The organism is Hirschia maritima DSM 19733, assembly GCF_000378345.1.
GTDB classification, from domain to species: Bacteria; Pseudomonadota; Alphaproteobacteria; order Caulobacterales; family Hyphomonadaceae; genus Hirschia; species Hirschia maritima.
The window spans coordinates 865,074-922,744 of the sequence record NZ_KB899544.1 but is presented as its reverse complement, the minus strand read 5'-3'; the positions used below and the strand labels follow the sequence as shown (position 1 = coordinate 922,744).

Genomic DNA, 57,671 nt, shown 5'->3' with positions numbered 1-57,671 from the left:
ATAGCCGGAGCGAATGGATCGGGTAAAACCAGACTTTTAAATTACGTAAAAAGACACGTAAAAAATGCGATAACTGAAAAACACCGTCATGCTCTAAATTCTAAAATCGAAGAGTACAATCTCAATATCGCGAACTTAGAAGCCGCTATAAAGAAATTAAGTAACGCCTCACATCCTGGTAACGATGTTACAATAAGAAATAACAATAATGCGATAGTTCACTATAGGAATCAAATCAAAGACCATATTGAAGAACTAGATAACCAACGACTCACTTTTGATACTCCACTCCTTGAACCTATAATTGCAGTCGAAGCCGTCCCTTTTGTTAGCTCAATAGAAGATGATGCACACTATACAAGACACCAAAGTAATAACTTTGTATCCAGCGCTGACCACGCACACATCAGCGATCTCAATAAACTAACTATTCCCTACATAAGGAATATACTCGACACGGCGTTCAACGCCTCCCATCCAGATCACGAATCCGAAGAAGCCATCGTACAAAACGCCACTAAATCAAAGGACAATCTTCTTAAATTGATAGACCTTTTCCTTGAAACAAAGCTAACTCGTTCGGTAGATGGAGGTGATCCGATTTTATATGGAAACCACATTGCCAAAGCTAAGTTATCAAAGGGCCAGAGCATCCTTCTACAGCTCTGCGTACAACTACACGCCCAAACAAATCACCTGTCATCAACCATCCTATTGCTAGATGAACCTGAAAACCACCTTCACCCAGCTGCCTGCATAGAATTAATTAAACAAATTCAAAAAGCTGCCCCCAACAGTCAACTTTGGATAGCCACCCATTCTATTCCTATCCTGTCCTATTTCTCAAATGACTCAACACTAATTTTCGCTGAAGGTGGGAAATTTTCTTATGCAGGAAACGTACCTGATCGTGTTTTAAAAACTCTCCTAGGCAATGAAGAAACGTTAGCCAGACTTAGGGAATTCACAGGTTTACCTTCAGAATTGGCCCAAGTTAGATATGCTACAGAGTGCCTAATGCCTCCGGAAGTTATAGGGCCTAACGAACAAGATGACCAAACTAAACAAATTTGCGGTCACATTTGGCAGAAGATCCAAACAAAAGAACAACTTCGAATTATCGATTTTGGTGCAGGAAAAGGTCGTTTGCTTGAAAATATAAAAACTGACTACCCTGACCTAATTGAAAAAATTGACTATATAGCATTTGACGCTTTTCCAGATGATGCAGAGCAATGCAAAAATGTCATCGCATCGGTTTATAGCTCAAGCGACAATCGATACTTTTCAGATCTCGACACCATGGAGGCGTACTTAGATTCTGAATCAGTCCATCTGATTACAATGTGCAACGTCCTCCATGAAATCAGCCCAACAAAATGGGGAGACTTTTTTGGTAAAAACGGTTTTTCCGAGCGACTATTACACCAAAGCGGAAATTTGCTTTTAGTTGAAGATGAAGAAATTCCAGTAGGTGAGACTGCGCACGAATATGGATTTATTGTCTTTGATACTGGCGAGTTAAAGCAATTGTTTTGTATAAAAGAAGACGATAAAGGTTTTTGTTTTTCTGACCAGAGAAATGATGGCCGCTTGAAGGCCCACTTAATACCTCGCAAAAATCTGACTCTAATGAATCATAATTCGAAATTGGCTGCACTAGAAGCAAAGGTTCGTTCATCTAAGTCAAAAATTGAGCAATCAAGAGCCAGCGAAGCAAGTTTCAAAAATGGCCGCAAGCATAGTTTTTGGATCCAGCAATATGCCAATGCTTCGCTAGCCATTTCAGCATTAGGGTAATAGCTCGTTCCCTCAGTTTTACGGGACTTATCACTCATTAAGCCACAACTCAACTACCAACCAGATTGATCACTGGATCAATCCGAGTTCTTGTTCACGCAGCTTCTTCACCTCATCGCGCAGCCTTGCAGCGGTTTCAAATTCCAGATTTGCGGCGGCTTCGCGCATTTCTTTTTCGAGGGATTCGATGACAGCGGCGAGGTTGTGGCCTTTGCCCCCTGCTGCGATAGAGGCTGCGGCTTCTTCGGCAACGCCTTTGCGGCGTTTATTCGGGTCTCGGCCTTGAGGCAGTATATCAGATGTTTCAGATGATTTTCCGCCAATATCCTGCATGATATCTTCCACAGCGCGCACCACTGTTTTGGGCGTAATGCCGTGCTTTTCATTATGCGCTGTCTGGATATCGCGGCGGCGCGTGGTCTCATCCATTGCGCGCTGCATAGAGCCCGTCACCTTATCGGCATAGAGGATGACGCGGGCTTCAGAATTACGCGCGGCACGTCCAATTGTCTGCACGAGCGAGGTTTCAGAGCGCAAAAAACCTTCCTTATCGGCATCCAAAATACCCACAAAGGCACATTCTGGGATATCCAACCCCTCCCGCAGCAGGTTTATACCGATCAGGCAGTCAAACACGCCAAGGCGCAGATCGCGAATAATCTCGATGCGCTCCACCGTGTCGATATCAGAGTGCATATAGCGCACTTTGACGCCCTGCTCGTGCATATAGTCTGTGAGGTCTTCTGACATCTTCTTTGTCAGCGTCGTCACCAAACTCCGAAAACCACTTTTGGTTGTGTTTTTAACTTCAGCGATCACGTCATCGACCTGATTTCCACCATTCAGACTAACTGGGCGCACTTCCACTGGCGGATCAATTAGCCCCGTCGGGCGGATAATTTGCTCGGTAAACACACCGCTCGTTTGCTCTAACTCCCAATTGCCGGGGGTGGCCGATACATGCACAGTTTGCGGGCGCATGGCCTCCCATTCCTCGAATTTGAGGGGGCGATTGTCCTTACAGCTGGGCAAGCGGAAGCCAAATTCAGAGAGGGTGTTTTTACGGCTTGCATCCCCCTTATACATCGCGCCAATTTGCGGCACGGTTTGGTGGCTCTCATCGACGAAAACCAGCGCATTGTCTGGCAAATACTCGAAAAATGTAGGCGGTGGCTCGCCCGGTTTACGGCCAGATAGATAACGGGAGTAGTTCTCGATGCCGGCGCACGATCCTGTCGCCACCATCATTTCCATGTCGAACTCGGTGCGTTGTTGAATGCGCTGGGCTTCGAGCAATTTGCCCTGCTCTTCAAAGCGCGCGACGGTCTGCTTCATCTCTTCCTTGATATGCTTCACGGCTTGGTTGAGCGTAGGACGCGGCGTCACGTGGTGGGAGTTGGCGTAAACTTTGATTTTGCCGAGCGGTTTGGATCTCTTACCCGTTAGCGGGTCGAACTCGACGATTTCTTCAATCTCATCACCGAAAAAGCTGATCTTCCACGCACGGTCTTCTTGGTGCGCCGGCCAAATGTCCATCACATCCCCCTTAATACGGAATGTCCCGCGGCCAAAAGCAACGTCATTACGGGTGTATTGCAAGGCGACGAGGTCTTGGGCGATCTCGCGCGGGTCTTTGAACTGGCCCTCCTCCAACACGAAAGTCATGGCGGAATACGTCTCGACGGAACCAATACCGTAGATACATGAAACGGACGCAACTATGATTACATCATCGCGCTCTAGCACCGCGCGGGTGGCGGCGTGGCGCATGCGGTCGATGGCTTCGTTGATCGAGCTTTCCTTCTCGATATAAGTATCGGTACGCGGTACATACGCCTCAGGCATGTAGTAGTCGTAGTAAGAGACAAAATACTCCACCGAATTATTCGGAAAGAAATTTTTGAACTCGGCGTAAAGTTGAGCGGCCAATGTTTTGTTATGCGCAAGGATGAGTGCAGGCCGTTGCGTCCGCTCAATAACCTGAGCCATGGTGTAGGTCTTACCCGATCCAGTTACGCCTAGCAGTACTTGGTCTCTTTCTTCTGAATCCACACCTGCAACCAACTCATTAATTGCGTTAGGTTGATCTCCAGCGGGGTCATATTCCGAAACGAGTTCAAAAAGTTTACCACCTTCAGACTTTTCCCAATTTCTTTCTGGTTTGTGCGGTTTCCAAACAGATGGATGCACTAATTCTTCTGCTCCTTCATAAAGAAATGCAGAAGCAGGCGCTTCTGAAACGCCATTAGATGATGCGGGATTTTTGGGTGTCTTGCTCATACCTGCAATATGGAGCGAACCGACAACAGAGTGAAGCCCAAACTAAACTTGTTTTCCAGTCATTCTCACATTTTTGTCAGCAGTCGGTATTTCGCTAGGCTGCTTCTTCACGAAGCAAGTGAATACGACCCTTTTTCAGCAATTCTTCTGGTACCCTTGTTCGTTCGTCAGAAGACTCATTCTTACGTGGCAATAACTTACCCGGAATTGGTCGAGAGAATAAAAAGCCTTGCATGTAATCACATCCCTCAGCTTTTAGTAGATCAACGTGCTTCTGGTTTTCGATACCTTCAGCTGTCGTCTTCATTCCCAGATCGCGGGCCAAACCCATTACTGCACGGATAATAGCGCGACAGTCATCGCGGGTTTCCATTTCAGTGACGAAACACTTGTCGATTTTGATTTTATCGAATGGAAATGCTCTTAAATAATTCAGTGACGAAAACCCAGTTCCGAAATCATCCAGCGCGATCTTCACACCTAAGTCTCTCAAAATGTGTAGTGTCTTGATGTTCACTTCAGACTCTTCAAGAAGAACTGATTCCGTTATTTCAAACTCTACACGTGACGGATTTACACTATTGCTCGCCAAAGCATTCATCACAGTTGAAATCAAAGAAGGATTTTTCATCTGAGTGGGTGACAAATTGATTGCGACGGACACTTCTTCAGGCCAAGTAGCAGCTTCAGAAATCGCTGTACGAATGATCCACTCACCCAATGGTACAATCAAACCAGTATCTTCTGCAATTTCAATAAACTCGGCTGGAAGCAAAACATCATTTTCGCCACGGCGCCAACGCAAGAGACTTTCATACCCTTTGATTTTGCCAGTACGAACATCCATCAATGGCTGGTAATGCATTTCAAGTTCATTTTCTTGCAATGCTTTACGTAAATCAGCCTCCATTTGTGTTCGGCGCTTAGCCTCTAAATCCATTTGAGGCTCAAACATCCGGTTGCACCCACGCCCGTCTTGTTTGGCAGCATAAAGAGCCAAATCGGCATTCTTCATTATTTCTTTGCTGCATCCCCCATCCTTTGGGGCATATGCTGTTCCAACACTTCCCGATACAGGCAATAGGGATCCATTTACCTTAATCGGTTCGAGCAACGCATCTGTAATAAGGTCTGATACAAGTCTTGCGTCATCTTCATCCATGCAGGACTTTTGAAGAACTACAAATTCATCCCCGCCCAATCGTCCGACAACGTCTTCTTTTCCAATGCACAATGAAAGACGTTCTGCTACCGTTTTTAGAAGAACGTCGCCTGTTGGGTGCCCAAGTGTATCATTAATCGTTTTAAAATTATCTAGATCAATGCAGTGAAGGGCAAACACTTCTTGAGCCGCGTGAAGATCATCAATTGCTTTTTCCAATTGTTCAGAGAAATGCGCTCTATTGTAAACGCCGGTAAGGGCGTCAAAATGGGCCATATAAGCAATTTTTTTCTCTGCAGCACGCTCTAATGTGACATCTGAACAAACACCACGATACCCTAGAAACTTACCATTGGAATCCATTTTTGGTGAAGCACTAATTGACCACCAACATTGTTCACCACCAATACGAACTGGTACAACGATCGATTTGAATGATCGTCTATTCTCTAAGAATTCTCGCAGCTGCAAACATTGATCATCTTCAAAAAAGCGAAGAAACGGCTCATTATTTAAGACCTCTGCAGGTCTTTCAACGGCTTCGGCAAACCTCTTTGAAACTCGGTTAAGTGCTAAATTTGCGTCTGTTTCCCACAACCAATCTGATGATTGGCTTTCAAAATCATGTAAAAGCAATGAAATAACTTCAGTAGATTCGGCAACTGCATTTCTATCCAATTTTTGAGATACAAAATTCTTGAATGTCCAAGCTGCATACTTTTGTAAAACTAGTGAGTAGGTTAAAAACAAGGGCACGATCGCTAGGTAATTTGGATCACCTGACAAAGCTGCACCCACGCATAGACCGGCGACAATTCCCAGCATAAAGAGCAATGAAGCTGTTGGCATGACAGCAAGCACAAAAGCGCCCATGCTCAAGATTCCAACACCAAAGGCTCCAACCAAAGCTAGGTTTGCTTGTTCACGCATAATCAGAAGAGCAACCAGCATTCCCCAAACGCCACCAATCCCTGCTGACCAGAATGAAATCTTTTTTTGCATTCTGGGTGAACGTTCTTTTCTCACAGGTTTATTTTTGGTCGCATACAATTCGCGGATCATGAGATAAGAAAGGACACAGACTGAATAGGTCCAAGAAAAAAGGATTGGGCCGAGTGTATCACTTCTATGCAAGAAAGAGAGAATTGCACCAGTCGCAATAAGTCCCACCGCGGCAATCGGAGACATCCCTAGAAATGCACGGTATTGCTCGGCTCTAAGCCATGCTTCTTTTTCTTTGGGTATGTTTACCTTCCCAAGAAAAAAAGACCTAAAACTAAAGCGCTGCATCGACTTACCTAAAACTATTATAGCTACTCAGGGCTCCTTTTAACAAATACTGTTGGATATATAATTAAGCATAACTTCCGTTTTCTCGAACAAAATTAACCATTCGATTGGATCACGAAGGAGTTGAATTCACCCTTAGAAACAACCTAACCGATTGAATCAGATTGCTTCTCATCAGATTTGCCCAAACAATTAGCACCAGTCCGGAAATAGAATTCACGGATATTTTGATTGATCATTGTTTGAATGGGGGCAGAAAAATGATGAGAAAGGGAAAGAGTGATATCATTGATGCATCACTATCATCCGCAGGAAGTATCAATGAAAACCTCTATAAAGCCTGCTATGAGCTTCTAGAACAGCATCCAGAGCATAGTGTAAAAACCGGACTTACGCGGAAACAAATGTTGTTTTTATTCATCACCGTGACTGCCCTGATTGTCGCGATGAGTTTAAATTTACTCTCGTTTCACAAGGTTGTTATTGGTTTCTCGATATTGTTCACAGGACAAATCCTATTTCGTTTTTACGCCGCAATTACTCATAAAAATGGCGCTGCTTCAACACTCGCCCCAACCTCATCAAGCGCGCTGCCCACATTTACGATTCTAATACCCCTCTATAAAGAAGAAGCTGTTGTTAAGCGCTCTGTTGATGCCATGAGATCAATGAACTACCCTGCTAATTTAGTAGAAGTTTTTTATCTCACCGAAGCTGATGACCTTGCCACAGAAGTCGCTGTTGAGAAGGCGATCTCGGGCACTCCATTCAAACTTGTTTCCGTTCCACCACAAGCTCCGCGTACAAAACCCAAAGCACTAAATTTTGGATTAAAGTACGCCAGCGGAGACATCATTACCATATATGACGCAGAAGATATCCCTCACCCAGATCAACTCACGGCAGTGGCTCTCACTTACATCGAATCAGAAAAAAATCTTGCAGTCGTTCAATGCCCACTTCACGCTTATAACGGTGCGGAGAGTTGGATATCGAGCCAATTTGATCTTGAGTATGCTATTCACTTTGATGTTTGGTTACCGGCTATGACCAAACTCAACTGGCCAATTCCACTTGGCGGAACTTCAAACCACTTCGATCGCGATGTTTTACAAAAAGTTGGTGCGTGGGACCCGTACAATGTAACAGAAGACGCCGACCTAGGATTCCGGTTGGCACAAAATGGGTATGCTGCTGAAATGGTGCCCTATCCCACCTTGGAAGAAGCTCCGCTGAGCCTTAAACAGTGGTTGCCTCAGCGCACTCGCTGGATAAAGGGACACATTCAATCACTATTCGTTCTGACACGCTTTCCAAAGCAAGTGATCAATCGTCTTGGGTTGTGGAATTGTTTCGGCGTGTTGATCACATTTGCATCGGCCATATTTGCTTCGGCTTTGCACGGACCATTTGTGCTCTATTCTCTCTATACGCTGCTTTTCCAATCAGAGAGCTTCCATCCCTTATATTTGCTTCCCCTCATTCTTGGTTTCATTAGTGTGGTATTGGCTGCGCACATGTCATCGGCTAAGGAGCGAAAATGGAAAGCACTGATCACTGCACCAATATATTGGCCGTTAATGAGTATTGCATTTTTGAACGCTATCTGGGAATTGAAGACAAAACCATTTAATTGGTCCAAAACACAGCATGGAGTCTCAAAATTTAACGCTCCATCCCTATATAAACAAAACATCTGATTACCGAGCCAATAAAGTGAGACACAATGATCTATCAATATGCGCTCACTATTGTATTTGCGATTGTATGCGCAGCGAGCGCATATCTATGTTTTGAACGCGCTCACAAACCTCACGACAAGCCTGAACCAAGAATGATACCTTGGAGGTTCCTGGCTCTGTTGTCTGCAGTTATTGCACTTCTTCTGGTGGCGCGACTTTTCAATCTTGCTGGGTTTGAAACCGGTCCAGACAAATCACCATTGGGACGCTTCTAATTGTTGTTTGTTTCCATGTTATTTTGAACGGCCTCTCGCGCAATTCTTCGCGGCGCAGAAGCAAACTGACGGCGCGTTAGAGCCGCCATAACTATAGCTGCGACAAAAGCAAATGCAGCGGGTGAAACAAACCATGCCAATACCGGAATTGCCATAAAGAAGCTTCGCAAACCAAAATTAAACTGTCGACTTGCTTCAATATTCATTTCAGCAGCGGCATCGGCATTTTCAAGAGATTTTGGCTGCCCAAGCTCTGGCGTCGCAGCGATCATCACAGCACAGTAATTAAACAAGCGATACGACCAACCAAACTTGAAAAATGCATAAGCATACAAACTCATCAACACAACTATTTTGACATAGAATAGTTCCTGCGACGGTGTGATGTGCAATAAGGAGTTTTCAAGAGCAGATTGAATATCTTCTGCGGCAGTCAACAAACCAAAACCACCACCAATCGCCAACAAGGAAGTAGACGCGAAAAAGGATGCTGATTGTTGAAGCCCAGAAATAATGTTCCCATCTAGAATGCGAACTTCTCGCTCGGCCATGATACGCATCCAACGGCGACGCTCTTCTGACATCGCCGCAGACAAAGTAAGATGACGCCATTTACTGCTATCGGTAAACCAAGCGAAAACACGCCATACAATCAAAAACCAAACCAAAGCAGCTATATCATAAAAAGGCATTTCGGCTCTCAAACCATCAGGACACAAATCATTCTACAATGATTCAATAACATTTGAGATGCCGATTATATTAATCCTCACAACAGATCAATGAGAGTGTGAGTGGCTCGAGCCTTTATGAGTGTGTTTGCTGTTATTCGCATCATCAAAAACGACTTTGTGCTGAGTGATTTTACCCGTGAAGGACAAAGTTTGCACAGTCCCATCTAGCTCAACATTTACAGTATTGATTTGCTCAGGCCACATATCCTGAAGGGCTGAGTAGCTCACGATTAAGCCCTTAAGGCCTTCGATCATCGGAGCTTCCTGGTAGACCCATATATACCCACGATCGAACTCAAAACCGATTTCTTCAAGCTTTAATTCTTCACCGCTCAACGTCGCCAAACCAAATGATTCAACGACGTGTCGTGCGAAATTTTCTTGAACTTCTGGTGATGAAATAATGGAATCCGAAGTGCCACCAAACTTATGTGCCGCGTGTTCAGCATCATGCTGAGAAAAACGATGAACAATTTCAATAGTGCCCGTCCGATCATTGGGTTCTATGGTTGCAATCGCCGCTTTTTGTACGTGCGCAAAGGAAGTGCCTTGTCCAATTAGGACAAGGCATACCAATGAAAATACAGAAAAGAATTTCCGGATCATTCAGCAGCCTCAACTGCTTTTTCATCCTTTTTCTCGTCCTCATCTGTTTTTAGCTCTGTCGTGATGTCATGCATGATATCACGAGAAACCAAACGCGTGCTGCGCGAACGTTTATAAGCTTCAATGCGGGATGGAATAATTTGACGCGGATAAGAATTGTTCTCCACATCTACATCAGCTGTTTCCCAGTTCGGGTCTACTACAACCTGAACAAGTTCCTTATCTTTTGAATAAGTTAGAAGCTTGCGAACTTTCTTTGGACTACGTCTCCAGATTTCAGCAGGAACATAAACACGCTCTGTTGAACCATCTGCAAACTCAAGTCCAAGAATAATTGGCATCACTAGACCACCAACATTCGAGAATTCCAAAACATAATAGTTTTGATCTTCTTCCACTGCACGATCAAATGCTTCACGTTCCCAAGGCTTCAAGCCTTCTAGGAAGGAATTGTATTTGTTCCGTTCTTTATTCGTAACTGTGAAGATGTCGTTTTCATCATAGAAATCACGAATTGCAGGATTTTCATCAACCCAGATATCACGCCCTTCGGCTTTATCTAACTCAACACCAACTTTAGCTGGTTTATCTGCAAGTTCCTGACGACGACGTGGATAGTCAATATCTGGATCTTTCGTGTCCAATCTCAATTTGTACACCTTGTCGATTGAGATATCGACGTGATCAGTCGTGTAGAACCAACCTCTCCAGAACCAATCAAGATCAACACCTGACGCTTCTTCCATTGTGCGGAAGAAATCTGATGGAGTTGGACGCTTGAATTTCCAGCGACGAGAATACTCACGGAATGCAAAATCAAAGTTTTCACGTCCCAAGATAGTATCACGCAATATGTGCAACGCAGCTGAAGGTTTACGGTAAGCGTTAGGCCCCAATTGAAGAACTGAGTCTGATTGCGTCATGATTGGCACTTGGTTTGACGACTTCATGTATGACGTCAAATCACGTGGTAGACCAGCACCAGTCCACTGCATGTCCGGATCCCATTCGTAACATGCAACTAGATCTAAGAATGAATTCAATCCTTCATCCATCCATGTCCACTGACGTTCATCAGAGTTCACAATCATCGGGAAGTAGATGTGCCCTATTTCGTGGATGACCACGCCTATCAAGAACATTTTTTCCGACATTGTGTATGTGCGAGTTCCGTCATCCTGAAGGATGGTGCGTGGCCCGTTGAAAGTGATCATCGGGTATTCCATACCACCAACTGGACCATTTACGGATTGAGCAGTTGGGTATGGGTAATCAAATGAGAAACGTGAGTACACTTCCATTGTGTGAACAACGGCAGCTGTAGAATACTTCTCCCACAAGTCACCACCTTCTTTAGGCCAGAAAGACATGGCCATCACAGTCTCATGCTCAGCACCAGGCTGCTTGTGCGCTTGTGCATCCCACATAAATTTACGTGAAGAAGCCCATGCAAAGTCACGAACATTGTCCGCTGCAAAACGCCATGTTTTCTTACCTGTGGGGTTGGAACTTTCATTTTCCAACGCTTCTTCAGGTGTCACAATATACATCGGAGCATCTGTTTTGCTTTCAGCTTCCTTCAAGCGCGAGCGCTGTGTGGCTGTCAAAACAGAATTGGCGTTTTGAAGAACACCTGTTGCTGAAACAATGTGGTCATTAGGGACTGTTAGCTGAACATCGTAGTCACCAAATTCTAGTGTAAATTCACCACGTCCCAAAAATTCTTTATTGTGCCATCCTTCATAATCAGAATAGGCAATCATACGTGGGAACCATTGTGCGAGAAGGAAAATATCGTTTCCACCTTCACGCTCATCGTCAGGAAAATGCTCAAATCCTGAACGCGCTGAAACAATGTTTTCTTCAACGATCAGATTATTCCAATCAATTGAAAAAGTTGTTGTTTTTCCAGTCGCGAGTGGTTTTGGCAAATCGATACGCATCAACGTACCTACGATTGTGTAAGGTAAATCCTTGCCACGACCATCCGCAACGCGAGTGATGTTGTATCCGTAATCATTGTCAGCCATGTTTTGCTGACGGGCAACTTCGCCCAAGCTCAACTTAGCTGGTTGCCCGTTTCCACCAGCGCTAACTGCAGGTCCGCGGCGTCCAATGCCGCCAAAATCAGTCGCCAATTCCTTCATGGAATCACGTTTAAAGATGTTTTGGTCTAGTTGAAGCCAGAGATAACGTAATGTGTCCGGAGAATTATTCGTATATGTGATCGTCTCGCGAGCAGTGATTTTGCGGCTTTCTTCATCAAGCTCTGCTCTGATGGTATAATCAGCCTCTTGTTGCCAGTATTCATGGCCAGGCTCACCAGCAGCGTTTCTATAAACATTTGGAGACGGTAGAACTTCGTCAAGTTGACGAAATTTGTCTTCAAAATCACCTTTGGTTTGCTGGATGCCTTGAGCATGGGCAGATCCCATAACTGCAACGCAAGCGCAGCTTATTAAAACCGCAATTCGTTTCATCATATTCCCCGTAAAGATATACTATTACGTACATTTCTAACTGGAATTTCAGAAAAAGCGAGAGACTTGCGCAAAACTTATTTGCCAAATCGAAAAAAACCAAAAATCCGGCAAAATTAACACTGATTATTCACTTAAAACGAGAATCTGAGCAAGAAACGAGCACGTGAATTTCTGAACAAAAGTGGTTTCTATCAAAGACAGACTGAAGGTCATCAATCAATCCTGCCATACCTTCTGAAATTTGTGTATGAGCATAATCCGAACCGCAGTTTTCCTGAATTCCAACGTTCAGTGCGCGATATAGGTCCATAACATCAGTTCCAAACCTCCATTCAGCTATACTTTGTGCGCCTATCAACTCATGCATTTTCACAAGCGACTTTTCTGTAAAAAGATGAGTGTGCCCACCTGACAACTGACGCGGAAAAACATTTGGCAATGAGTTCTCGAGCAGAGCAGAAAGTGAGAACATCGGTACAGAGTAATAGAGGAAGGAAGCGCGGCTATTCTTCACTGCTTCAAAAAAACGTTGAGGCTCTCTTAAATGCTCAATGACACCAATTGCTGACACAACATCAAAAGCTGTATACCGAATAGCTTCATACAATTCAGTTTCATCAACACAGTGTAATGGCTCACATCCCATCAGATTTCGAATTTGTTGATTGCCAAACTGCGTCATTGTCTTGCTGACATCTACGCCCAGCGATGGATATCCCATTTTCTGAGCAGCATAGACAAAATAACCGCCGCCGCAGCCGACATCTAAAATACCGGTAGGAGTTCGCGGTAAACTCTCCTTCAAAAACTCCACTTTGGGAATATAAATCTTCTCAGCTCGAGATACATAATTATCGTCTATGTAGTTTTTTGAATAATCTTCGCCATCTTCAGAAACATAGAGCTCTTCAATGAACTCCTTAGTATCGTCATAACGGCCATTGAGATGATTACAGTCACGGCAAAATACGTATTCCACACCATGTGATTTGAAGTCTGTTTCGTTAGGCAGACTGTGGCCGCAGATTTTACAATTCGTTCTCGCAGGCCCGCTCGCATATGAAGCGTTTTGGCTCTGAGCTTTTTCTAGCAGAGCCTGATTGCTTGAGAAAAAATCTTTCTTGGCATCCACGTAAAAACCGGAGGACTTAGAGTATTTTAAAATAGGGTCACGCATCCCGGTACCTATTCACCAATGGGTAACGACGTCCACGGCCAAAGTTCTTATCCCCTATCTTAACTCCTGGTGGAGCTTGGCGTCGTTTATATTCATTGATACGCACCAAACTATCTATTCGCCGAACCGTATCTTCAAAATGACCGCGTTCAACGATTGTTTCAATGCTCTCCTCACGTTCGATCAATCCATAAAGGATGTCATCTAGAATGTGATAAGGAGGCAAAGAATCTTCATCTTTTTGATCTTCTCGCAATTCAGCGGAAGGTGGTTTAGTGATGATGTTTTCAGGAATAACGATACCTGAGGGACCTTCAGCATTTTTGGGTACATTGGCATTTCTCCAACGCGCCAATTCAAATACTTCCGTTTTATAGATGTCTTTTAGCGGATTATATCCGCCGCACATATCCCCATACAGAGTGGCATACCCAACGGCCATTTCAGACTTGTTACCTGTCGTTGTCACCATATGACCAAACTTATTGGAAAGTGCCATCAACGTTAGCCCACGTATGCGCGACTGGATATTCTCTTCTGTTGTATCTGGCGTTGTTTCAGCGAATGAACTCGCCAACATTTTATCAAATGCCGACACCGCGGGAGAAATGATAATTTTCTCGTATTTAACGCCCAGCGCCTCTGCACATTGCTTTGCGTCTTGTAAGCTTTCCTGAGAAGTATATCGCGAAGGCATCATGACACACCAAACATTGTCAGCGCCCAATGCGTCCACAGCAATAGCAGCCACAATTGCGCTATCAATACCGCCGGAGAGACCTATCAACACACCTGGGAAACCTGTCTTTTTGACATAATCTCCAAGTCCCATCATGGCAGCAAGATATGTCTCTTCAAGATCAGAACACAGCTCAGCTTTTTTTCCTTCAACGCACATTAACCCCATGGGGGTGCGTTCCCAGACAGTTACATCATAGGCTTCTTCAAAGTCAGGTAGCTGCTGGACGATACGACCTCGCGCATCAATAGCAAAAGACTCTCCATCAAATGCGATTTCGTCCTGTCCTCCAACTTGATTTACATACACCAATGGGAGGCGAAGATCAGCCCACTTTGAAAAAGCTTCCAGACGCGCTTCTCTTGCATTGCGACGCCATGGAGAACCATTGGGACTGATTAGTATTTCAGCGCCCTTTTCTTTCAAGGCATCGGGAACAGCTTCCAGCCAAATATCTTCACAAATAGGGAGGCCTAAGGTGTAGCCACGAAATCCCACTGGAAGAGGTTTGGGGCCTTGTTTGAACGTACGCTTCTCATCAAACACATCGTAATTTGGCAGTTCGTATTTATGGCGCACTTCTTTGATTTCGCCATCTGCTATTAGAGCGACCGAATTGTAGGGAAGCTCTTCCCCTTCATCCCAAACAGGCAATCCTATAACAACACCGGGGCCATCTATCCGAGTTTTCGCTGCTAAGTGCTTGGCAGCCCGCATACACGCTTCAGATAGTGCTGGCTTTAAAACCAAATCTTCAGGAGGATATCCACACAGAAATAGCTCTGGCAGCACAACCAGATCCGCACCCGTTGCGTGTGCTTCATCTAGGGCTGCAAGTGCTTTTTCTAGGTTAGCATCTACATCACCAACAGTTGCGTTCAGCTGTGCAGATAATATGGTTAATCTATCATTCATGCCATAGACTTAGTGCGCGTCGGCCTATCGAGCAATAATTCATTTCAATGAAGATGCAATAATATTCAGATAAACTAGGCTGCGGCAGGTTCAGTGTTGCGCATCACCTTCATTCGCATGGATATCGCTCCGCTCGAATATAGCCTCGAAACGGTATTTGCAGCTGTTTCTGAAACAACCTGACCTGATGCTAAAATCAACTTGCCTGTGTCGTCTTTGAGGTCAGTCGTAAGCAAATCTCCCTCACATAGACCACCAGCAGTTATCTCATGCAACTGCTTCACTTCCTTCTTCTTTCCAACATTTTTCAAAATTGGAGGTAAGGCAGTAAAAATACCTGCATCATATGCATTGATATTTTTGACTAACTGATTGAAGGCCGCATTAATTTTAATTGGGCCTGAAGGATCAACACAACGGGATAAATCGATCAAAATCTGCAGCAATCGTGCGTCGGGGCCAGGCTTCTTATTCTCCGCCATCATGCTTCCCGCCGGAGTCGTCATCAGCATCAGACGGGCAACACCTTGTAGCCTAGGAATATTTCCCAACATTTCACTCGCGGAAACACCTGCTGCCATAACAGTTTGGCGCTCTTCAGCGGTTAGCGCATCCTGAGTATTCCGTTTGGCTGCTAATGCTTCAGGAAGTAATGTATCACCAATCGGCCACAAAGCGCAGGCGGTTTTCAATTCCCATGTATATTCAATATCTAACGCCTTACACGCTGCCTCTGCCCATTGAGTGACCAGCATTGTACGCTTAAACCTATCTGGGTACGCCATCGACAACATGTCAGTCATCAATTTAATGCTACCCGCTACTGTTTCTTCAAGAACAGAATACTCGGTTGCGAGTTGCAAGTGATGGTCGTGGGCTTCTTTGATTATTTCAAGAAGCTGAGATGTTCTACAAGGCTTGTTCACAAACCTAAACGCCTCGGCATCGTTGATCGCTGAAATGGCCGTATGCTGATCACTATTCCCAGTTAGCATTATTCGCACAGTATTTGGAAAATGCTTCTTCACTTTCGCAAGGAATGTTGCACCATCCACTTTGGGCATATTTTGATCAGATACAAGAACTGAAAATGGTCCATTTTTGTCCAACATGCGTAGACCATCAATCGCGCCTGTTGCTATTTCAATATCTAGATCTTTTCGCAATGTTCGCTTGATTGCATTCAGCAAGTTTTCATCATCATCAACAAAAAGAACTCTTATCTTTTCACTCATGCTTAGAATGCCTCAACTCTATTGTATTTCACACGGCCTATTTCTTCCGCCCTTTGTTCCGCACTTCCACCGCATCCTTTTGCATTTACTAGATGTTCCATTATCTGAGAAACACGCGGTGGCATTCCTGACAGACAGCACACGTATGCGGCGGCGGTCACAGCACCTTTTTCGTGCAAATGAGCTCTAAGCTCTTCAGTTCCGCAGGAACGTATCACTTCGCCAACCCAAGACAGTAACCCTATTGCATAAGCATCTTCACATTCTGCATCCGAAACGCCTTCTTCTTGGCTCATCGCATACAGTTTTTGCGCTGTTTCAACGGCTAAGTCTGTGTATTCCGCTAAATGAGCATCTATTTCCTTAGTGTCTGGAGCCGCCAAGAGAGATCCCGTCTCCCAAAGTTCTGCGAGTATTTCTATGCCAACATTGTCTACCGCTGATGCAATACTGAGGGTATCATTTGGACGTCCAAAATACGAAGAATTAGCAAGTTGAAGCACTCGTAAAGCAAGTGCTGGATCGTGAGCAACAGCTTGACTAAGTTCTGAAATAGAACCTGATTTGAAGGCTTTTTCCAATGCATCGTGAGTTTTTGTTGCGCCGGGCAGAGTCGTAATATTGGACACATATCTCTGCATTTCAGGTGATAATACATCTTCACATGAGGTGAATGCAGCTTCGATTGCCCTAATCAGACTGGTCTCATTGCAAGGTTTGGAAAAGAACTGATGCGACCGCCCGACAGTACGACGCGTCAGGTCTCTATCCGCTTCCCCTGAAAGCACAATTCTTATACGCCCTTTTTTGTGAGAAGCCGCATATTCAAGAACTTTTGCTCCATCCACCGTGGGCATGCGCATATCTGTGACAATTGCATCTGGTTCGTTCTTGGAGATCCAATCAATGGCAACCTCGCCACCTTCTAAAAACACCATTTCCCAAACATCTCTTTTGGATCTCAACAATCGCCTAAGTCCACGTAAAATGTTCGGTTCATCATCAATAAAGGCGATCAAGTATTTCATATTATGCCTCCTGCTGACTTACAGCGTCGGGAGACACGGGAAGACGTATTGTAAAACTCGTTCCCTTCCCAACATCTGATTTACATTGGATATCACCTTTGTGTTTAAGGCGGATGATATTGTATAGAATGGCTAACCCTTGACCGGACCCTTTACCGACATCCTTCGTCGTGAAGAATGGGTCAAACATCCGCTCCTGAACATCTTTAGGCATGCCGACACCTGTGTCGGAAACAACGATATTCACCCAATTATTATCTTCACTGGTTTTTATAGAGATTTTGCCAAGAACTTTTTCTTTGCGCTCAGCAATGGCATCTGCTGCATTCACAATAAGATTTACAAGAACTTGGTTGATTTCGCTTTTGCTACACGGAACTTCTGTGAGATTGTCCGCTAAATCCAAGTCAACTTCCGCAACATATTTCCATTGATTGCGTGTCACCGTCAAAGTCGTTTCTATTGTCTCGTTTAGATCAACAACTTCGGCACCATCCTGCCCTGGATGAGAGAACTCTTTAATGGCTTTGACTATCGCAGCAACTTGCTCAAGCCCTTTTAAAGACTGGTCGATAGCTTCAGGAATTTCATCCATCAAAAATTCTAAATCAGCTTCCTCAGACTTCTCATCAATTTCTTGAGATGTAGCATTCGCCTGATACAATTTCATCACATCGGAGATATCACTCAGCGCTTCTGCCAAGAAACGCATATTATCTCCAACATACTGGATTGGCGTGTTAATTTCATGAGCGACACCGGAGGCAAGAGTACCCAGCGCTTCCAGTTTTTGCGCCTGACTAAGCTCTTTCTCTAACTGCTTGCGTCGCCCTTCTTCACGACGTCTTCGCGTAATATCATTGATGATCCAAACCATGGCATGTCGACCATCATTTTTCTCAATTGTGCTTACGCCAACTTCGACTGGAAAAATCCCAGTATCATTACTGCGTGCATTCGTTTCAAAATGAGTGTCGTTGTTGTTTCGTTTGGATTTAGTCTTCAAAAGTCGTGAAATTGAATCAGACCGTTCGAAGAGGTCGAAAACTTTTAAATCCAGCAAATCATCTTGTTTAAGACCAAACATCTCATTAGCGGATTTATTGGATTGAATGACATTCATTCGATCATTCACAAGCAAAATGCCTGCAAATGTGTGATCAAGAATAGTGTTTAATTGCTGCCGTTGACCTTCTAGGTTTTCAGCTACCTTTTCAAGCGCTTGATTGGTTTGGTACAAAGAACGACTTTTGCTTTCTAAAAGTTCTTCAGCCTGCTCTCTTGCACTCTTTTCGCGCTCTAGCCTCGCACTTAAAATTTCTACAGTCTGCTCATCAGAAACCTTTTCCAACATATAGACTGTCCTCCCAATTCTAAGTCGTTATTTTCCCTATTCTATAATTTTTCAACTCCCGCCAATATCCCCGTTTGGGGATAGTGGAGACCTGTTCTTTATTCAGTGCTCAAGTGCGGTGTGAAACCGTACTCATTTAGTGTTTTTTGCGTGGTAGTTTGGTGATCGTAAAACATACGAAACACCCATCTTTTTCATTCAGATCGTTCCGCTCAATAATCGCTTCAGTTGCATAATACTCTAACGCTCCCTCAATTAGACCATGAGCTGCATCTCCGAGGCATCGATGAGACTTGTAAAACAATTGAGTACTCTCTTCAGAAATACGCTTTGTAGAAATTGAAGGAGGGGATGAATCTGGATACAGCTTCATCACCTCATTGTGAACATGAGGCCCAATTTTATCAAAAAAATCAAAAACATCATCGTATTCATCGAAAAAGTCTGAGTATGTTTGTGAAAACCTTTCTAGAAGATAGTTCCCAAACGCCCGCACTAATTGCTGTACAGATTTAGTATCATGTTTAGCGAGCGCCACGACGAGTGATACCAGTTCGGTATGCGAATAATTACCTACACTAGTGTAAGCTCCATTCGTCTCCATTTTACACTCACTGATTACTTTTTCAGTAATTTCAGGAGAGTAATACTCATCAACCATCTTCAAGAATTCAGTAAAAACCATGCCTTGCATGTGCTTCTCCTTTCTTCTTGTACTATTGTTCAATAATAACTCGTCATATGCGAACAAAATATCCCCGTTTGGGGACAGCATCATCCAAAACTTCAATCTAAGGTAAAACAAACAACGCAGCAGATTGGACACCGAATGTTATCACTCGCTCATTCCACAACTCCAAAAAATGTAGCTTTAAAAGATGCCCCGAAGGTACTCATTGTCGATGACGAATTACCCGTTCTTCTGACCCTCAAGCGTGCTCTGAGAAAACAATTCCACATTGAGGTTGCAATCAATGCAATGCAGGCATTGGACCGTCTTGCGGACAAGGAGAATTTTGCGGTTATCATCTCTGATATGCACATGCCTGCCATGGATGGAATCGAATTTTTGAAACAGGCACAAAACCTGTCCCCAAATACTTCCAGAATTATGCTGTCAGGAGCACATGATCTAGATTTAACGCTGCAAGCTCTAAACGAATGTGAAGTGTTTCGCTTCCTACAGAAACCCTGTTCAGCTGACGATATTGCCAATGCGATCCGTGATGGGGCGAAAGCATTCGAGCAACGAGAAGCACCCGATAAAGCAGCGTCAAATCTATTGAGTAAGTTTCACAAAGAACTTCAGATTCCATTGTCTCAAATGGTCGATTTTGCAAAAATGATCTACAATGATCAAGCGCTGAAAGGAACGCCTAAAGAGTTTGCCAGTCAAATAATCGAAAATGGAAATGCAGTCTTGGATACCTCTGAGACAATACTTGATCTCGTGGCGATGCAATCTCAAAAATACGAACCAAGTATAGAGAATATCGACGTACAAAAACTAATACGGCACGCCTCTCAACCACACAAAAAACTCGCCCTTGCGAAAGGTATGAAGGTCAACTTAGCGACACCTTCTTCACCTATAGACATTTCATCTGATGAGAGGTTATTGCGCCGCGCTTTGTCTGAATTGATCTCGAATGCGATAAAATTCTCTAAAACAGAATCCGAAGTTGAAATCAACGTCGAGATAAGTGGTGAAGATGATAGCCATATCATGTTTGAAATCACAGATAGCGGATGCGGCTTGGACACTGAATCAGTTATGTCCAACCTAAAAGATAGCAGCTACATCAATCGAAATGCTCATTCGGAAGAAATTGGATCCGGCTTAGGATTACCTCTCGCGCTTGCAACGGCAGAAACTCTGGGTGGATTTTTTGAAATAGAAAGCCTTAAAGGCTCTGGCACGAAAGCCAAAATCTTCATTCCTGTGAAATCTACACAAGACGTTGGTAAAATCCCTCTATAGTGGACGTTAATCTCACGCCTGCTTCTTCACCAAAGCAGCAGGCGACGTCAAAATGAGCTTTACTAAATCTGCCTGTCGATTTGCACCAGTTTTTCCAAACACTCGTTTTAAATACGTCCGCGCACTCGAAACAGTAATTCCAGACTGACGAGCAGCATCTTCTAATTTGCCACCCATTGTTATTTCCAATGCTATTGCAGCTTCAGCCGGCGTTAGACCAAACATACTTTGAAGCACATCAACATTTAAAGATGATTTGGATTGCCCAAATGTGGATAAGATAACAACACTCCGGTCTTCATCGGTTGCCCCCTGAGGTATGGCAACAAAACTGTGCGGTTGTTCAGTGTCGTTTGTTTGGTCAATGGTTAGCCACCTAACGTGGTCATCAGGATCTTCAAATGCAGTATTCAGCATTTCGTGCAATGCTTTTGTATCTTCACTGTTGGAAGCTCTACAAATGCCATCAATTCCGATTGATAGCCCCTGTTCACTATTGAGCATCTTGTCGCCAGCAGAATTTGAATAAACGATTCTTCCTTCTTTCGTGGCAACTATAATGGCTGCGTTAATTAATCCCAACGCAGCTTCTGCATGCCCGTTCGCCATAGCACCACTACCACTACGATCTAATTCATCTAGACCATTATGAATGGCCTCTATCACACTTTCTCTAGCGATGGGCTTTTGTAAAAATCTAAAAACTTGCAGTTCATTTATCGCATTCACGGCTGCAGACAAATCACCGGAACCAGTAAGAACAATAAACTTTGTTCTAAACTCAACATCACTAGACTGCATTTGTCGTAGCATCTGCAAACCATCTAATTCCGGCATTTGAAGGTCGGAAACGACTATATCTGGTGGACATTTGCGAAATGCTTGTAAGGCGTCCAACGGATCTGAATAAAACTTCAAATCCCAATCCAATTTAGAAAGCGCAAGATTTCTCCGCAATCCTTCGAGAAGGATTGCATCATCGTCCACAAAGTAAACAGATGGGCGCAATATGTTCATACAACCACAACTAAAGGTAAGTTGTTTCGAGAATATGAATTTTTAGCTGCAATCCGTTAGATTAATTTAACAATCTGTATTTTAAGGCCTTAAAATTGTTTCCAACTCATCACATACCCGATGAGCCTGACTGTCAGAAAGATATGGGTGCATAGGAATGGACAATACCTCACGGGCAGCCTTCTCACATTCAGGCAATCCACCAGCAGGAGCATATACCTCAAACGCCTTCATCTGATGTAAAGCCGTGTCATAGTATATCGCTGAAGGAATACTCTTTTCCTGCAATCTAGCTCTTATATCATCACGGTTTTCAACACGTATTGTGTAGAGTCCATAACCGTTTTCAGCGCCCGCTTGGGCCTTTTGAAGGGGTACCAAACCTTCTAATCGCGCATCATAAATCTTGGCAATTGCAATACGGCGCTGACGCTCGGCACCGAAAATATCAAGTTTGTCGCTAACAACCGCACACTGAATACTATCGCAACGACCATTTATTCCGACTCGAACAGATAATTTTCGCTGGTCATCAGTCCCGTGCCAACGAATAGATCTCAATACATTAGCAAACTCTTTATCTGTTGTAAGGATCGCACCACCATCCCCATAACCACCCAATGTCTTAGTTGGGTAAAATGATGTTCCAGTGATTTCTGCGATAGCGCCAACCCACTTTCCATCTTGCTTACCACCAAAAGCTTGAGCACCATCAGCAATAACGCGCAATTTATAAGCATCGGCGATTGATTGAATTGCTGTATAGTCAGCCGGCAATCCATAAAGGTCGACGGGCATAATCGCTCGTGCAGTCAGGTCACGCCTTGCATTTACTGCTTTAATCTGGCGCTCCAGATCTGTTGGACACATATTGAATGTTGAGGGATCAACATCAACGAAGACTGGTGTCGCACCAGCAAGCAGAACTGCATTTGCTGTCGCGTTGTATGTAAATCCCGGAATAAAAACGGCATCTCCATGCCCATAACCAAGAGCAATCAGCGGCATCACTAGAGCTTGCGTTCCAGATCCAACTGCAACAGCATCTGCCGCACCCGTTGCTTGAGCCAGCTTTTGTTCCAGCTCATCCACCTCTGGTCCACCAATGTGACGTCCGTGATCCAAAATCGTAGTGAAACGCTTTTCAACTTTTTCACGAACCAATTTTTGCTGAGCTTTTAAATCAAAAAACTGAATGGGTGCATCCGCATCGGCTTGCGGGATAACGACATTTGCGGATTGAGATAGATCTATGGTCATGGGTATCTACTTTACACTTGTTTTGAGATAGCGTTTTCAACAGCTTCAGCTAGAGCGGCCGCGCGTGCTCCTGCTTCACCTGAAATTGGTGATGGTTTTTCTTCAGTGGCTGCTTCGAAGAAAGCAAAGTCAGCTTTTTGCAGCGGATCCGGCAATATATCAGACACATCTAATTTAATATCGTGCTCTGTTTCGTTGCGAACTGTACGTGCCAAAAAGTCAATCTCAACTTCACCTGAAGGGTACACGATTTTCATTGTGCGTTTGCGTTCGGGAGCACAACGACTTGCAGTGAATTTCGCAATTCCTCCCCCCGCATACTCTATCTCGGCAATCGCTTCATCAGTCTTTTCAGAATGCTCAATCTTACCAGAAGCATTTTTCACAGAACCAACACTATCAAACAACACATTTGCAAGGTCTATGTCGTGCACCATCAAATCAAATACAACACTCACATCTTCACAGCGTCCGGTAGGTGATGGTGGCGAAGCCCGCACAGCTTCAATACTTATAGGCTTTTCCGATGCTCCAAGAATCCCCATTGCGTCGAAAACAAATCTCTCTTGATGACCGACCTGAATCGTTGCGCCCTTCTCATCAGCTAGAGCAACGAGAGCGTCCGCCTCAATGCCAGTAAGAGCTAAAGGCTTTTCAACAAAAACGTGCCGGCCCGAACGAAGCACTCGACCAGCTAATTGAGCGTGAGTGGATGCAGGGGTTGCAATCATGATGGCATCGCAAACTAAAATGAGAGTGTCGATATCCTTGACGACCTCACCTGCTCCAACCTTATCGACTACTGCTTGAGCAGCTTCAGGGTTGAGATCATATACCCCCATAAAAATAGCATCTTCATAATGTACTATCTTCTGGGCATGGTATCCGGCAAACACACCAGCACCAATTAAACCTACTCTTAACTCAGACACAAATCGATCCTTCCAGATCGTTAAAACGACTCTCCCAACCCATCCAAAGAACCAAGAGCCGATCCTGAGCCAATAAGCAAGCGTTTCTCCCATCAAAGACCATTACGATATTTTACATCGACTGCGTCACTTTATGCATGTACACACGTCCAAAGTGCCAAACACTCAAATAAGATCTGTGAAAAACTCTCCTGTGGGTTGAACCTTTCTGCCTGACATGTTTAGCATTCGTTCACGCACGTCAGCAGCGAACTCTGTCCTGCGGCGCGCTGTAGAATCTTAGCAATTTAGAATATTGGGGATAGGTTATGCCACGCCTGTTTGACAGCTTTATCATGGTTAATTGGAGCGCAGCTTCCAAGTCGACAACTGGCAAGGATTCTATTTGGATTGGCGCGCTCGTTCCGGACGCACGTTTGCGTCTAACTTTCCGTGCATCAAATCCCGCAACACGCGAAGAAGCTTATCGTCAAATTCAAGAACTAGCGACCCGCTTATTGAATCGGGGAGACCGTATTTTCCTGGGTTTTGGTTTCCCACTTGGTTTTCCAGAGGGCACTTCTAAAAAACTTGGATTAAAAGGTGGTGCAGGTTGGGAAACTATGCGCGATTTCTTAGCCAAGGAAATGAAAGACAAACCAGATAACAGCAATAATCGTTTTGCATTGGCAGCACGTATGAACCGCTTAATATCTGATGGGCCTTTTCCATTCTGGGGATGTCCTAAGCGCGATGCGCTGACTACCTTGTCCGTGACAAAAGCGAGAGAGCACGAAGCTGGTGATATGAAAGAATTCCGTCGTGTCGAAACCGCTTTGATAAAGAAAAAGTTGGCTAAGCCGCAACCGATTTGGAAAATTGCCTATGCTGGTGCTGTAGGTGGTCAAACCATGACGGGCCTGCCTGTACTTCACAAACTTCGTAAGGATTTTGATGGCTTACGTATCTGGCCATTTGAGTTACCTTTAGAGCAGGCCACTGAAGAAACACTAGACGGAATTTCCATCGTTGCAGCTGAAGTATTTCCTGCAATGCTAAAGGGCAAAGCAGCTGAAACTGAAATAAAAGACGAATCTGAAGTCCGAATCATGGCTGAATATATCGCTGATTTGGACGAAAAAGGTAGAATCGGAATGCTGTTTGAGGGACCAGAATCAGCGTCAAAAGCGGCCAAAACTGCAATTTCATCTGAAGAAGGATGGATTTTTGGCCTATAAGCCCCTGTTTATGGGCTTTTTCGACAGTTAAAGGCTTTACTAATTGGCCAAATAACGGCGTGATCTCGCCAGTCGCCGCGTTAATGGGCGGCGGATCGTTTTTCAGGAGGGACAAAATGAACAAGTCCGAACTAACAAAGCAAGTTGCTGAAGCTGCTAGCATGACTCAATCTGACGCTGGTCGCGCCGTAGATGCTGTACTGGATACAATTGCCGGTGAGCTTAAAAAGGGTGAGCAAGTTGCTCTAGCAGGTTTTGGTACTTTCTTGGCTAAGACACGTGAAGAGCGTCAAGGCCGCAACCCTGCTACAGGTAAGCCGATGACAATTCCGAAGAAAACTTCGGCTGCGTTTAAGCCTGCTTCAGTTCTAAAAGACCTTTAGAATTATCATCTCACTTTGTTGAGATATTTAAACGATATTTGGATGCGGCGCGGTACTTATTTGTATCGCGCCGTTTTCCATTCAAGCAATATGATTTGACCAATACCTACGACCAGCGAACCAATAGCAACACCCCACATTGCTCCTTCAGCTCCCAAGCCTTTAACTAACGTCAACCAGTAGACCAATGGCAACATCACCGTAATATACGCACCTATGTGGACAGCAGCAGGACGCCAGACAACTTCCTGCGCACGAAGAGCTGTGGATGCAACTGCTTGCAAGCCATCAAACAGTACAACAAATGCAGCGATCCCGATAACTGGAGCAAGCAATCCGATTGTGTTGTATTCAGCAGCCTCAGGACTACTTGCCATTCCGACCGCCAGCGGCGTTTGCAGAACATAAATTAGCGCCGTAACAAATACACCCGCAGTGATAGTTGCAAACACTCCAAGGCGCGATGCATTTCTCACCCCCTCAAAGTCCTTGCGACCATAATTTTCTGCAACTCGTACCGATGTGGCAGTCGCGATCCCAACGAACAACATGAAGCTGAAAAAGATAGGTTGAATAGCAAGAGAAAACAAAACCCCATTCAACTTGCTCGCCAATGTCGCAATTACAAACGTTAAGTTGAAAGTTGCAAATTCCGCCATATTGGCAATGGCTCCACCTATTCCAACTGTATTTTGACGAATAAATTCATCCTTAGGTGCAGGTGCTGACTTTTTAAACCCGGGAGTGAACATTGCCACGAGCGCAATCAATAATATTGCAACAACAGCACGTGAACCAGTAGTAGCCCAGGCGACACCATCAGCACCCATAGGGTCAAAACCCCACCAGCCGGCAACTAGAGCCAAATTGAAAATTAGGTTCGCTGCTACACCTACATAAGTCACGATTGTAACCCACGCCGGCCTACGCAATGCTTCAAGGTACATTGTCGCCCCAAATACAAGCATATGACCGATCATTCCATAAGCCAGAATTGAAGCAGCTGATGAGGCCCCCTGAATAACATCAGATTGAAGCCCTAAAAACCCATAGAGAGGCTTGGCTCCAAAAATGATCATAGCCATGCTGGCAAGACCAATCGCGCCCCCTACCCACATACCGCGCCTAAATACACGTCCAGTATCTTTGTAGTGACCCGTTGCGTTTAATTCTGCGGTAAATACCTGCACACCTTGAAGAACCCCCATACCTGCGGCCATCCCAATACTTAGCAATAACCAAGCAATGGTGATGTATGGAACTTCAAGTTGAGCCATTCGACCAAGCACAACAGCGTCTGTCACTGACATAATTGGCAGTGACAGTCGAGACAACGCGACTGGGAAAGCTAATCTTAAAAGGTCAAAAACTTGCTCAGGTTTCGCCCAAACAGGTAATTTGTTTGCTATTTTTAATGACATCGGCAGGCTCCTTCGCTAGCCGAGTGGCCAGCGAGGGAGGTTTATACCTATTGCGCCGCTAGTGCCACATCTGATTTTTTAGATTGAAGCTTTTCTGCAATCAGAAATGCTAGTTCAAGTGCTTGCTCACCGTTCAATCGAGGGTCGCAATGAGTGTGATAACGAGATGAAAGGTCAGCATCTGTGATGTCACGAGCACCACCTAAACACTCTGTTACATCTTGCCCTGTCATCTCGAAGTGAACACCGCCAGGATAAGCGCCTTCACCTGAAACAACGTCTATAAACTGGGCCACCTCAGACAGAATTCTATCCACAGGGCGCGTTTTATAGCCAGACTCAGAAGTAAGAGTGTTGCCATGCATTGGATCACAAGACCAAACGACAGAACGACCTTCTTGCTCGACACGGCGGACCAGCTTGGACAGGCCATCTTCCACTTTATCCGCACCAAAACGAGCAATCAGCACCATTTTTCCTGGTTCATCTTCAGGATTAAGCTTGTCGATCAAACGAATCAGCTCATCTGGGTCAAGAGTTGGACCACATTTCATACCAATAGGATTGATTACCCCACGGCAAAATTCAACATGAGCACCGTCCAATTGACGTGTACGATCGCCAATCCAAACCATGTGAGCAGATGTATCTACTGTCTGATTTGGAATTGTTGAATCTTCGCGTGTCAATGCTTGCTCATAGCCCAGCAATAAAGCTTCGTGAGAAGTATAGAATTCAGTCTCACTCATCATGGGTGTGTTTTCAGGTGTCAGCCCGATCGATTCCATAAAATCGACAGCCTCATTAATTTGAGTTGCAATCTTCTGGAAACGCTCCCCTTGTGGTGATTGATCAACAAATCCCAACATCCATTTGTTCAGATTGTGCAGATCCGCATACCCACCACGTGAGAACGCTCTCACCAAGTTCATCGTCGCCGCTGACTGATTATATGCACGGATCAGACGTTGAGGGTCTGGTGCACGACTTTCTGCTGTAAATGCCATACCGTTGATGATGTCACCTCGGTATGATGGCAAAGTAACGTCACCTTTTACTTCAACTGGGCTTGAGCGGGGTTTAGCGAACTGCCCAGCAATACGACCAACTTTTACAACAGGCTTTGACGCAGCATAAGTCAGTGTGATCGCCATTTGCAAAATCACACGAAATGTATCGCGGATATTATTGGCGTTGAATTCTTTAAAACTTTCAGCGCAATCGCCTCCCTGCAATAGGAAAGCACGACCAGCAGCAACGTCCCCCAAACGTTCTTTCAAACGACGCACTTCACCTGCAAAAACAAGAGGTGGATATTCTGCAAGCGTAGCTTCAACATCCGCGAGTGCTTGAAGATCAGGATAATCTTCTGGAATGTGTTTGGCGGGTTTAGTCCGCCACGAGTCTGGGGTCCAATTTGTCATAATGACTGTCTTCTCTTCATCGAAACAGAGCAGACGTCATAGCGAACTTATCCCTGTATGAGCAAGGTCTGCATTCGTCACTGTGACAATATAATTGCATTTTAATTAGTAATCGAAGAGTTTTGCGTCTCTTTTTGCACGTTTTTCCGCGGCAATTAGAATAATTTCTACTATCTTACCTCGAGTTACTCTACCTCCCAATTGATTGGAAGGGTCGAGGTTGTGCCTTGCAACTATCTGTTTCAGTGCCGCCACAGACCTATTTTTCAACGCCTGCTTCAAACCATCTTCACCAGATTCTTTAAAGACAACATTGGGATTGAATCCAGAAATTTGCTCTTCTAGTTCGCGAGCTTTTGTTAGATCATTGGCTTGTTTAATCAATTCATCTTCAAGCTTGCGCGCAAACACACGATTATTGCCAACCTCTTCAGCAACAATAGCCATGAGCGATTTGAGCGTCTTTTCCATCATAGAAGTCCAACCTTCTCCTGAAATTCCGCTGCGAATTGTCTAACGATTCCCGCTGCATCACCATACTTCTGGTCGAAACTTCTTGGAGTTTCTGCCCATTCCCCAGCGCGAGCTATGTTTTCATTTTGGGGGATAACCACGTCAAAAGTTTTAAAGTCAGATCTCAAAGACTGCACTTCACTTTCGTGAAGTACGATATTTGGATCATACTTAGTGATCAATGTAAGGATGTTATCTTCAGTAAAACGACGCTTTTCCATGGAACGCACTGCACGGCGACGGAAGGCAAATATACCAAGACGAGACACATAATCAGGGATAGTTGGGATCACCACATATTCCGACATAGTGATGGCGGCTTCCGCGAACAATGAAATTCCTGGCGGACAGTCAAACAAAACAACATCATAATTAGACGCAACGCTTTCAACTGCAGAAGCCATCAGCCGCGTCAAACGTTCTTGAACTGCTGCAATTGTGAAGCCTTGTCGAATAAATTTATCCAACGCATCACGTTCAACGTATCGAAATTCGGGAGTAGCAACAACGAGATCTACAACTGGCTCGCCTTGAATATCACTCACACGCGGAGCGATAAACTCATGAAACCGCCGCGGCTCAGAACCATGCACAAACTGCGCAAAATATGAATCTAGCGTTCGCTCGGACTCGCGCAATTCAGACCATTTGTCCAACCCACACAAAATCATGGATGCATTGGATTGAGGGTCAAGATCCACCACTAATACTCGCATGGATGCTTGAGAGGCCAATGCCTCAGCCAACATACAAACGCTCGTAGATTTCCCTACACCGCCCTTCATGTTCATCACAGAAACAATGCGCATAAGAGAGATGGCTCCTCAAACTAGATCTTCAGCAATTTGCCCAAACCAACAGACAATTAACTATAACTCTTGGTTCAACGGATTGCGGCCAAGGTCAAGCGCAATAAGATTACAGCTTGTGCATATTCACGCTTGACCGAGATTTTTTTTGTAGAAACTTCGCTTAAGTACGAAGGATTGTTCGAGAAATACTACTTTTATTCGGGAACGAACTTGTTTCGCATTGTCACCAATTCTTCTGCCAAAGACGGGTGCAGCGCACATGTGTTATCGAAGTCCTGCTTAGTCGCATTCATCTTAACAGCTATTCCAACCGCCTGAATAATCTCAGGTGCGTCTGGCCCAACAATATGACACCCAAGAACCACTTGGTCGCTTGCCCGCACGATGATTTTCATCAGAACGCGGCTTTGATCACCAGACAAAGCATTTTTCATAGGTTTGAAACGAGACTTATATATATCGATCTCGCCATATTCTTCTCGAGCTTGCTCTTCGCTTAAGCCAACCGTCCCAACAGGAGGTTGCGTAAAGACTGCCGTTGAAATTTTATCGTGATCAAAGTGATGGGCTTTTCCACCAAATTCTGTATCCGCAAACGCATGCCCTTCACGGATGGCAACTGGAGTGAGATTGACGCGATCAGTTACATCACCAACTGCCCAGATTGAATCAACATTCGTTTTGGACCATTCATCAACTTTGATTGAGCCATTTGGAGCCAATTCAACGCCAGCGTTTTCAAGACCTAGACCTTTTGTGTGTGGAACACGACCAAGTGCTCCAACCACACGATCAGCATTCAACACTGACCCATTATCCAGCGTCACTGAATATCTGAACTCGGCGTCGACTTTTTCAACTTTTGAGAATTTCGCTTTAGTGTGAACATTAACGCCAGCTGCAATCAAACCTTCCTGAACAACTTCACGAACTTCTTCATCGAATCCACGCAGAACAGGTGTTCCGCGATATACAAGATGAGTCTCAACACCTAGACCAGCAAAAATATGAGCAAACTCAACCGCGATATACCCACCACCTGCAATCACAATTGATTTTGGCAATTCTTCGATTTCAAAAATATCATCAGAAGTAATAACGTGTTCGCGCCCTTCAAAATCATCCGGGACAAATGGTGTTCCACCTACAGCTACCAATATTCGTTGTGCTGTTATCTCACGACCACTTTCAACAAGCTTTACTGTATGCGCATCAACGATTTCAGCACGTTCTTTGAGAAGCTCAACACCAGCTCCACCTAGATTTTTCGCATAAATGCCGGAGAGACGCTCGACCTCAGCGCCCAGTGACTTAATAAAAGCGGCGTGGTCATAACTGACATTATCAATCGAATATCCAAATCCAGCAGCATCTTTGAATGATTTGCGGAATTCCGACGCATAGACCATGAACTTCTTAGGTACACATCCGCGAATGACACAAGTTCCGCCTGTACGAAACTCTTCTGCAATCGCGACTTTCGCACCTGTCTGCGCAGCTATTCGTGCTGCACGTACCCCACCAGATCCAGCTCCAATGGTGAACAAGTCATAATCATAGCTCATGTGCGAAATACTCCCGCATTAAAATAGTGTTTCGAGTATCTCAGGAAGATTTAGTCTTCGCGCGAGATCGTCTCAGTACCAGTTTCTGTTCCAACGATCACTGCGTCCGCTATGTCCAAAAATAGTCCGTGCTCCACAACACCTGGGATCTGGTCTAAAACAGCTCCTAGCATGTCTGCATCTGGAATAGCTTTACAGTGCAAGTCCAGAATGTGGTGACCGCCATCTGTAAGTAAAGGTGTACCGTCCTGATTTAGACGCACATTTACGTGAATACCGTTCATTCCCAATATTTCTAATGTCTCTTCGACACGCGCTTTTGTGAGCGCCATACCAAATGGATTGACCTCAACAGGTAGTGGGAACGCACCTAATTGCTTTACCTGTTTGGAGGCGTCTGTGATGACAACCATCACATCAGAGGAATCAGCGATAATTTTCTCACGAAGTAGCGCTGCACCGCCTCCCTTCACTAAACGAAGTTCTGGATCAAATTCATCTGCGCCATCCACAGTTAAGTGTATCGCAGGTGCAGTATCCAAATCAGCCATTGGGATATCTAGAGATCTAGCTTGCGCGTCTGTAGCTTCCGACGTGGCCACACAGACAACATCAAAACCTTCTTTGACCTTTTTACCCAATTCATCGACAAATATTGCAGCTGTAGATCCAGTTCCCAATCCCAGCGTCATACCTTCTTCCACCAAATTAAGGGCTTCTAGGGCAGCATTTCTTTTTGCGATATCTGACATTTTGATTTTCCATTTAGTGATCTTCCAATTTTGATGGAAGACTGTGCATTTGTTGCAGATCACATCGATCTATTTTTTCTTAGAATCAGCTTTGCGCTTACTCATCACTTCGCGAAACTTAGCGCTCCAGCCAGATTTTGAGACCTGTTGACCACGTGCAAGTGCAAGATCACCGCTTTCAACGTCTTTTGTTACGACAGAACCAGATCCAACCATAGCGTCATCGCCGACTTTAACAGGCGCTACAATTGAAGAATTGGAACCCACAAAAGCATTTTTCCCGATCTCTGTTTTATGTTTGAAGAAGCCATCATAGTTACAGAAGATCGTGCCAGCACCGATATTTGCATTCTCGCCGACGGAGCCATCACCAAGATAAGCAAGGTGGTTGGCTTTTGCCCCCTTGTCCATCTTGGTGTTTTTCACTTCCACAAAGTTTCCGATACGGACATCTTCACCAATGTCTGCCCCTGGGCGCAAACGTGCATAGGGACCAAGAACAGCGCCCTCGGCAACCACAGCTCCTTCAAAGTGGCAGAAAGCTTTGATCGTCACATTACTAGCGATTTTAACACCAGGACCAAACACCACATTTGGTTCAACGAACACGTCGTTTCCAATTTGTGTATCCCAAGAGAAATAGACTGTTTCAGGATCAATCATCCCCACGCCTTCTTCCATAAAACGAATGCGAGCGCGTTGTTGGAAGACAGTTTCCGCTTCAGCTAATTGTACACGTGAGTTTACCCCTAGTACGTCATCCTCATTGCATGGCACTGCAGCTGCTTTTAGAGACCGCCCGCGTGCGAGCCCAACAAGGTCAGTCAGATAATACTCGCCCTTAGCGTTGTCGTTCTTCACTTCACCAAGAAGTTCTTCCATCAAAGGCCAAGGCGCGGCCATCACACCCGAATTACATAAACGAACCGCATATTCTTCTGGAGAAGCATCTTTTGCTTCAACGATACGGTCTAGCCCACCATCATCAGCAAGGATAAGGCGACCATATCCACCCGGATTATCTGCTTCAAATCCCAATACGCTGATCGATGCACCTTCATCAATGGCTGTGAAGGCACCCTGAGCAACATCTGTCGGAATTAGCGGCGTATCAGCATAAAGAACAATTGCCTCGCCTTTAAAGCCTTTAAGAGCTGGTACCGCAGCCTGAACAGCGGTTGCAGTTCCTGATTGTGTCTCTTGCACACACACATTCTCTTCACCCACGAGACTAACAGCAGCTTGATGTACATCTTCAAACTGAGGACCAACAACAATAATAGTTTTTTCACACCCAAGTTGCTTGGCCAAATCAGTTGTCCACGCCATCATTGGACGACCACCAACTTTGTGAAGCACTTTAGGAGTTGATGATTTCATACGCGTGCCTTTACCGGCCGCCAAAATGATTGCTGCTCTGGACATGTCCACCCTCGCTGTCAGACATCAAATTTCGAAAGTTGCGCGGACAATCCTCTAAATGGGCTTTTCAAGCAAGCTTTTCTAAAGCATTTAAACTGCATTTTTCGGGCAATTGCAGTCCAATTTTACTCTGAGGTGTCTCCGACCATGTTTTTAGATGGATATATGATTGTTTTTGATCTGGATGGGACATTAGTTGAAACTGCTCCCGACCTTCACAGAGCGACAAATGAGATCATGCGCCAAGAAGGTTTGGCAGAAGTTGATCTCCCAAAAACCAGAGCTTTTGTAGGACAAGGCGCAAAAGCACTCATCAAACGTGGTGCTGCTCTATCAGATGTCACATTTTCGGAAGAAAAGCTCGACCAGCTAACTCAGCAGTTTATTGACATCTATCAATCGGATATCGCCGCCAAAAGCTATCTATACAAAAATGTTGAAGCCGCGCTGGATGCTCTAGAATCAGAAGGAGCCCAATTCTGCGTGTGTACAAATAAAAAGACACACCTTGCTATCAAGCTGCTGGAAACCCTCAACATCGCAGAACGATTTAAAAGCATTGTGGGCGCTGACTCTGCAATTCATAAAAAACCTCATCAACAACACTATTTACAAGCCATTGAAGAAGCCAAAGGAAATCCCCAAAAATCTATCATGATTGGGGATTCTATTTCAGACGTCGGCGCTGCGCGAAACGCTGGCGCACCAGTCATCATTGTCTCTTTTGGTTACACAGATATTGCGCCCAGAGATCTAGGCCCAGACGCAATTATCGATAACTATTCTGAACTTGTTGATACTATTAGATCAATTGTTGAAAAGTGATCTAGTTCATCAAGTGGCGATTTACACCTTTTTCGTATTTGAAGTTTTGCTGTGAAGTTTCCCTAAGTGAGCCTCCCGTTCCAGGCGTCGGCATACCGTTCACCATATTGGAACGTATGTCCGTTCTCGCGGAACGCATGGCTGGAATGAAGCCCGCATCTACTAGATTGATGTTCACATCGAAACCTCGGTTTTTCCAGTATTCCTCGATTTTGTTTTTAATACGTAGTGCGCCGTCTTCAGTACAAAAATCACTGGCCATTTTACTTTACTCTCCAAACCCATCTGCCAACTATTCTTGAATAGTCAACGATAGAGACAAATCCCTCTAAATAATCAGGCACTGACATTTGTTGTTTCTTTCAGTCCCGTCATGATGTAAATATATCTAACCAAAAGGTAAATTCAATAGATCAAATTGAGATTACCCAAAACTTTCGACAAAACTGAACCTAGTCTGAACAACACAAAATCTGTTCATCTTCTATTCATAAAACAACTTGAATTTCACTTGAATATTTCAATTTTTTTGAAATTTGCATCAAAATTTTGACACATATTGCCCGTTTGGCGTTTTGCGTTACTCGTCTGTGAACAAAGAGATTCACAGCTTTTAAGAATAAAAACAAAAAAAGCGCCTGATCCTAAGAATCAAACGCTTTTCAAATAGTCACATTGAAAAAGTTTTTAGGTGCAAACTTCAATTGTGCATGTTGCACTTACCTGTTTCCCAGCCTCTAGCGCTATTCCACCTTTGGCTAAAAACTCTTTTTTGTTAAATGCACCTGCAGAATGCGTCGTAGGCTCAAAGCAAAAGTAATCCTCTCCTACAGGAGAATACATCATGGCACACCGCATGTTCTGGTCGGCCTTGATCTCTATATCATGTTTGCCATTGCACCCTTTAATATACGCAATGCCGTCCCAATCATCATAATTATGATCAATCAATTGAGATTGTTTAGGCGATCTAACGTTCCTAAAATCTAGAAAATGGCCTTCATTCGATGATAACTCTACAGCATCTGCTTCACCAAAAGGGAGGTAAGCCTTTGAAGCATTGAATAACAATCGTGTGTCCTCAGAGCACACAAAATAAGGGTGAAACCCCAAACCGACCGGCATAGTTTCGTCACCCGTATTTCTAACGCCAAGAGACATAATCAGTTTTCGGTCTACCAATTCAAACTTAGCGCGAGCTTCATAACTCCACGGCCACCACCCCTCCTTGGAAGTGAAAGCCAACTCACAACTGCTTTTTGTTTGCAATTGAACAAGCCATTCATTCTGCCATCCATTTCCATGAATGGCATTTTCATCCCCTTCAGGCCAGTTTGCTGGAATAGAATAGGACTTCCCCTCAAAACGAAATTCGCCATTCAAGATTCGATTGGAAAATGGAATAAGAGGAAAAGAACCGGAATTGATTGCAGCAAAGCCATGCTCAAAATTCATGGGACGGAAAACATCGCTCCCACCAGCCCTAAAGTACGAAATCGCACCACCGATTTCAGGCTCTATGCCTAATTCTAAAAATTCATTGTGAATTGAGATTGATGCAGTCATTTTTTTCCCAAAAAAAAGAGAGAAGAATTCGCTAAATATAGGAATTCCTCTCTCACAGAAAGATACTTGAGGAAATACGGGACGATATTCCTCATAATCGCGGGTTGGGAATGCAACGTATCACGATCTGGTAACGCTACCATGATTACGCTAACAAAACAACAAAAAAATTTCTTCCTCAAGAAAAACGCTTCAAAAATCTATGTTTTGGTAGGAGGGCAAGCAGAATCCCTCATTTGCAAGGAGTACTCCAACAAATGAGTTTTCTTCATTTGCTTTCCCGGCTCTTTAATGACCTCACTCAATAATCGAACTGCATATTCAGTCATTTCTGCTAATGGTTGCCGAATTGTAGTAAGATGAGGCCACACGGTTGTTGCAATAGGAGAATCATCAAACCCAACCACTGATACATCTTTAGGGACTTTCAATCCCTTTTCAGATACTGCAGCTAATACCCCAGCTGCCATATCATCATTACCTGCAAAAATTGCAGTCGGGGGATTACTGGCCTCCAACAAATTCAAGCCAGCCTGCATACCCGACCTATAGGTAAACGCCCCTTCAACAATCAGTTCTTTATCAACTTCTACATCCGCATCGGCCAAGCCATCGTGAAACCCAGAAAGTCTCATTGTACTTGTGCGGTGATTTGGAGGCCCTTGAATGAACGCAATACGTCGATGGCCCAACGAAATCAAATATTCAGTCATATCTTTGGAAGCTTGATAATCATCTATTCCTATATCGTGGGCGCGACCGGACACTTCACCACACTCAAGGAACACTGTGGGAAAACCTTCCTCCTCCACCAGCCGCCTAATGCCCTCGAGATCACTAATAGGTGCCGGAATTATCAACCCATCCCAAGAAGAATCCAGATTCTTTTGAAGCTCTTCAATCGAAATGTCTGACGGCACACGATTCACTATCAATTGGAGACCATGTTTTCCAACAGCCTCTAATGCTCCTACCAACAACTCACCAAGATAAGCTGAGGAAGGGTTTCCATAGAGCAAACAAATTTGGGTGGTACCGCCACTAGCAAGACTTCGCGCTGCTTGATTTGGAGAATAATCAAGTGCTGCAACAGATGCCAGCACCTTTTCTTTGGTGGCTGATTTCACAATGGATAAATTATTCAACACCCGCGATACAGTCATTGGAGAAACACCAGCGTGCTTTGCAACATCAATAAGTGTGATGGACGGTTTTCCACGTTCTTTTTTATCTGTCACAAAAATCCCCAAAAGGCTGTTAATTAGCAAATCTGATGTTCGCCTCATATAAAAGACAAACAAATGCTAACGATATCATACCAATTCGTCAAAAGCGAAAATACGCTAACTTCAGATGGTTGTTTTCATCCACCAAGGTAAATCCATTGGACTTATCAGGTACCAAGCAATGCTCGATAGCAACGAATATAAAAAAGAGAGAATCAGAAATTCGAATGACTATCAATAATCGTGACACTGTTGGGAGAATGGCGGTCCCTGCAGGATTCGAACCTGCGACCATCCGCTTAGAAGGCGGGCGCTCTATCCAGCTGAGCTAAGGAACCTTGATTCAGAAAGTTGTCTTAGCAAAACCAATCTGAAAATGCACGTAAGAATTTCAATTATTCTAAGAATAATTTATTGTAATCAATCATATTGAGTCTGCAGACCTAATGCGTCCAAGGAAACTTTCGATCAGCAGAAAAGTTATCCGCGTAAGTTTTGATAATGCGTTTGGGTTCTTTTGAGGTCAGTACGCGAAAATCCATTTCTTCGCGTTTGGCATAAGCAACAGCATCTTCCATGCTATCAAAGCTAATTCGCACTTGCGTATCTGTGGTATCAGACCCGGTCCACCCCATTAACGGGTCAACACTCCGCTTAGGTGCTGTTTCCATTTCCAATATCCAAACATCCGATTTGGCTTTGCCAGATTGCATCGCGTTTTTTGAAGGTCTGTATATTTTAGCCAGCATGATAGCTCTCACGCTCCCTACATTAATTTGTCAGCAAATGGATGATGCATGTAGTTGGTAAAAAATTCAATGATTGAAAAATTCCATCCGCTTCTAAGGCGTAATATTCTCGATTTTTTCTTGTACCAAACCGCTTAACTCACTCATTGCACCGACAGTAAATGCTAATCTGGGCTCAACTTCTGCTTCGGCCAATGCCGTTTCCCAATCCGATCCACCATGCAGGCCATTCCCCATGAATAATCCCACGACGACCACAGGCTCCTTGATCTCTTTTAAAGCAACATCTGCATAGGGAGGCTCTTCCAAATATGAACAGCTAACTTCTGGCGCACCCAGCCCAGTCAATCTTGCCGCTAATCTTTCGTTAGCGAGACGTGAAGCAGATGATTTCTTTGAGCCATGGGCAATAAGAAGAGAATTCGACCCGTCTATTATTCTAGACAAACATTCTGCCATTTCGGGCCAATCACAAATTGGTGGTAGCAATACTGTCTGAGCCTCAGGTTTAGATAAGCTATAATCTTCTAGAACTCGTGCAATCTTACTGTAAAAATATCCGTCGGAAAAAATCATAGGCACGACAATGACATGTGATTCGTTCAGTTGATCTAATTTTTTGTCTAAATCACCTTCAACCGACAACAGTGCAAAACCGCAATGACTTGGCTTTAAAGCCCCCTGCAGAGCGCCCACCAATCGCCTAAGGTTTCCATCAGGAAGAGCACCACGCTTATCGCCATGGGCGCACAGTAAAATTGCTGTATCTGAAAAATCTCTCATTGATCTAGCCTAGCAACTTTTACAGGCTTAATCATCACATTTCATGAGTGGTATAAATTTTTAAAATGGTCGGGATGGAGAGATTCGAACTCCCGACCCTCTGGTCCCAAACCAGATGCGCTACCAGACTGCGCTACATCCCGACTATTTTAAATCAAGCTGATTTAACAGCTTAAACCGAAAACAAATATAATTCTAGTAGAACTCAATGTTGTTCGGAGGAGGTCTTTTATCGAAGTTTTCAAAGAACGAAAGACCTAATTTCAATTTTTTTGATAAAAACACAAAAAAAAAGAATTTGAGCTCAAAATCCGATTGATTTAGGGCTTATTCTACATCAGCTGCATTATTAAAAATGGCGTGACGCACAATATCACCCGGTTCAATGCCATATTTTCCAGCAGCGCCGCCATTTAGCTCTAGCACGCTCTTTACAGCCATTCCCGGCGAAATGCGACGTTCCGAATGCGGCTGTGCGTTGCGTGCAATCGCAACGACAACACCATTTTCGTCCATAAACAGCATATCCAGTGGAATGAGTGTATTCTTCATCCACATTGCTGGCTCACGCGGTGCTCCAAAATCAAATAGCATCCCCGCGTCTTCTGCCATGCTTTCACGGAACATAAGTCCCTGAGCAGTTTCTGCTGGAGAGTCAGCTATTTCAATCACAAAACTATGTTGAGCATCATCAGTGTCTATGACAAGCGCACCAGTTTCAAACTGAACTAAACTATCATCCTGTGCAATTGCAGCTGGGCCAGCAATTGTAAGAACAGATAAAGCAGCGATCGCAGAAAGTAATTTTTTCAACTCAAGCCTCATGATGAAATCAAAGAATACGGCTTCAAAAGCCTAACACTTCTACCAAATACCTGAAAACAGCGTGACGACAAGTCCTCACCTCAGTAATCATTGAAATGTATGAAGTACAAAAAGCTGTTACGGCTCTTTGCTCGCGTCAACGACATAATTCCCCTTAGGGCCTTTGCCAATTGTTACCCAAATTTTTTGCCCAGGCTCGGCCTCTTCCAGTCCTGCGCGGCGCAACGTTACCATGTGCAAGAAAATATCTTCAGCTTCACCCTCACGGTGCACAAAGCCATAGCCCTTTGTTCGGTTAAACCACTTGATCAAGACAGCTTCGCGCTCAGCATTAGTAGGTGCCACAACAACTTCGCCACCTTCTAAGGATTTAACCTCTACGACTTGATATCCACGTTCACGTTTAACAACGTCGCAGCTGATCAACATGCCTTCGACTACCATCTCGGCACCAAAGTCGCGCAGTATTGAAATGTGTAAGAGTGCCTCTTGTCCATCCAGACCATTATCCGGAATGATAAAGCCAAAACCTTTTACAGAATCAAACCATTTCACACGCCCAGAAACCGAGATTTTAGGCAAATCGCTATTTGTAGCTTCGTTTATTTCTTGCCCCATTATATCTCGTATTAACGTCCCTGCCGCCTTTAAACCTGATCTGCCAAACTATCCCTAGGACAGACATTAGAGACCAACAGCCCATCGACCTCTAAGTTAATCAAATAAGTAGTTTTCTTAATATGTCAAAGACTAAACAATTAACCAAGCCAAATTGCAAATCATTCCACACAATTTAAGTCGTTTTGTTTTTAGAAAATCTAACACGGACTGCGACAAATGTATAAATTTGAAAGTCGATCGCGTCATTTTTAAGGAAATAGCTTAATCACACCTGGCACTCCCTAGGGGTTTAAGACAAGCCCCTACTGATAGGCAATCCAGCCAAGGTGCGACAATTGAAAACTCATGTGATTCTATAGCTTTACATAATCAATAGTCGCACCTTTATGATATTGAACGCCAAGGCCTTAATTTTTACCTAGCCCTTACAACATCCTCGATCTCTAAAACCTTACTCTTTTTTTCTTCACCCCATAATATTTTTGGTTCAACGTAAATCTCAGAATATCAACTCTCGATATCATGGAAGAGTTTAAGAGGTCGATGACCGATCACTTATACCGGCCAGCGCATTCGGAACGAAACGCTCGCTAAAACCAGAAACAAAACCAACTGTCAAAAATACTAGTGGGGAGCTCCCATCTCGAAGAGGCGCTAGAATAAAACCCGATGAAACAGCAACATAAGCAAAGACCGCTGCTACCATCCCTATCGAAAGACGAGTTGCTCCAGCAAAACCATTAAGTAGCAAACCAGACTCTGGGTCCGTTTCTATATTCTTGATTCCAATGGCTACAGATAGGTATGCCCCTAAAGCACCAAAAACTATAGTTTCAATACCGGTTTTGGTTATCTGATTCAAATCGCATAGAACTAGAAGCATAATGCCGTATGCTAATAAACTGGCACACAAACCCAGAAATGCACCCAAATGATATTGAGTTCGGCCCAGCAACACGTATCGGGCTCTCAATCTCAATATGACTGAAGTGATGATTTCAGAAGATTCATCAATTTGACCGGATAAAGCCACTGAAAAACCTCGAGCTAGTTGGCGATTAATTGACTCGTTATTCCAAAGCCCATTGGGCATCAACGAATAAGCATCAGCAATCAACGGTGCTACTTGCATGTATCGTTGATGCAACACACGGTCTTCCGGCTCAAGATGATCGTCATCAATGTAGACTTTTAATCGATCCCCAGTACGGAATATAATAAATTCTTTATGGGCTGAATAGATTGCTTCAATCTCATCCCCTGATGGAGAATCATCTCCTATTTTTAGGTTTGCAAGCGACACTTTACCCCCTCCCAATCTGCTTTTAAACGAAAGTTTTGCTGGAACACATCAGTGCAGCAAGCGCAATGAAGTGATGATAATTTGAATCCATAATGTTGGATATAACTAAAATCTGCGTATGACCAACATGAACTCAAAAATCTGTATAGGAAAGCTCCCCCAATCGGTAGATTTACAATTTCGTCAATTTTTGACGATCCCCCCTTCCAAAACCTTTACGTTTCCATCCGATGCCGCATCAAAAATGGTTTTCACAGGGCGATCTCTTTTCGGTCATCTTCGACTAAATTTGGGGATCAAAAAAGAAAAAAATAAGATCTCGATGGATCCAAAGAGAATGCTAATTTTCATAAAACTGAGAGCATTTTTTGATTGTCGCACGGAAGTGCCATGCGATAGTCGCACTTTTGAAATAAAATATTGTTTTTATTTGACTTTTTCACACCTGGCACTCCCTAGGGGAATCGAACCCCTCTTTCAAGGTTGAAAACCTTGCGTCCTAACCGATAGACGAAGGGAGCGCATCGGTGTGAGGCAGCTGTATACAAATGTGCATTTTTATATGCAAGTGCTTTTTTCAATTATTTTGAAAAAAAACCATCAGACACTTCAAATTGTACTTTTCCAGCTCCTCTCCATTCATCTGCTTTCAACTTACCCGCTAAATGCATCGGTTGTCCGCCGAGAATCGCTTGCCCCAACTCGACATCAGCCGCACGAAAAGCGATCGCTCTCAGTTTACCACCATCTTCCCCTAAGATTTCAAAGCTCAAATGATCGACCCCTACTCTCCTTACATTGTGCGGCCGGACATTTGCCATGGCAAAAACAGGTTCTGGTGCGCCAGCTCCAAATGGTCCGGCTCCTTCGACTGATTGCAGCAATTCACCATCAGCAGCCGCAGGAGATAACAGTCCATCCAATTCCAAAATACGAGCTTCAGCTAATTCTGCCTGCGCATCTGCAGTCGCATCTTCTAGAAAATCACGAAACCCTGTCAGTTGCTCAGGTTTCAATGATAAGCCAGCCGCCATAGCGTGGCCACCACCCGATAGAATCACACCTTCTTTGGAGGCCGCCGCAATCAAGTTTCCCAAATTCACACCTTGAACTGATCTTCCAGACCCTTTTGCAACTGGACCAAGATCATCTCCCCAACCAATAACAACAGTGGGTTTGTGAAATTTTTCCTTTAATCGGCCAGCAACAATTCCGATCACTCCCGGATGCCAATCTTCTCCACCAACGACAATTGCGCCTGCCTCTGGTTTTTCAATCAATCTAGCTTCCGCAATTCTTGTGGCTTCATCGAGAATTTCCGCCTCGATTTCTTTACGCGCCTCATTCAAGGCCTGCAGCCTCTCAGCCAACGCCACCGCTTCTTTTCGGTCTTCTGAAGCGAGTAATTTAGACGCAATCCACGAATCTCCAATACGTCCCCCAGCATTCAATCTTGGCCCCAATAGAAAAGTTGCATGATAAACTGATTTAGGCGCTTCAACGCCTGACACCTGAGACAAAGCTTCCAGCCCGATATTATCCATGCGTTGGAGTACTTTCAGGCCCGCATTTACAAAGGCACGGTTAACACCTTTGAGAGGTGCCATATCGCACAAAGTACCAAGCGCACATAAATCCAACCAATTCATGGGATCTGGCAAGCCATTTTCGGGGGCTACACCGCGTTGACGTGCCAATCGGTTCAACCCAGCGGTTAGAACAAAAACCACACCTGCTGCAGCCAAGTGCCCGCATCCCGAATTACAATCAGGTCGATTCGGATTTACAACCGCCGCAGCAGGCGGCGGCGCACTTTGCATTAAGTGGTGATCCAGAACGACAACATCTAAACCCAAACCTTGTGCAGTTTCCAATGCCTCTACTGCCGCCGCGCCACAATCCACCGTCATGATCAGTTCAGCGCCTTGGTCTTTTAGCGTTTCAAACGCCAAGTCTGAAGGACCATACCCCTCTGTTAGACGATCGGGCACATATAGAATCAATTCCTGCCCCCAAGCTCTAAAATACTTCGTCAGAATCGCAGCTGATGTCCCTCCATCCACGTCGTAATCTGCCAAAACCGCGCACTTTCGACCACTAGTCAGCGCATCCAATATAACTTCACAGGCAGCGTCCATATCCACGAAACTAGATGGATCGGGAAACAATGCCTTCAGCGTTGGTGCAAAAAAAGTTTCTGCCTCATCTGGAGTGACACCACGGCCGGCCAACAACCTTCCAATTAAGTCTGGTTTTGAGAGCATTCTGGAAAGCTGTGTTGCCCGTTCATCATCTACCGGACGCATACGCCATTTACGTCCTGTCAGCGAATTCTCTACATCCAGAAACGCTGGGCCTGTATCTGCAATCGATAATTCGTCAGCTGGATCAATAAATGGAGAACGGGACATATAAATAACACCTTGAGCATGATGGATATTCCATCAATTATCTTCTTCGTTGCAGTGTTAACTCTGTTCTGAACCTGAAAGCAATGAATTGAGCGAGAGCGCTCGTTTTGTAATTCAAGTTTTTCAGGTTAAATTTTCACATGGAAGAGAAAAAGACAGACTGCAGAACTCCAAACCAAGGAAGAATAGGCGTCACGCGTATTTCAAGCTGGAAATACGATCTCGTTAGGACAGCAATTTTAAGGGCAGTCGGCGAAGAAGGTATACTGTTCAAAGATTTGAAACAGACTGTTCGTCAAAATATGACCATGCACGATTTAGAGAAACTTGGTTCATTATCTTGGCACATGACAACTGTGAAATTGAATATGGAAGCTGAAGGTGAACTCTCACGTTCAAAACAACAGGGTCTTCAATTTATCAAGCGGGCTCAATAAAAAAGGCGACTCCAAATTTGGAATCGCCTCTTAAAATTAATTTTCGTAGACGCTTAGCCTGGGTAAGTCGACTTAACCGTACGTACAACACCATCAAATGAAGACATCACAAGTGAGTCTGTGTAGATCTTACCGTTTTGACGTTTTACACCTTCAAGAAGACCACCAGTTGTTACACCTGTTGCAGCAAACACTGCATCTTGTGAACAAAGTTCGTGTAGGTCATATTTCTTGTCTAGGTCTGTAATACCAATACGAGTTGCGCGACCACGCTCATCGTCATTGCGGAATGTCAAACGGCCCTGCATCTGTCCACCAACACATTTAAGCGCAGCAGCAGCCAGCACACCTTCTGGAGCACCACCAGAACCAATATACATGTCGATGCCTGTATCTGGGTTTGTTGTGTTGATAATACCTGCAACATCACCATCAGAGATCAATGAAATACGAATACCTAGCGAACGTAGGTCTTCGATAATTTTAGCGTGACGTGGACGATCAAGAACACATACATTCAATTGACCAACTTCAACACCTTTGGCTGCAGCAACAGCTTTAGCATTTTCAATCGTTGATTTATCTAGATCGATAACGCCTGCAGGGTAGCCAGGACCGACAGCGATTTTGTCCATGTATACGTCTGGAGCGTGCAGCAAACCACCGCGTGGAGCAATAGCAAGGACCGCCAAAGCATTAGGCATGGCTTTAGCAGTTAAAGTTGTACCTTCTAGCGGGTCTAGCGCGATATCAATCTGCGTACCTTCGCCAGTTCCAACTTCTTCACCAATGTAAAGCATTGGTGCTTCATCACGTTCACCTTCACCGATAACGATGCGGCCCTGCATGACAACTTCGTTTAAGGCTGTACGCATTGCATCAACGGCTGCTTGGTCTGCAGCTTTTTCATCACCACGACCAACCATTGTTTCAGATGCAACCGCCGCTCTCTCGGTTACACGAACCATCGCATCAGCAAATGTCGGATTCAAAGCATTAGAAGTCATTATTGTCCCATTCTCATATAATAATTCTTTGATTTCGCCTTATTATGCGAAACTCATGCCTCAACTCTTAACACACGCGGTTTATCTACGCACGCATCAAGTTTTTCAATCATCGAAGCAGCAGCCTCAGCAGCTTTGCGTGTACACGGATGCGTCATAATTGCAATCGGTGCAGCTGCTTCTCCAGCACTTGAATCTTGGTGCATTTGATCAACAGAAACTTCACACAGCGCAAACGCTTTTGACAATTCTGCCAATGCACCCGATTTATCTGACAACTTCGTGCGGATAAACCAAACACTTTGAGTGTTTTCCCCTGATGATTGAATCATTTCCGCATTCAATTCAGAAACTGATGTTCCAAATGGAGGTGTTGCAGGACCTTGAAAAATTCTTGTTATGTCGCCCATTACCGCGGAAGCAGTTGGCCCTTCACCTGCTCCAGGGCCAGCCATTGTAACACTTCCCACTGGATCACCCTCAACCATAATAGCATTGGTCGGTCCAGAAATCTGCGCCAAGGGGTGATCAACCTTAAACAGAGCTGGAGCTACTGAGCAACGTACACCACTCTCGCTTTTTGTAGACTCAGTAACCAGACGGATACGGTACCCCATTTTGTCTGCAAACTTGATATCAAGCCCATCAATCTGATCCACACCTGAAACACGGACTTTAGAAAAATCTGGTTTGGCCCCAAAAGCAATCACTGAGAGAATGAGAGCTTTGTGAGCAGCATCCATTCCGGACACATCAAGATATGGATCTGCTTCGGCATATCCCAATTTTTGAGCGTCAGCCAATACTGGAGTATATTCCTGCCCAGTCGCAAGCATTTCTGTCAGAATGTAGTTACACGTCCCGTTCAGTATCCCTGAAACACGCTGCACATCCACACTAGACAAACTATCACGCAATACACGGACAATCGGCACACCACCAGCAACCGCAGCATCAAATAAGAGATGCACATTGTTCTCTTCCGCCAATTCAGCAAGCAATGCTCCGTGCTCAGCAATCACAGCTTTATTAGCTGTTACGACATGCTTTCCGGCTCTCAACGCGGCTTCAATTGATGCGCGTGCAGGACCATCCGATCCACCGATCAATTCCACGAAAACATCAACATCATCTGATGTCGCCAGCTTTACCGGGTCATCTTCCCACCCATAACCAGACACATCAATTCCGCGATCACGCGTTTTGCTACGCGCTGACACTGCCGAAATTTCAAGATTTCCTGCCAATCGTAATTCCTGTTGGCCTTGAACAAGTTTCACAAGTCCAACACCAACATTTCCCAGCCCAGCAATACCGAGGCGAAGAGTCTTTTTCTCTGTCATTTTACTTACTCCCCAGCTGTGATGACTGGTTCTGAATTATCTGGTCCAGCTTCAATGAAGCGGCGAATATTTCTTGCTGCTTGCCTAATACGTTGCTCATTCTCAACTAAAGCAATACGCACATGACCGTCACCATACTCGCCAAAACCGGCTCCTGGTGCTACCGCGACATGGGCTTGCTCAATCAAGCGCAATGAAAAGTCTAAGGACCCAAGGTGCTTAAACTCTTCGGGGATAGGCACCCAAGCAAACATTGAAGCTCGTGGAGATGGAACTTCCCACCCTGCGCGCGTGAAGCTTTCAATCAACACATCACGACGTGAGCGGTAAATCTCCCGCATCTCCACAACACAGTCTTGTGGGCCGTTCAATGCGGCAGCTGCCGCGACCTGAACCGGTGTAAACGCCCCATAATCCAAATAAGATTTAACACGAGCTAGCGCGGCAACGAGACGCTCATTCCCCGCAGCAAATCCCATTCTCCAACCTGCCATAGCATAAGTTTTCGACAAAGAAGTCGTCTCAATGGCAATGTCCATCGCGCCATCAACTTGAAGAACGGATGGCGGCGGATCATCGAAATAAATCTCTGTATAAGCGAGGTCAGATAAAATCCAAATCTCATGCTTTTTGGCTATACGCACAGCTTCTTTATAGAAATCCAAATCAGCTACTTGCGCCGTAGGATTTGCTGGATAACACAAAACCATCGCAGTCGGTTTTGGAACAGAATGACGAATTGCCTTATCCATTCCTGCTAAATATTCTTCAGGCGTTTCAGCTTTGATATGCCGCATTGAAGCACCGGCAATCAAAAAACCAAATGTATGCAATGGATAAGACGGGTTCGGCGCAATAATCACATCACCAGGCGCAGAAATCGCCTGAGCAAGATTAGCGAACCCTTCTTTAGACCCAAGCGTTGCAACAACCTGTTTATTTGCATCCAGCTTCACGCCAAAACGGCGATCATAATAAGCTGCTGCGGCTTTTCTTAGTCCAGGAATCCCCCTTGAAGCCGAATAACGATTCGTTTTTGGCTTGTAAGCGGTCTCACAAAGTTTATCGATTATATGTTTTGGCGTTGGAAGATCAGGATTTCCCATACCAAGATCAATAATGTCCGCGCCCGCCGCTCGTAGCTCGGCCGCTTTACGGTTGACCTGCTCGAATACGTAAGGGGGAAGACGTCTGATCTTGTGAAATTCCAACTTCATTTCAACACCAATAATAATACCTTTCTTGGGCTCCGCAGGATTGCGGAAGCGTTAACCTAGAGCCTCATAGACTCTAGCTTCATACATTGCACGTAAAATATGACAGTCTGCGCAATTTTAGTCTTCAAGAAGGCCTTTTTCGATCTCTTCGCGCTTTTTTTGTGCCCATTCGCTCGGATTTTCTAATCCATCTTCCTCGGGCGTCTTTGCTTTGGGGTCAACTTTCAGAGCTTCCAATTGGGCGTCGATATCGGCTTCACCATCAAGAATTTCTTGCGGAATTGGACCACGAGGCGATTCGGTTGGAATACTAGAAAACTCTGGATATCCGCGCCCCAAAACTTCTTCTTTTTTCTGCTCATACCAATTGGGAGCATTTTCTTCGGCCTGTTCTACACGTGTTTCAACACCAGATGCACAAGATGCGACCAAAACAGGGATTGCCAACACGCTCGCAATTCGACAAAATTTGAACATATGTAGACCCCTAACCTCAAGCCATTCTTATAAATCTGAATGCAATTGAAATACGTACCGAAAGTCTGATTAGCGTGACCAAGGCATATGATAAAGCTCAAAACCCAGATTTTTCTAAATCTGACTCAAATTCGGACTTGAAAGAACGTCTAACTCTGCTTGCAACTGAGTTTCACAAACTACTCACTCAGATAACATATGAAGAAGGCCCTGCAGCAACAAGCCCTGTCCATATTGCGCTGGCAATGGAAGCCCTTCAACGCGGCCTCGGCAATGAAGGAAAAAAATATGTTGAAGCACAACAAGAATTAGCCAAACGGCTAGCAAATGTTGCCAGCATGACTTTGCAACCAGAAAATCAAGAAGATCAAACCCCAAATGATGGTCGCCTCACCAATCCACGGTTCGAAAACGAATTATGGCGCAAATACCCCCTGTTCGATTTTATCAGCCAATCATACATGGTCCTGTATGAATGGATTAGGGATTTGGTTCTGGAAGCTGAAAACTTGTCTGATCTGGAACAAAAAGAAGTCCAACACCATCTTCATCAATTTATGTCGTTGATTTCACCTGCGAACAATTTTTTCACAAATCCGGTCGCAATACAAAAGTTCGTCGACACCGAAGGTGCATCTCTTCAGGCTGGTCTAGAAAACCTTCAACGCGACTATGATGCAGATTTCCATCATCTCAATATTTCTCAATGCGATACTTCTGCTTTTGAAATTGGAAAAAACGTTGCGACTACTGAAGGACAGGTAATCTTTAAAAACGAATTGATTGAATTGATCCGTTTCAATCCAACTCAAGAAGAAGTTTATGAGCGACCGCTTCTGATATTCCCACCATGGATCAACAAATATTATGTTTTGGACTTACAGGAAAAAAACTCTCTCGTTGCCTGGCTCAGGGATCAAGGTTTCACGGTTTACATCATCTCTTGGCGCAGCGCAGACGACATCACGCGTGATCTAGACTGGGATAATTACGCTGCTTTGGGCGGACTTGCAGCGATTGATCAAGTCTTCAAAATCCACAACCAACCGATCAATATTGCTGGGTACTGCATTGGTGGAACCATGCTATCCACTCTCGCCGGTTTCCTTGCCAAGAAAAAAGACCAGCGCGTAAATAGTCTTACCTTCATGGCTGCCCAAACAGACTTTTCAGACGCTGGAATGCTGCAAGCCCTAATCAATGAAAAAACGTTTTCAGAAACTGCTGCTGCGATAGTTAAAAACCGTGGCATCATGCCCGGCGAATTAATGGCAGACGGGTTTAATGCTTTGCGGCCGCAAAGGCTCGTTTGGCAATTTGTTGAAGACAATTATTTGTTAGGCAAAAAAGCTAGACCGTTTGACCTACTTTATTGGAATAGCGATCAAACAAACATCCCTGGACCTTTGCATCTTGGATACCTTCAAAACTTCTATGTTGAAAACCAACTTGCAAAAGGTGAATTCTATCTGTTTGACGAGAAAATTAGCTTAAAAGACATCCAATGGCCAGTGTTCATTCATGCCGCTGAAGCAGACCACATATCGCCGTTTGAGTCAGTCTATCGCGGGCGGCACCTATTTGGCGGTCATACAAAGTTTATTATGGCTGAGGCTGGACACATTGCGGGGGTAGTTAACCCGCCACGCAACAACAAATATGGCCACTGGAGCGCGGGCGACCCCAATCTTCAAACGGGTGCGGAATGGAAAGAATCAGCGACATATAAAAAGCAAAGCTGGTGGCCTGCACTTGCAGAATGGCTGAGTGATAAATCAGGCAATAAAACCATGCCACCGGGACTTTTAGAGAATGCTACCCACGCGCCAGGAAGTTATGTAAAAGTAACGTTGGATGACTTACACAGTCAGAGACGCAAACAATAAAATTGGAGTTTTTTCTTCTTAGCGCAAGAAAATTGGTTCTCGCCCACAATCAACCCACGCCCAATTTTTATGCAAAAATATCGCCCAAAAATTAGGCAGACATCACTCCAATACCATAGTTTTACTTGATAAACTCAACCTAACCTAGCTTCATAGCATCAGTTGAACTGTTCATTGGGAGCTCTAGCATATGTCAGATATTGATATCCATTTCACAAATTGGATCACCAATATCATTAATACATCTGACGACATTCCATTGATTTTCGTATCGGGCGCACAGGGCATCGGGAAGTCCACAGCGATGAACGCCATATGTAAGGCTTTTGATAATCAAATAGCCATTTTAGGTATCGATGAGTTTTATCTGACAAAAAAAGAGAGAATGTCTTTAGCGCAAAAAGTCTCTCCTCTATTTGAGACTCGCGGCCCGCCAGGAACTCATGATCTTGACCTACTCAATACAACAATCACGGCACTGCGGTCAGCAACAGAAAGCTCAATAATCACAATCCCAGTTTTCGACAAAAAGATTGATGACCGCGTGCATCCCGACGAGTTCAGGACATTCTCAGGAAGCCCTAAAGCAATCATTGTAGAAGGGTGGTTGGTTGGCGCAAGCGCTGAAATGACAAACTCACCCCTCCCTCCTATTAATGATGTAGAACGCCTACCGCACGCGAAAGAATGGCAAAATTATCAAGAAGAGCAACTCGCTGGTCCTTACAAATTATTATGGGATCTTTCGCCTCATTTCTTTCATTTAAATGCTCCAAGCTTTGAAACCGTTCTTCAATGGAGAATTGAACAAGAGGAAACAACCTTAGGCCTAGCAAAAGGTACGCTCCATGACGAAAAGCGCGATTGGGTGAAAAACTTCATTCAATATTATGAACGCCTAACAAAACGCATGCTTAACGGGCAAAAAAAGACTGGGGCACAGCTTTTTGTTGATGAAAACCGTGCTGTCTTAAAATTTGAGGACAGGACTATTGCCAATGACTAGCGCTATCGTTTTCACCGATTTAGATGGCACCCTTCTCGATCACTCTTCCTATTCTTATGAAGAAGCCCTTCCCGCGCTGGACGCACTTAAACAACTCAACATTCCACTCATCCTTGCCAGCTCAAAGACGGCTGCAGAACTTCTGTCATTGCGATCAGAACTTGGATTCGAAAATTGTCCAGCCATCGTCGAAAATGGCGCAGGAGTTCTTTCGGCTAGTAGCCAAAAAGCATCTGACATTGGAGCTGATGATTACAATCGCCTCATTAGCATTATATCCAGCGCTCCCTCCTCATTGAGATGTCACTACAATGGATTTAATGATTGGACGATCGATCAAATCTCCCAGATTACAAACCTCTCCAAAGACCAAGCAATATTAGCTTCACAAAGACAGTTTTCCGAACCAGGACTGTGGACGGGAGAAGAGACAGCCAAGCAGGATTTCATCTATTATTTGACTGAGCATGGCGTCCACACCCGGTACGGTGGACGCTTCATGACGCTTTCCTTTGGAGCAACAAAAGGCCAACGCGTTTCCGAAATAACCAAACAGTTTGGTTCACAAACGAAGACACTATCACTTGGCGATGCTCCAAATGATATTGAAATGCTCGAAAACACTGATTTTGGCGTCATCATCAACAACCATCATGGAAACGACATCCCACCTTTAGCAGGTGAAGCTACCAATCGGATTTCTAGGACAACCAAACAAGGTCCTGCTGGTTGGAATGACGCAGTATTAAATTTTATATCCTCCCAACTTGGCTTCACACCCCAAAGCCGCCCCTCACAAAACAACAAAAGCGAGAAAGACATTGGCTGATTTTCATCAAAATGGACACGTCGCAACATTACATGACCTACGCATTGTAAAACCCGAAACAATGGAACGCGAACTGGAGCAATTCTCACAGTCTCGCAAAATCACTCTTATCCTGCCCTCGCTCTATTCGGAACTCAAAGGCGATGCGCTCAGCAATATTCTCGATGAGCTTAGCACAGCGAAATTCATCAATAAAATTGTCATCGGATTGGACCGTGCCAACGAAGCAGAATACAGACACGCGAAAGAGTTTTTCTCTCGTTTACCGCAAGATCACGTAGTTCTCTGGAATGATGGACCACGCCTAAAAGACATCGACATCCGCCTCGCTGAAATGGGTTTATCTCCGATAGAGCCAGGCAAGGGACGAAATGTTTGGTTTTGTATGGGATACACTTTGGCTTGCGGAGACAGTGATATAATCGCGCTACACGATTGCGATATTGTGACCTATAAAAAAGATATGCTCGTGAAACTACTTTATCCAGTCGCGAACCCAAGCTTCTCATATCTTCTATCCAAAGGTTTCTATCCAAGAATAGCTGATGGAAAATTCAATGGGCGTGTCAGCCGCCTCCTCGTTACTCCTATTTTGATGGCACTTACCAAAGTTATAGGCGAACGAGATTACCTCAACTATTTATCCGCATTTCGGTATCCGCTAGCAGGTGAGTTTGCGATGCGAACATCTATTCTCCACGATATGCGTATCCCTTCGGATTGGGGATTGGAAATAGGTGTTCTTTCTGAAGCTTGGCGTAACCTCAGCCCCAAAACAACGTGTCAGGTCGAAATTTCAGATGCGTATGACCACAAACATCAGCCTTTATCCGAGCAAGACGCCTCCACCGGCCTTTCGCGAATGTCTATCGATATCTGCAAAGCGCTATATAGAAAACTCGCTGCTGACGGCACCGTTTTCAACATGGAAACCTTTCGGTCTTTGAAAGCCACATATTATCGCATCGCGTTAGATCTCATCGAGAGCTACTATAATGACGCTTTAATGAACGGTCTGCACGTGGATCGTCACGCCGCCGAAAAATCAGTAGAATTGTTTGCTTCAAATATTATGGAAGCCGGTGAAGTTTTCTTAGAAAACCCAATGGAGACACCATTTATTCCAAATTGGAGCCGCGTACATGCCGCAGACCAAGACCTTATGCGGGTTATGTCTGACGCAATCGTATTGGACAATGAGGAGTTTGGCGCAAGTTAACCACCAAAGTCATCTGCAGGGAGAGGTCCATCCCCCCTCTCCCAAGCGCATGTTTTCAAAAGAAAATTAACCCCGACCTATTGTAAAGATATTCCTCTGAAGAATATTGTTTCTCGAATTTTGTACCCGGACACTTCAACCTGAAGGCCAAAACTATCTGCACTATCAAGTTCGTTTACATAAACGACATATTGTTTGGTTTCATTTTTCGCCAATGGAATATGAAGAGTATTGCTGCCAAAAGTTCTGTATCCGGCAACTGTGTGTGAGATTTGCCGTGATTGATACCAATCATTATTTGATGATTGCACCTTCACTTCATCTAAACTCACTGTTGTAGCATTTTCGTCATTTTCAATAATGATGAAACAGGACATGCTTTCAGCAACAAATTCACAGCCTTGCAATGTGAAACTAACACCCGCAATACGTTTAGATTCACCAACGTACGTGAAAGGCATAGAAGTGGAGCCTATACTTTCCACCTTTGTTTCCAACTTTAAAACACGTTGTTTCAAACCATTAATTTCATCATCAAGATCATTTTCTGCATAGGCTGAAAATGTAAAAGCCGCTGCGCAGATCATACTAAAGGCAATTGGTTTCATTGCGTCCTCCCCAAATACATTAGGTTTCAGGTATACCTTAGCGTTACAAAAAATCAATAATCTACTTAAAATTGATTTTTATTCACTTCTATTCGTAATCCAACGACATTGATATGGGGCGAAAGATATGTCGCTCATATGTTCGTTGATTTTTTCGCCGGAAAGTAAATCATACCAATCATGGCCACCGATCAAATTGATTGAAACAGCCGGAATGTGCAGCTCTTCATTAGAGACATTATGGAGTGCAAATATAGATTGTGCGCGATCATAACTTTGGCGCCAAAAACCAAAAATTTTGTCGCCTAATTGCATAGTGAATTGCGTCGCATTGGGGTGGAATGCTTCCTGCTTGCGACGTATCTGTATGCGTTCTTTCATTGCAGTTAACACGCGCGCATGCATGCTGTTTTCATCATCCAACAATTCTATAAGTTCAGGATAATTCCAACGCTTTCGATTGATAGCTCGATTTACACCCGTTTTCTCAACGCCGGCCATATGATTGTTCGTACCGATGAGGGAGTGAATGTAAAATGCTGGTATTCCTTCCAATGCCATCACGATAGATTGACTACATAAAAAGCGTTCCAGTTGATATTCATCCTCGCCTTTCAACGTCCCCTTTAGAGCATCAAAAAACGTGACATTCAGCTCATAAGGTTTTTGCCCGCCATCAGGTGTAGATCGCATGGACACCAAACCGCCAAAAGACTTGACCGTTTCGATGACGTCATCAATCTCTTCTTCATCCAGAAGACCTTCAGCTGGACGCATTCCTATACCATCATGCGACGCTGAGAAGTTCAAATAAGCACACCCCATTTGCGCTGGTGGCATCGCCATTTGCCACTGATTTAAGTGCTTAGAAGATCCGCTCAACAAGGCCTGTAATATCAAGGGAGGCAATGAGAAATTATAGACAGCATGTGCTTCATTTCGGTTCCCAAAGTACGATAGGTTTTCCGTATTGGGCACATTCGTTTCTGTCAAAAGGATGACATCTTCCTCTGCAAAATCGAGCAATAATCGCATCAATTGCACAATAGCGTGTGTCTCTGGAAGATGAATACAATTTGTACCGATTTCCTTCCAAATAAATGCGACAGCATCAAGTCGAATAATACGTATCCCATTATCGACATGCAGACGCATAATCCGCAAAAACTCCAGCAAAACCTCTGGATTGGTGAAATCCACGTCCACTTGATCATGACTAAATGTGCACCAAACATGCTTTGTGCCAGTCGGAGTCTCTACTTCACGCAGCAAATCATTTGTACGCGGTCTCACTACTTGGCTGAGATCATCATCCGGGCGCGCCTCAAAGAAGAATTTGTCATAGGGTTCATGCCCTTGCCGGTAGTCATTGAACCATTTGCTCTGACTGGACACGTGATTCAACACCAAATCTGACATCAATTTAAAACGGTCGCCAATTCGATTGATGTCTTCCCAGCTTCCTAATTCACTATTTACAGCGCGATAATCCGTCACCGCAAAACCATCATCAGAGGTGAATGGAAAAAACGGTAAAATATGAACGCCGGTGATTGCCTCTCCCAAATAGCGTTTTAGAAAATCTTGAAGAAGGTCTAAGGGTTTGTGTTTTCCATCTTTTATGGAATTTCCATATGTGATGATGACTGCGTCATCTTCGGACCAAAGCCCTACATTGCTTGGTTGACGTTGCTCATCACGAACATCATCAATATTGCCCCAATACGCTCCTATAATTTGTTGGCATAAGTCATCACAATCAGCATTAGGATAGATAAAACCAACCAACTCTTTAAGCTTGGTTTCAAAGGCGACTGGAATATCCAGCATGGAGCACTCCCAAATATACTGTTCTATATAATCGTAATGTGCACCAAGAGCATGGGTGCTTCAATCGGGTCAGCACAATTGCATGCCTTTTACGCTGCATTGCCTAAAGATTGTTCTGGAATGACTACAAATTAGCAAAAGAAAAAGCAGGCTATTTCTAACCTGCTTCAACATTTCATCTATTTTTCCAGCTTTGCCCAGAAAGCTGAATAACCAGGTAAGTCATGTGGTACTTCCCATCCATCGCTCATACCATCATGGCTGAATACGACTTTCCATCCTTTACCCAAATGATGATTCCAATGAGAATGCTTGTCGCTAAAGTTAAACACACACAGATAATGCTCATCTTCATAACGACGCATATAGGCCAACACGCTGGAATTATGTGTATCCAAAAATGTCATTGAACCACGTGTTAATGCATCACTTTTTCGACGCACACCCATAGCGGCACGCGTAAAGGATAGCATGCATGGTGAACACCCATCTTGTGTATCCACAGCTAGTGCTGCTTGTTTGGCATCAACAGGTAGCCAAGGCGTGCCCGTAGTAAAGCCAGCATTAGGAGCATCCTTAACCCAAGGCATAGGCACACGAGCACCATCACGCCCAAGTGTACGTGGCCAGTTGGCAATCGCTTCGGGGTCTTTCAAATGCTCAAATGGCACTTCACCCTGTGGCAATCCCAGTTCTTCACCTTGATAAATAAACGCATTTCCGCGCAAGGACAGCAATACCATCATGTAATTGCGCGCAGCGTTCCAACGTTTCTCAGGACTTGCCCAACGGCTGACAGCACGAGGTGCATCATGGTTTTCAAAAGCCCATGAAGGCCAGCCTTCATTTTTTTCACCAGTCCAATTTCCAAGCGTACCTCGAACTTTATCAGCTGAGATAGGCGGACCATCAAGAAAATCAAAGCTGTAAGCTGAGTTCAAGCGCTCGTTTCCATACGTGTAGTCACGCATTTCGTGCAGAGCTTCATCACCGCCAATTTCCGCCACTGTAAAGATTTCACCATACTTATTCAGCTCACTACGGATCCGTTCCATGAATAAAGGAATTTCAGGTTGTGACTGATTGTGAATTCGTTTTTGCATATCAAAAGGACGCGTCACATCCGCAAAATTTTTGTTCGACGGCGGATTATCTGTCATCGCTCGGTTATGCATGGCGAAATTTATCGCATCCATGCGGAAACCATCCACACCACGATCCATCCAAAAACGCATCACTTCAATAATTGCTTTTTGAACATCTGGATTATGCACATTAAGCTGCGGCTGCTGCTTCAAGAAATTATGCATATAGTATTGTTGGCGGCGCGCATCCCACTCCCACGCAGGCCCTCCAAACACAGATTGCCAATTATTTGGTGGTGTGCCATCCACTTTGGGGTCTGCCCAAACATACCAATCAGATTTCTCATTAGTCTTGCTTTGGCGGCTTTCTTCAAACCATGCATGCTCATCGGAAGTATGCGCATACACCTGATCTATAATGATTTTCAGACCGAGGTTATGGGCTTCCTCAACAAGGTCATCAAAATCTTCAATCGTTCCAAAATCAGGATCAATCTCGCGATAATCTGAAATATCGTATCCAAAATCAGCCTGAGGTGATTTAAAGAAAGGTGATAACCAAATTGCATCCACTCCGAGTGATGCTATGTAATCGAGTTTTTCGATTACACCGCGCAAATCACCAATCCCATCCCCATTGGAATCATAATAACTTCTTGGATAGATGTGATAAATTACAGCACCTTTCCACCAAGGTGCTTCATTCAATTCCGCTTTTCCAAGCTTCAATTCAGATGGTGTCACAATATTCATGTTCAAAAGTTCTATAGTTGGTCCGAAGTGATATTTTCTTGTTGTTCAGGCAGTTTCCGTGCCACGTTCGCGATTCAATTATTACGATTTCCTGTGAACAACACATTTACAGTACGAGGCCTTATTGTCTGGGTATTCCCATCTCGAATAAGTGTTTGATGTCGATCAGTGCGATTAAACAAAATCAAAACATTTTTAGCAGGTAT

At 44.4% G+C, this 57,671-nt stretch carries 50 protein-coding genes and 3 tRNA genes (2 of these 53 cut by a window edge); 12 read left to right on the top strand and 41 right to left on the bottom strand.

Features of this window, described 5'->3' with window-relative positions; all coding sequences use genetic code 11:
- Positions 1 to 1,800, top strand: partial view of an AAA family ATPase gene (locus F551_RS0104350; RefSeq protein WP_018996264.1) — the 3' portion only. The gene continues 90 nt to the left of window position 1, outside the view; 1,800 of the gene's 1,890 nt are visible here — the last part of the coding sequence; its start codon lies off the left edge, out of view; it ends in the stop codon at positions 1,798 to 1,800.
- Positions 1,801 to 1,869: 69 nt separating this feature from the next.
- Here F551_RS0104350 and uvrB read toward each other — a convergent pair whose 3' ends face one another.
- Together uvrB and F551_RS0104340 are read right to left on the bottom strand one after the other, a co-directional pair.
- On the bottom strand, positions 1,870 to 4,080 hold the full coding sequence (gene uvrB / locus F551_RS0104345; RefSeq protein WP_018996263.1) for an excinuclease ABC subunit UvrB: 2,211 nt from the start codon (positions 4,078 to 4,080) through the stop codon (positions 1,870 to 1,872).
- A 94-nt stretch (positions 4,081 to 4,174) separates the two neighbouring features.
- Positions 4,175 to 6,532 carry an EAL domain-containing protein gene (locus tag F551_RS0104340; protein ID WP_018996262.1) on the bottom strand — a complete coding sequence of 786 codons (2,358 nt, stop codon included), beginning with the start codon at positions 6,530 to 6,532 and terminating at the stop codon, positions 4,175 to 4,177.
- A 260-nt stretch (positions 6,533 to 6,792) separates the two neighbouring features.
- Between F551_RS0104340 and F551_RS0104330 the strand changes: the two genes are divergently transcribed.
- A complete protein-coding gene (locus tag F551_RS0104330; protein ID WP_018996260.1) occupies positions 6,793 to 8,232 on the top strand; it encodes a glycosyltransferase in 1,440 nt (479 codons plus the stop codon).
- Positions 8,233 to 8,258: 26 nt separating this feature from the next.
- The gene (locus F551_RS0104325) at positions 8,259 to 8,489 is read left to right on the top strand and encodes a hypothetical protein (RefSeq protein WP_018996259.1); all 231 of its coding nucleotides are present in this window, start codon (positions 8,259 to 8,261) and stop codon (positions 8,487 to 8,489) included.
- Here the strand turns inward: F551_RS0104325 and F551_RS16220 are convergent.
- The 9 genes from F551_RS16220 to F551_RS0104280 all read right to left on the bottom strand — a co-directional run bounded on the left by F551_RS16220 (position 8,486) and on the right by F551_RS0104280 (position 19,454).
- A complete protein-coding gene (locus tag F551_RS16220) occupies positions 8,486 to 9,181 on the bottom strand; it encodes a DUF599 domain-containing protein (RefSeq protein ID WP_018996258.1) in 696 nt (231 codons plus the stop codon). The two genes, F551_RS0104325 and F551_RS16220, sit on opposite strands and share 4 nt — an antisense overlap.
- 87 nt (positions 9,182 to 9,268) lie before the next feature.
- The gene (locus F551_RS0104315; protein WP_018996257.1) at positions 9,269 to 9,829 is read right to left on the bottom strand and encodes a DUF6702 family protein; all 561 of its coding nucleotides are present in this window, start codon (positions 9,827 to 9,829) and stop codon (positions 9,269 to 9,271) included.
- A complete protein-coding gene (locus F551_RS0104310) occupies positions 9,826 to 12,264 on the bottom strand; it encodes a M1 family metallopeptidase (protein WP_233355204.1) in 2,439 nt (812 codons plus the stop codon). The genes F551_RS0104315 and F551_RS0104310 overlap by 4 nt, the downstream gene beginning before the upstream one ends.
- Positions 12,265 to 12,439: 175 nt before the next feature.
- The gene (locus F551_RS0104305; RefSeq protein WP_018996255.1) at positions 12,440 to 13,489 is read right to left on the bottom strand and encodes a methyltransferase domain-containing protein; all 1,050 of its coding nucleotides are present in this window, start codon (positions 13,487 to 13,489) and stop codon (positions 12,440 to 12,442) included.
- A complete protein-coding gene (locus tag F551_RS0104300; RefSeq protein WP_018996254.1) occupies positions 13,482 to 15,143 on the bottom strand; it encodes an NAD+ synthase in 1,662 nt (553 codons plus the stop codon). Before F551_RS0104300 ends, F551_RS0104305 begins: the two co-directional genes overlap by 8 nt.
- A 74-nt stretch (positions 15,144 to 15,217) precedes the next feature.
- The gene (locus F551_RS0104295; RefSeq protein WP_018996253.1) at positions 15,218 to 16,378 is read right to left on the bottom strand and encodes a response regulator; all 1,161 of its coding nucleotides are present in this window, start codon (positions 16,376 to 16,378) and stop codon (positions 15,218 to 15,220) included.
- 2 nt (positions 16,379 to 16,380) lie between these two features.
- Positions 16,381 to 17,406, bottom strand: a complete 1,026-nt coding sequence (locus F551_RS0104290) for a response regulator (RefSeq protein ID WP_018996252.1) — start codon at positions 17,404 to 17,406, stop codon at positions 16,381 to 16,383.
- A 1-nt stretch (position 17,407) separates the two neighbouring features.
- A complete protein-coding gene (locus F551_RS17065) occupies positions 17,408 to 18,760 on the bottom strand; it encodes a PAS domain-containing sensor histidine kinase (RefSeq protein WP_018996251.1) in 1,353 nt (450 codons plus the stop codon).
- A gap of 136 nt (positions 18,761 to 18,896) precedes the next feature.
- Positions 18,897 to 19,454, bottom strand: coding sequence for a heme NO-binding domain-containing protein (locus tag F551_RS0104280; RefSeq protein WP_026296642.1), 558 nt, complete (start codon positions 19,452 to 19,454; stop codon positions 18,897 to 18,899).
- Between the two features lie 135 nt (positions 19,455 to 19,589).
- Here F551_RS0104280 and F551_RS17060 point away from each other — a divergent pair, with 135 nt between their 5' ends.
- A complete protein-coding gene (locus F551_RS17060; protein WP_018996249.1) occupies positions 19,590 to 20,741 on the top strand; it encodes a hybrid sensor histidine kinase/response regulator in 1,152 nt (383 codons plus the stop codon).
- Between the two features lie 12 nt (positions 20,742 to 20,753).
- Here F551_RS17060 and F551_RS17055 read toward each other — a convergent pair whose 3' ends face one another.
- The 3 genes from F551_RS17055 to F551_RS0104260 all read right to left on the bottom strand — a co-directional run bounded on the left by F551_RS17055 (position 20,754) and on the right by F551_RS0104260 (position 23,950).
- Positions 20,754 to 21,758, bottom strand: a complete 1,005-nt coding sequence (locus F551_RS17055; RefSeq protein ID WP_018996248.1) for a DNA-binding response regulator — start codon at positions 21,756 to 21,758, stop codon at positions 20,754 to 20,756.
- A gap of 81 nt (positions 21,759 to 21,839) precedes the next feature.
- Positions 21,840 to 23,018 (bottom strand): DegT/DnrJ/EryC1/StrS family aminotransferase, encoded by a 1,179-nt coding sequence (locus tag F551_RS0104265; protein ID WP_018996247.1) that lies wholly within the window; start codon positions 23,016 to 23,018, stop codon positions 21,840 to 21,842.
- 11 nt (positions 23,019 to 23,029) lie between these two features.
- Positions 23,030 to 23,950 carry a Gfo/Idh/MocA family protein gene (locus F551_RS0104260; RefSeq protein ID WP_026296641.1) on the bottom strand — a complete coding sequence of 307 codons (921 nt, stop codon included), beginning with the start codon at positions 23,948 to 23,950 and terminating at the stop codon, positions 23,030 to 23,032.
- A gap of 308 nt (positions 23,951 to 24,258) precedes the next feature.
- Between F551_RS0104260 and F551_RS0104255 the strand changes: the two genes are divergently transcribed.
- A complete protein-coding gene (locus F551_RS0104255; RefSeq protein WP_018996245.1) occupies positions 24,259 to 25,167 on the top strand; it encodes a hypothetical protein in 909 nt (302 codons plus the stop codon).
- Between the two features lie 83 nt (positions 25,168 to 25,250).
- Positions 25,251 to 25,550: an HU family DNA-binding protein gene (locus F551_RS0104250; RefSeq protein WP_267878874.1), complete on the top strand. Its 300-nt coding sequence runs from the start codon at positions 25,251 to 25,253 to the stop codon at positions 25,548 to 25,550.
- Between the two features lie 56 nt (positions 25,551 to 25,606).
- Here the strand turns inward: F551_RS0104250 and F551_RS0104245 are convergent, their stop codons facing one another.
- The 7 genes from F551_RS0104245 to glmU form a co-directional block, all read right to left on the bottom strand.
- Positions 25,607 to 26,971 (bottom strand): MATE family efflux transporter, encoded by a 1,365-nt coding sequence (locus F551_RS0104245; RefSeq protein WP_018996243.1) that lies wholly within the window; start codon positions 26,969 to 26,971, stop codon positions 25,607 to 25,609.
- A 47-nt stretch (positions 26,972 to 27,018) separates the two neighbouring features.
- Complete coding sequence (locus F551_RS0104240) at positions 27,019 to 28,395, bottom strand: class II 3-deoxy-7-phosphoheptulonate synthase (protein WP_018996242.1); 1,377 nt, start codon at positions 28,393 to 28,395, stop codon at positions 27,019 to 27,021.
- 105 nt (positions 28,396 to 28,500) lie between these two features.
- Positions 28,501 to 28,869 (bottom strand): hypothetical protein, encoded by a 369-nt coding sequence (locus tag F551_RS0104235; RefSeq protein ID WP_018996241.1) that lies wholly within the window; start codon positions 28,867 to 28,869, stop codon positions 28,501 to 28,503.
- Entirely contained in the window at positions 28,866 to 29,717 is an 852-nt protein-coding gene (locus F551_RS0104230; RefSeq protein WP_018996240.1) for a ParA family protein, read from the bottom strand. Before F551_RS0104230 ends, F551_RS0104235 begins: the two co-directional genes overlap by 4 nt.
- A gap of 197 nt (positions 29,718 to 29,914) precedes the next feature.
- Complete coding sequence (gene gor / locus F551_RS0104225) at positions 29,915 to 31,285, bottom strand: glutathione-disulfide reductase (protein ID WP_018996239.1); 1,371 nt, start codon at positions 31,283 to 31,285, stop codon at positions 29,915 to 29,917.
- Positions 31,286 to 31,335: 50 nt separating this feature from the next.
- Complete coding sequence (rpiA, locus tag F551_RS0104220; RefSeq protein WP_018996238.1) at positions 31,336 to 32,037, bottom strand: ribose-5-phosphate isomerase RpiA; 702 nt, start codon at positions 32,035 to 32,037, stop codon at positions 31,336 to 31,338.
- 69 nt (positions 32,038 to 32,106) lie between these two features.
- Positions 32,107 to 33,462: a bifunctional UDP-N-acetylglucosamine diphosphorylase/glucosamine-1-phosphate N-acetyltransferase GlmU gene (gene glmU / locus F551_RS0104215; protein ID WP_018996237.1), complete on the bottom strand. Its 1,356-nt coding sequence runs from the start codon at positions 33,460 to 33,462 to the stop codon at positions 32,107 to 32,109.
- A gap of 144 nt (positions 33,463 to 33,606) precedes the next feature.
- On the opposite strand from glmU, the gene F551_RS0104210 reads away from it, so the two are divergent.
- On the top strand, positions 33,607 to 34,284 hold the full coding sequence (locus F551_RS0104210; RefSeq protein ID WP_018996236.1) for an HAD-IA family hydrolase: 678 nt from the start codon (positions 33,607 to 33,609) through the stop codon (positions 34,282 to 34,284).
- A gap of 1 nt (position 34,285) precedes the next feature.
- Here F551_RS0104210 and F551_RS0104205 read toward each other — a convergent pair whose 3' ends face one another.
- The 12 genes from F551_RS0104205 to recJ form a co-directional block, all read right to left on the bottom strand.
- Positions 34,286 to 34,546, bottom strand: a complete 261-nt coding sequence (locus tag F551_RS0104205; RefSeq protein ID WP_018996235.1) for a hypothetical protein — start codon at positions 34,544 to 34,546, stop codon at positions 34,286 to 34,288.
- A gap of 425 nt (positions 34,547 to 34,971) precedes the next feature.
- Complete coding sequence (locus F551_RS17050; protein WP_018996233.1) at positions 34,972 to 35,850, bottom strand: aldose 1-epimerase; 879 nt, start codon at positions 35,848 to 35,850, stop codon at positions 34,972 to 34,974.
- Positions 35,851 to 36,050: 200 nt separating this feature from the next.
- Positions 36,051 to 37,088: a LacI family DNA-binding transcriptional regulator gene (locus F551_RS0104190; protein ID WP_018996231.1), complete on the bottom strand. Its 1,038-nt coding sequence runs from the start codon at positions 37,086 to 37,088 to the stop codon at positions 36,051 to 36,053.
- Between the two features lie 249 nt (positions 37,089 to 37,337).
- Positions 37,338 to 37,414: transfer RNA gene (locus F551_RS0104185), tRNA-Arg, on the bottom strand.
- A gap of 105 nt (positions 37,415 to 37,519) precedes the next feature.
- Positions 37,520 to 37,825 (bottom strand): ETC complex I subunit, encoded by a 306-nt coding sequence (locus F551_RS0104180; protein WP_026296638.1) that lies wholly within the window; start codon positions 37,823 to 37,825, stop codon positions 37,520 to 37,522.
- A gap of 93 nt (positions 37,826 to 37,918) precedes the next feature.
- Positions 37,919 to 38,608 (bottom strand): sirohydrochlorin chelatase, encoded by a 690-nt coding sequence (locus F551_RS0104175; RefSeq protein ID WP_018996229.1) that lies wholly within the window; start codon positions 38,606 to 38,608, stop codon positions 37,919 to 37,921.
- A gap of 66 nt (positions 38,609 to 38,674) precedes the next feature.
- Positions 38,675 to 38,751: transfer RNA gene (locus F551_RS0104170), tRNA-Pro, on the bottom strand.
- A 184-nt stretch (positions 38,752 to 38,935) separates the two neighbouring features.
- Positions 38,936 to 39,433: a DUF192 domain-containing protein gene (locus tag F551_RS0104165; RefSeq protein WP_018996228.1), complete on the bottom strand. Its 498-nt coding sequence runs from the start codon at positions 39,431 to 39,433 to the stop codon at positions 38,936 to 38,938.
- Between the two features lie 117 nt (positions 39,434 to 39,550).
- Positions 39,551 to 40,051, bottom strand: a complete 501-nt coding sequence (locus F551_RS0104160) for a cold-shock protein (protein ID WP_018996227.1) — start codon at positions 40,049 to 40,051, stop codon at positions 39,551 to 39,553.
- A gap of 535 nt (positions 40,052 to 40,586) precedes the next feature.
- A complete protein-coding gene (locus tag F551_RS0104155) occupies positions 40,587 to 41,357 on the bottom strand; it encodes a hypothetical protein (RefSeq protein ID WP_018996226.1) in 771 nt (256 codons plus the stop codon).
- A 446-nt stretch (positions 41,358 to 41,803) separates the two neighbouring features.
- A tRNA-Glu gene (locus F551_RS0104150) sits at positions 41,804 to 41,878 on the bottom strand.
- 60 nt (positions 41,879 to 41,938) lie between these two features.
- The gene (gene recJ / locus F551_RS0104145) at positions 41,939 to 43,768 is read right to left on the bottom strand and encodes a single-stranded-DNA-specific exonuclease RecJ (protein WP_018996225.1); all 1,830 of its coding nucleotides are present in this window, start codon (positions 43,766 to 43,768) and stop codon (positions 41,939 to 41,941) included.
- Positions 43,769 to 43,908: 140 nt separating this feature from the next.
- Here recJ and F551_RS16195 point away from each other — a divergent pair, with 140 nt between their 5' ends.
- On the top strand, positions 43,909 to 44,205 hold the full coding sequence (locus F551_RS16195; protein WP_018996224.1) for a DUF6958 family protein: 297 nt from the start codon (positions 43,909 to 43,911) through the stop codon (positions 44,203 to 44,205).
- 53 nt (positions 44,206 to 44,258) lie between these two features.
- On the opposite strand, the gene glpX is transcribed toward F551_RS16195, so the two are convergent.
- The 4 genes from glpX to F551_RS0104120 all read right to left on the bottom strand — a co-directional run bounded on the left by glpX (position 44,259) and on the right by F551_RS0104120 (position 48,249).
- On the bottom strand, positions 44,259 to 45,212 hold the full coding sequence (gene glpX / locus F551_RS0104135; RefSeq protein ID WP_018996223.1) for a class II fructose-bisphosphatase: 954 nt from the start codon (positions 45,210 to 45,212) through the stop codon (positions 44,259 to 44,261).
- Positions 45,213 to 45,265: 53 nt separating this feature from the next.
- The gene (locus F551_RS0104130) at positions 45,266 to 46,555 is read right to left on the bottom strand and encodes a homoserine dehydrogenase (protein ID WP_018996222.1); all 1,290 of its coding nucleotides are present in this window, start codon (positions 46,553 to 46,555) and stop codon (positions 45,266 to 45,268) included.
- Between the two features lie 5 nt (positions 46,556 to 46,560).
- A complete protein-coding gene (locus F551_RS0104125) occupies positions 46,561 to 47,772 on the bottom strand; it encodes an LL-diaminopimelate aminotransferase (protein WP_018996221.1) in 1,212 nt (403 codons plus the stop codon).
- Positions 47,773 to 47,889: 117 nt separating this feature from the next.
- Positions 47,890 to 48,249 (bottom strand): hypothetical protein, encoded by a 360-nt coding sequence (locus F551_RS0104120; RefSeq protein WP_018996220.1) that lies wholly within the window; start codon positions 48,247 to 48,249, stop codon positions 47,890 to 47,892.
- Between the two features lie 74 nt (positions 48,250 to 48,323).
- Here F551_RS0104120 and F551_RS0104115 point away from each other — a divergent pair, with 74 nt between their 5' ends.
- The 4 genes from F551_RS0104115 (at position 48,324) to F551_RS0104100 (ending at position 53,189) form a co-directional block, all read left to right on the top strand.
- Positions 48,324 to 50,135, top strand: a complete 1,812-nt coding sequence (locus F551_RS0104115; protein ID WP_018996219.1) for a PHA/PHB synthase family protein — start codon at positions 48,324 to 48,326, stop codon at positions 50,133 to 50,135.
- A gap of 190 nt (positions 50,136 to 50,325) precedes the next feature.
- Positions 50,326 to 51,141 carry a hypothetical protein gene (locus F551_RS0104110; RefSeq protein WP_018996218.1) on the top strand — a complete coding sequence of 272 codons (816 nt, stop codon included), beginning with the start codon at positions 50,326 to 50,328 and terminating at the stop codon, positions 51,139 to 51,141.
- A complete protein-coding gene (locus F551_RS0104105; RefSeq protein WP_018996217.1) occupies positions 51,134 to 51,970 on the top strand; it encodes an HAD-IIB family hydrolase in 837 nt (278 codons plus the stop codon). Before F551_RS0104110 ends, F551_RS0104105 begins: the two co-directional genes overlap by 8 nt.
- Positions 51,963 to 53,189, top strand: coding sequence for a glycosyltransferase family protein (locus tag F551_RS0104100; RefSeq protein ID WP_018996216.1), 1,227 nt, complete (start codon positions 51,963 to 51,965; stop codon positions 53,187 to 53,189). Before F551_RS0104105 ends, F551_RS0104100 begins: the two co-directional genes overlap by 8 nt.
- Before the next feature lie 77 nt (positions 53,190 to 53,266).
- On the opposite strand, the gene F551_RS0104095 is transcribed toward F551_RS0104100, so the two are convergent.
- The 4 genes from F551_RS0104095 to glgX form a co-directional block, all read right to left on the bottom strand.
- Entirely contained in the window at positions 53,267 to 53,797 is a 531-nt protein-coding gene (locus F551_RS0104095; RefSeq protein WP_018996215.1) for a hypothetical protein, read from the bottom strand.
- 78 nt (positions 53,798 to 53,875) lie between these two features.
- Positions 53,876 to 55,627, bottom strand: coding sequence for a sugar phosphorylase (locus F551_RS0104090; RefSeq protein ID WP_018996214.1), 1,752 nt, complete (start codon positions 55,625 to 55,627; stop codon positions 53,876 to 53,878).
- A 179-nt stretch (positions 55,628 to 55,806) separates the two neighbouring features.
- The gene (locus F551_RS0104085) at positions 55,807 to 57,465 is read right to left on the bottom strand and encodes an alpha-glucosidase family protein (protein ID WP_018996213.1); all 1,659 of its coding nucleotides are present in this window, start codon (positions 57,463 to 57,465) and stop codon (positions 55,807 to 55,809) included.
- 74 nt (positions 57,466 to 57,539) lie between these two features.
- Positions 57,540 to 57,671 carry the end of a glycogen debranching protein GlgX gene (gene glgX, locus F551_RS0104080; protein ID WP_018996212.1) on the bottom strand. 1,794 nt of this gene lie beyond the right edge of the window, so the window shows 132 of its 1,926 coding nt (coding positions 1,795-1,926); its start codon lies off the right edge, out of view; the stop codon is at positions 57,540 to 57,542.

What these genes read in the sequence shown, in the direction of transcription:
- uvrB (WP_018996263.1), bottom strand. Translation starts at nt 4,080, where the DNA reads ATGAGCAAGACACCCAAAAATCCCGCATCATCTAATGGCGTTTCAGAA.
- F551_RS0104340 (WP_018996262.1), bottom strand. Translation starts at nt 6,532, where the DNA reads ATGCAGCGCTTTAGTTTTAGGTCTTTTTTTCTTGGGAAGGTAAACATA.
- F551_RS0104330 (WP_018996260.1), top strand. Translation starts at nt 6,793, where the DNA reads ATGATGAGAAAGGGAAAGAGTGATATCATTGATGCATCACTATCATCC.
- F551_RS0104325 (WP_018996259.1), top strand. Translation starts at nt 8,259, where the DNA reads ATGATCTATCAATATGCGCTCACTATTGTATTTGCGATTGTATGCGCA.
- F551_RS16220 (WP_018996258.1), bottom strand. Translation starts at nt 9,181, where the DNA reads ATGCCTTTTTATGATATAGCTGCTTTGGTTTGGTTTTTGATTGTATGG.
- F551_RS0104315 (WP_018996257.1), bottom strand. Translation starts at nt 9,829, where the DNA reads ATGATCCGGAAATTCTTTTCTGTATTTTCATTGGTATGCCTTGTCCTA.
- F551_RS0104310 (WP_233355204.1), bottom strand. Translation starts at nt 12,264, where the DNA reads ATGGGATCTGCCCATGCTCAAGGCATCCAGCAAACCAAAGGTGATTTT.
- F551_RS0104305 (WP_018996255.1), bottom strand. Translation starts at nt 13,489, where the DNA reads ATGCGTGACCCTATTTTAAAATACTCTAAGTCCTCCGGTTTTTACGTG.
- F551_RS0104300 (WP_018996254.1), bottom strand. Translation starts at nt 15,143, where the DNA reads ATGAATGATAGATTAACCATATTATCTGCACAGCTGAACGCAACTGTT.
- F551_RS0104295 (WP_018996253.1), bottom strand. Translation starts at nt 16,378, where the DNA reads ATGAGTGAAAAGATAAGAGTTCTTTTTGTTGATGATGATGAAAACTTG.
- F551_RS0104290 (WP_018996252.1), bottom strand. Translation starts at nt 17,406, where the DNA reads ATGAAATACTTGATCGCCTTTATTGATGATGAACCGAACATTTTACGT.
- F551_RS17065 (WP_018996251.1), bottom strand. Translation starts at nt 18,760, where the DNA reads ATGTTGGAAAAGGTTTCTGATGAGCAGACTGTAGAAATTTTAAGTGCG.
- F551_RS0104280 (WP_026296642.1), bottom strand. Translation starts at nt 19,454, where the DNA reads ATGCAAGGCATGGTTTTTACTGAATTCTTGAAGATGGTTGATGAGTAT.
- F551_RS17060 (WP_018996249.1), top strand. Translation starts at nt 19,590, where the DNA reads ATGTTATCACTCGCTCATTCCACAACTCCAAAAAATGTAGCTTTAAAA.
- F551_RS17055 (WP_018996248.1), bottom strand. Translation starts at nt 21,758, where the DNA reads ATGAACATATTGCGCCCATCTGTTTACTTTGTGGACGATGATGCAATC.
- F551_RS0104265 (WP_018996247.1), bottom strand. Translation starts at nt 23,018, where the DNA reads ATGACCATAGATCTATCTCAATCCGCAAATGTCGTTATCCCGCAAGCC.
- F551_RS0104255 (WP_018996245.1), top strand. Translation starts at nt 24,259, where the DNA reads ATGCCACGCCTGTTTGACAGCTTTATCATGGTTAATTGGAGCGCAGCT.
- F551_RS0104250 (WP_267878874.1), top strand. Translation starts at nt 25,251, where the DNA reads ATGGGCGGCGGATCGTTTTTCAGGAGGGACAAAATGAACAAGTCCGAA.
- F551_RS0104245 (WP_018996243.1), bottom strand. Translation starts at nt 26,971, where the DNA reads ATGTCATTAAAAATAGCAAACAAATTACCTGTTTGGGCGAAACCTGAG.
- F551_RS0104240 (WP_018996242.1), bottom strand. Translation starts at nt 28,395, where the DNA reads ATGACAAATTGGACCCCAGACTCGTGGCGGACTAAACCCGCCAAACAC.
- F551_RS0104235 (WP_018996241.1), bottom strand. Translation starts at nt 28,869, where the DNA reads ATGATGGAAAAGACGCTCAAATCGCTCATGGCTATTGTTGCTGAAGAG.
- F551_RS0104230 (WP_018996240.1), bottom strand. Translation starts at nt 29,717, where the DNA reads ATGCGCATTGTTTCTGTGATGAACATGAAGGGCGGTGTAGGGAAATCT.
- gor (WP_018996239.1), bottom strand. Translation starts at nt 31,285, where the DNA reads ATGAGCTATGATTATGACTTGTTCACCATTGGAGCTGGATCTGGTGGG.
- rpiA (WP_018996238.1), bottom strand. Translation starts at nt 32,037, where the DNA reads ATGTCAGATATCGCAAAAAGAAATGCTGCCCTAGAAGCCCTTAATTTG.
- glmU (WP_018996237.1), bottom strand. Translation starts at nt 33,462, where the DNA reads ATGTCCAGAGCAGCAATCATTTTGGCGGCCGGTAAAGGCACGCGTATG.
- F551_RS0104210 (WP_018996236.1), top strand. Translation starts at nt 33,607, where the DNA reads ATGTTTTTAGATGGATATATGATTGTTTTTGATCTGGATGGGACATTA.
- F551_RS0104205 (WP_018996235.1), bottom strand. Translation starts at nt 34,546, where the DNA reads ATGGCCAGTGATTTTTGTACTGAAGACGGCGCACTACGTATTAAAAAC.
- F551_RS17050 (WP_018996233.1), bottom strand. Translation starts at nt 35,850, where the DNA reads ATGACTGCATCAATCTCAATTCACAATGAATTTTTAGAATTAGGCATA.
- F551_RS0104180 (WP_026296638.1), bottom strand. Translation starts at nt 37,825, where the DNA reads ATGCTGGCTAAAATATACAGACCTTCAAAAAACGCGATGCAATCTGGC.
- F551_RS0104175 (WP_018996229.1), bottom strand. Translation starts at nt 38,608, where the DNA reads ATGAGAGATTTTTCAGATACAGCAATTTTACTGTGCGCCCATGGCGAT.
- F551_RS0104165 (WP_018996228.1), bottom strand. Translation starts at nt 39,433, where the DNA reads ATGAGGCTTGAGTTGAAAAAATTACTTTCTGCGATCGCTGCTTTATCT.
- F551_RS0104160 (WP_018996227.1), bottom strand. Translation starts at nt 40,051, where the DNA reads ATGGGGCAAGAAATAAACGAAGCTACAAATAGCGATTTGCCTAAAATC.
- recJ (WP_018996225.1), bottom strand. Translation starts at nt 43,768, where the DNA reads ATGTCCCGTTCTCCATTTATTGATCCAGCTGACGAATTATCGATTGCA.
- F551_RS16195 (WP_018996224.1), top strand. Translation starts at nt 43,909, where the DNA reads ATGGAAGAGAAAAAGACAGACTGCAGAACTCCAAACCAAGGAAGAATA.
- glpX (WP_018996223.1), bottom strand. Translation starts at nt 45,212, where the DNA reads ATGACTTCTAATGCTTTGAATCCGACATTTGCTGATGCGATGGTTCGT.
- F551_RS0104130 (WP_018996222.1), bottom strand. Translation starts at nt 46,555, where the DNA reads ATGACAGAGAAAAAGACTCTTCGCCTCGGTATTGCTGGGCTGGGAAAT.
- F551_RS0104125 (WP_018996221.1), bottom strand. Translation starts at nt 47,772, where the DNA reads ATGAAGTTGGAATTTCACAAGATCAGACGTCTTCCCCCTTACGTATTC.
- F551_RS0104120 (WP_018996220.1), bottom strand. Translation starts at nt 48,249, where the DNA reads ATGTTCAAATTTTGTCGAATTGCGAGCGTGTTGGCAATCCCTGTTTTG.
- F551_RS0104110 (WP_018996218.1), top strand. Translation starts at nt 50,326, where the DNA reads ATGTCAGATATTGATATCCATTTCACAAATTGGATCACCAATATCATT.
- F551_RS0104105 (WP_018996217.1), top strand. Translation starts at nt 51,134, where the DNA reads ATGACTAGCGCTATCGTTTTCACCGATTTAGATGGCACCCTTCTCGAT.
- F551_RS0104095 (WP_018996215.1), bottom strand. Translation starts at nt 53,797, where the DNA reads ATGAAACCAATTGCCTTTAGTATGATCTGCGCAGCGGCTTTTACATTT.
- F551_RS0104090 (WP_018996214.1), bottom strand. Translation starts at nt 55,627, where the DNA reads ATGCTGGATATTCCAGTCGCCTTTGAAACCAAGCTTAAAGAGTTGGTT.
- F551_RS0104085 (WP_018996213.1), bottom strand. Translation starts at nt 57,465, where the DNA reads ATGAATATTGTGACACCATCTGAATTGAAGCTTGGAAAAGCGGAATTG.